This window comes from Oceanococcus sp. HetDA_MAG_MS8, from assembly GCA_019192445.1.
In the GTDB taxonomy this organism is placed as follows: Bacteria; Pseudomonadota; Gammaproteobacteria; order Nevskiales; family Oceanococcaceae; genus MS8.
Window position 1 is genome coordinate 1 of sequence record JAHCMK010000007.1, and the last position, 53,571, is coordinate 53,571.

Annotated in this window: 66 protein-coding genes and 1 tRNA gene (1 of these 67 only partly in view); 45 read left to right on the top strand and 22 right to left on the bottom strand. The window is 58.5% G+C overall.

All coding sequences use genetic code 11. From position 1 onward, the window contains the following. The 30 genes from KI787_12075 to KI787_12220 form a co-directional block, all read left to right on the top strand. Positions 1-98, top strand: a 98-nt coding sequence (locus tag KI787_12075; protein MBV6630690.1) for an elongation factor Tu, incomplete at its 5' end; no start/stop codon positions are given. Between the two features lie 81 nt (positions 99-179). Then, entirely contained in the window at positions 180-488 is a 309-nt protein-coding gene (rpsJ, locus tag KI787_12080) for a 30S ribosomal protein S10 (GenBank protein MBV6630691.1), read from the top strand. Between the two features lie 91 nt (positions 489-579). Continuing rightward, positions 580-1,209 carry a 50S ribosomal protein L3 gene (gene rplC / locus KI787_12085; GenBank protein ID MBV6630692.1) on the top strand — a complete coding sequence of 210 codons (630 nt, stop codon included), beginning with the start codon at positions 580-582 and terminating at the stop codon, positions 1,207-1,209. Between the two features lie 11 nt (positions 1,210-1,220). After that, entirely contained in the window at positions 1,221-1,826 is a 606-nt protein-coding gene (gene rplD / locus KI787_12090) for a 50S ribosomal protein L4 (GenBank protein MBV6630693.1), read from the top strand. Continuing rightward, positions 1,823-2,140 carry a 50S ribosomal protein L23 gene (rplW, locus tag KI787_12095; GenBank protein MBV6630694.1) on the top strand — a complete coding sequence of 106 codons (318 nt, stop codon included), beginning with the start codon at positions 1,823-1,825 and terminating at the stop codon, positions 2,138-2,140. Before rplD ends, rplW begins: the two co-directional genes overlap by 4 nt. 11 nt (positions 2,141-2,151) lie before the next feature. Continuing rightward, positions 2,152-2,979: a 50S ribosomal protein L2 gene (gene rplB, locus KI787_12100; protein MBV6630695.1), complete on the top strand. Its 828-nt coding sequence runs from the start codon at positions 2,152-2,154 to the stop codon at positions 2,977-2,979. 10 nt (positions 2,980-2,989) lie between these two features. Further along, a complete protein-coding gene (rpsS, locus tag KI787_12105) occupies positions 2,990-3,259 on the top strand; it encodes a 30S ribosomal protein S19 (protein MBV6630696.1) in 270 nt (89 codons plus the stop codon). Between the two features lie 10 nt (positions 3,260-3,269). Continuing rightward, positions 3,270-3,602 (top strand): 50S ribosomal protein L22, encoded by a 333-nt coding sequence (gene rplV, locus KI787_12110; protein MBV6630697.1) that lies wholly within the window; start codon positions 3,270-3,272, stop codon positions 3,600-3,602. 2 nt (positions 3,603-3,604) lie between these two features. Then, complete coding sequence (gene rpsC, locus KI787_12115; GenBank protein ID MBV6630698.1) at positions 3,605-4,264, top strand: 30S ribosomal protein S3; 660 nt, start codon at positions 3,605-3,607, stop codon at positions 4,262-4,264. 13 nt (positions 4,265-4,277) lie between these two features. Then, a complete protein-coding gene (gene rplP, locus KI787_12120) occupies positions 4,278-4,691 on the top strand; it encodes a 50S ribosomal protein L16 (GenBank protein ID MBV6630699.1) in 414 nt (137 codons plus the stop codon). Further along, positions 4,691-4,885 (top strand): 50S ribosomal protein L29, encoded by a 195-nt coding sequence (rpmC, locus tag KI787_12125; protein ID MBV6630700.1) that lies wholly within the window; start codon positions 4,691-4,693, stop codon positions 4,883-4,885. Before rplP ends, rpmC begins: the two co-directional genes overlap by 1 nt. Continuing rightward, positions 4,882-5,160, top strand: coding sequence for a 30S ribosomal protein S17 (gene rpsQ / locus KI787_12130; GenBank protein ID MBV6630701.1), 279 nt, complete (start codon positions 4,882-4,884; stop codon positions 5,158-5,160). Before rpmC ends, rpsQ begins: the two co-directional genes overlap by 4 nt. Continuing rightward, entirely contained in the window at positions 5,157-5,522 is a 366-nt protein-coding gene (rplN, locus tag KI787_12135) for a 50S ribosomal protein L14 (protein MBV6630702.1), read from the top strand. The genes rpsQ and rplN overlap by 4 nt, the downstream gene beginning before the upstream one ends. Continuing rightward, complete coding sequence (gene rplX / locus KI787_12140; protein ID MBV6630703.1) at positions 5,523-5,837, top strand: 50S ribosomal protein L24; 315 nt, start codon at positions 5,523-5,525, stop codon at positions 5,835-5,837. Positions 5,838-5,851: 14 nt separating this feature from the next. Further along, positions 5,852-6,388, top strand: coding sequence for a 50S ribosomal protein L5 (gene rplE, locus KI787_12145; GenBank protein ID MBV6630704.1), 537 nt, complete (start codon positions 5,852-5,854; stop codon positions 6,386-6,388). 15 nt (positions 6,389-6,403) lie between these two features. Then, positions 6,404-6,709, top strand: coding sequence for a 30S ribosomal protein S14 (gene rpsN / locus KI787_12150; GenBank protein MBV6630705.1), 306 nt, complete (start codon positions 6,404-6,406; stop codon positions 6,707-6,709). Positions 6,710-6,728: 19 nt separating this feature from the next. Beyond that, on the top strand, positions 6,729-7,124 hold the full coding sequence (gene rpsH, locus KI787_12155; GenBank protein ID MBV6630706.1) for a 30S ribosomal protein S8: 396 nt from the start codon (positions 6,729-6,731) through the stop codon (positions 7,122-7,124). A 12-nt stretch (positions 7,125-7,136) separates the two neighbouring features. Then, positions 7,137-7,667 carry a 50S ribosomal protein L6 gene (rplF, locus tag KI787_12160; GenBank protein MBV6630707.1) on the top strand — a complete coding sequence of 177 codons (531 nt, stop codon included), beginning with the start codon at positions 7,137-7,139 and terminating at the stop codon, positions 7,665-7,667. An 8-nt stretch (positions 7,668-7,675) separates the two neighbouring features. Then, positions 7,676-8,023 carry a 50S ribosomal protein L18 gene (rplR, locus tag KI787_12165; protein MBV6630708.1) on the top strand — a complete coding sequence of 116 codons (348 nt, stop codon included), beginning with the start codon at positions 7,676-7,678 and terminating at the stop codon, positions 8,021-8,023. Positions 8,024-8,041: 18 nt separating this feature from the next. Further along, positions 8,042-8,551, top strand: coding sequence for a 30S ribosomal protein S5 (gene rpsE, locus KI787_12170; GenBank protein ID MBV6630709.1), 510 nt, complete (start codon positions 8,042-8,044; stop codon positions 8,549-8,551). Between the two features lie 17 nt (positions 8,552-8,568). Next, the gene (gene rpmD, locus KI787_12175) at positions 8,569-8,754 is read left to right on the top strand and encodes a 50S ribosomal protein L30 (GenBank protein MBV6630710.1); all 186 of its coding nucleotides are present in this window, start codon (positions 8,569-8,571) and stop codon (positions 8,752-8,754) included. Beyond that, positions 8,754-9,185 carry a 50S ribosomal protein L15 gene (gene rplO / locus KI787_12180; protein MBV6630711.1) on the top strand — a complete coding sequence of 144 codons (432 nt, stop codon included), beginning with the start codon at positions 8,754-8,756 and terminating at the stop codon, positions 9,183-9,185. Before rpmD ends, rplO begins: the two co-directional genes overlap by 1 nt. After that, positions 9,185-10,519 carry a preprotein translocase subunit SecY gene (secY, locus tag KI787_12185; GenBank protein MBV6630712.1) on the top strand — a complete coding sequence of 445 codons (1,335 nt, stop codon included), beginning with the start codon at positions 9,185-9,187 and terminating at the stop codon, positions 10,517-10,519. Before rplO ends, secY begins: the two co-directional genes overlap by 1 nt. 16 nt (positions 10,520-10,535) lie before the next feature. Beyond that, entirely contained in the window at positions 10,536-10,652 is a 117-nt protein-coding gene (gene rpmJ / locus KI787_12190) for a 50S ribosomal protein L36 (protein ID MBV6630713.1), read from the top strand. A 75-nt stretch (positions 10,653-10,727) separates the two neighbouring features. After that, complete coding sequence (gene rpsM, locus KI787_12195; GenBank protein MBV6630714.1) at positions 10,728-11,084, top strand: 30S ribosomal protein S13; 357 nt, start codon at positions 10,728-10,730, stop codon at positions 11,082-11,084. An 18-nt stretch (positions 11,085-11,102) separates the two neighbouring features. Further along, positions 11,103-11,498, top strand: a complete 396-nt coding sequence (gene rpsK / locus KI787_12200; protein ID MBV6630715.1) for a 30S ribosomal protein S11 — start codon at positions 11,103-11,105, stop codon at positions 11,496-11,498. 11 nt (positions 11,499-11,509) lie between these two features. Beyond that, positions 11,510-12,136, top strand: coding sequence for a 30S ribosomal protein S4 (gene rpsD, locus KI787_12205; protein ID MBV6630716.1), 627 nt, complete (start codon positions 11,510-11,512; stop codon positions 12,134-12,136). A 24-nt stretch (positions 12,137-12,160) separates the two neighbouring features. Further along, complete coding sequence (gene rpoA, locus KI787_12210; GenBank protein ID MBV6630717.1) at positions 12,161-13,138, top strand: DNA-directed RNA polymerase subunit alpha; 978 nt, start codon at positions 12,161-12,163, stop codon at positions 13,136-13,138. 27 nt (positions 13,139-13,165) lie between these two features. Beyond that, complete coding sequence (gene rplQ, locus KI787_12215) at positions 13,166-13,555, top strand: 50S ribosomal protein L17 (protein ID MBV6630718.1); 390 nt, start codon at positions 13,166-13,168, stop codon at positions 13,553-13,555. A 124-nt stretch (positions 13,556-13,679) separates the two neighbouring features. Then, on the top strand, positions 13,680-16,274 hold the full coding sequence (locus KI787_12220; protein MBV6630719.1) for a DUF1302 family protein: 2,595 nt from the start codon (positions 13,680-13,682) through the stop codon (positions 16,272-16,274). Between the two features lie 242 nt (positions 16,275-16,516). Here KI787_12220 and KI787_12225 read toward each other — a convergent pair whose 3' ends face one another. Then, positions 16,517-17,863 (bottom strand): dicarboxylate/amino acid:cation symporter, encoded by a 1,347-nt coding sequence (locus KI787_12225; GenBank protein MBV6630720.1) that lies wholly within the window; start codon positions 17,861-17,863, stop codon positions 16,517-16,519. 79 nt (positions 17,864-17,942) lie between these two features. Here KI787_12225 and KI787_12230 point away from each other — a divergent pair, with 79 nt between their 5' ends. After that, on the top strand, positions 17,943-18,782 hold the full coding sequence (locus KI787_12230) for an NAD(P)-dependent oxidoreductase (GenBank protein ID MBV6630721.1): 840 nt from the start codon (positions 17,943-17,945) through the stop codon (positions 18,780-18,782). Between the two features lie 347 nt (positions 18,783-19,129). Then, positions 19,130-19,624 carry a GreA/GreB family elongation factor gene (locus KI787_12235; protein MBV6630722.1) on the top strand — a complete coding sequence of 165 codons (495 nt, stop codon included), beginning with the start codon at positions 19,130-19,132 and terminating at the stop codon, positions 19,622-19,624. Positions 19,625-19,839: 215 nt separating this feature from the next. On the opposite strand, the gene purH is transcribed toward KI787_12235, so the two are convergent. The 8 genes from purH to KI787_12275 form a co-directional block, all read right to left on the bottom strand. Beyond that, positions 19,840-21,435, bottom strand: coding sequence for a bifunctional phosphoribosylaminoimidazolecarboxamide formyltransferase/IMP cyclohydrolase (gene purH, locus KI787_12240; GenBank protein ID MBV6630723.1), 1,596 nt, complete (start codon positions 21,433-21,435; stop codon positions 19,840-19,842). Between the two features lie 53 nt (positions 21,436-21,488). Beyond that, positions 21,489-21,746 (bottom strand): Fis family transcriptional regulator, encoded by a 258-nt coding sequence (locus KI787_12245; protein ID MBV6630724.1) that lies wholly within the window; start codon positions 21,744-21,746, stop codon positions 21,489-21,491. A gap of 63 nt (positions 21,747-21,809) precedes the next feature. Continuing rightward, the gene (gene prmA / locus KI787_12250; protein MBV6630725.1) at positions 21,810-22,679 is read right to left on the bottom strand and encodes a 50S ribosomal protein L11 methyltransferase; all 870 of its coding nucleotides are present in this window, start codon (positions 22,677-22,679) and stop codon (positions 21,810-21,812) included. Beyond that, on the bottom strand, positions 22,672-24,033 hold the full coding sequence (gene accC, locus KI787_12255) for an acetyl-CoA carboxylase biotin carboxylase subunit (GenBank protein ID MBV6630726.1): 1,362 nt from the start codon (positions 24,031-24,033) through the stop codon (positions 22,672-22,674). Before accC ends, prmA begins: the two co-directional genes overlap by 8 nt. Beyond that, positions 24,033-24,479, bottom strand: coding sequence for an acetyl-CoA carboxylase biotin carboxyl carrier protein (locus tag KI787_12260; GenBank protein MBV6630727.1), 447 nt, complete (start codon positions 24,477-24,479; stop codon positions 24,033-24,035). The genes accC and KI787_12260 overlap by 1 nt, the downstream gene beginning before the upstream one ends. Positions 24,480-24,516: 37 nt before the next feature. Then, a complete protein-coding gene (aroQ, locus tag KI787_12265; protein MBV6630728.1) occupies positions 24,517-24,963 on the bottom strand; it encodes a type II 3-dehydroquinate dehydratase in 447 nt (148 codons plus the stop codon). A 225-nt stretch (positions 24,964-25,188) separates the two neighbouring features. Next, positions 25,189-25,713 carry a TlpA family protein disulfide reductase gene (locus KI787_12270; GenBank protein MBV6630729.1) on the bottom strand — a complete coding sequence of 175 codons (525 nt, stop codon included), beginning with the start codon at positions 25,711-25,713 and terminating at the stop codon, positions 25,189-25,191. Further along, on the bottom strand, positions 25,710-26,045 hold the full coding sequence (locus KI787_12275) for a divalent-cation tolerance protein CutA (protein ID MBV6630730.1): 336 nt from the start codon (positions 26,043-26,045) through the stop codon (positions 25,710-25,712). Before KI787_12275 ends, KI787_12270 begins: the two co-directional genes overlap by 4 nt. On the opposite strand from KI787_12275, the gene KI787_12280 reads away from it, so the two are divergent. The 4 genes from KI787_12280 to KI787_12295 all read left to right on the top strand — a co-directional run bounded on the left by KI787_12280 (position 26,044) and on the right by KI787_12295 (position 30,460). Continuing rightward, on the top strand, positions 26,044-27,438 hold the full coding sequence (locus KI787_12280) for an MATE family efflux transporter (GenBank protein MBV6630731.1): 1,395 nt from the start codon (positions 26,044-26,046) through the stop codon (positions 27,436-27,438). The two genes, KI787_12275 and KI787_12280, sit on opposite strands and share 2 nt — an antisense overlap. A gap of 81 nt (positions 27,439-27,519) precedes the next feature. Further along, the gene (locus KI787_12285) at positions 27,520-28,023 is read left to right on the top strand and encodes a GAF domain-containing protein (GenBank protein ID MBV6630732.1); all 504 of its coding nucleotides are present in this window, start codon (positions 27,520-27,522) and stop codon (positions 28,021-28,023) included. A 99-nt stretch (positions 28,024-28,122) separates the two neighbouring features. Further along, positions 28,123-29,811: a dihydroxy-acid dehydratase gene (gene ilvD / locus KI787_12290; GenBank protein ID MBV6630733.1), complete on the top strand. Its 1,689-nt coding sequence runs from the start codon at positions 28,123-28,125 to the stop codon at positions 29,809-29,811. Beyond that, positions 29,801-30,460 carry a glutathione S-transferase family protein gene (locus KI787_12295; protein MBV6630734.1) on the top strand — a complete coding sequence of 220 codons (660 nt, stop codon included), beginning with the start codon at positions 29,801-29,803 and terminating at the stop codon, positions 30,458-30,460. Before ilvD ends, KI787_12295 begins: the two co-directional genes overlap by 11 nt. 93 nt (positions 30,461-30,553) lie before the next feature. Here the strand turns inward: KI787_12295 and KI787_12300 are convergent, their stop codons facing one another. Next, complete coding sequence (locus tag KI787_12300) at positions 30,554-32,323, bottom strand: alkaline phosphatase D family protein (GenBank protein MBV6630735.1); 1,770 nt, start codon at positions 32,321-32,323, stop codon at positions 30,554-30,556. A 128-nt stretch (positions 32,324-32,451) separates the two neighbouring features. Between KI787_12300 and KI787_12305 the strand changes: the two genes are divergently transcribed. The 5 genes from KI787_12305 (at position 32,452) to KI787_12325 (ending at position 36,457) form a co-directional block, all read left to right on the top strand. After that, positions 32,452-33,399, top strand: coding sequence for a helix-turn-helix transcriptional regulator (locus tag KI787_12305; protein MBV6630736.1), 948 nt, complete (start codon positions 32,452-32,454; stop codon positions 33,397-33,399). 119 nt (positions 33,400-33,518) lie between these two features. Next, positions 33,519-34,991, top strand: coding sequence for a DNA polymerase III subunit gamma/tau (gene dnaX, locus KI787_12310; GenBank protein ID MBV6630737.1), 1,473 nt, complete (start codon positions 33,519-33,521; stop codon positions 34,989-34,991). 11 nt (positions 34,992-35,002) lie between these two features. Then, entirely contained in the window at positions 35,003-35,326 is a 324-nt protein-coding gene (locus KI787_12315; protein ID MBV6630738.1) for a YbaB/EbfC family nucleoid-associated protein, read from the top strand. Between the two features lie 13 nt (positions 35,327-35,339). Next, positions 35,340-35,963 carry a recombination mediator RecR gene (gene recR, locus KI787_12320; GenBank protein MBV6630739.1) on the top strand — a complete coding sequence of 208 codons (624 nt, stop codon included), beginning with the start codon at positions 35,340-35,342 and terminating at the stop codon, positions 35,961-35,963. Further along, the gene (locus tag KI787_12325; protein MBV6630740.1) at positions 35,963-36,457 is read left to right on the top strand and encodes an acyl-CoA thioesterase; all 495 of its coding nucleotides are present in this window, start codon (positions 35,963-35,965) and stop codon (positions 36,455-36,457) included. Before recR ends, KI787_12325 begins: the two co-directional genes overlap by 1 nt. Positions 36,458-36,481: 24 nt before the next feature. On the opposite strand, the gene KI787_12330 is transcribed toward KI787_12325, so the two are convergent. Continuing rightward, positions 36,482-38,269, bottom strand: a complete 1,788-nt coding sequence (locus KI787_12330; GenBank protein ID MBV6630741.1) for a DUF1302 domain-containing protein — start codon at positions 38,267-38,269, stop codon at positions 36,482-36,484. Between the two features lie 11 nt (positions 38,270-38,280). Beyond that, positions 38,281-40,461 carry an alpha/beta fold hydrolase gene (locus KI787_12335; protein ID MBV6630742.1) on the bottom strand — a complete coding sequence of 727 codons (2,181 nt, stop codon included), beginning with the start codon at positions 40,459-40,461 and terminating at the stop codon, positions 38,281-38,283. A gap of 292 nt (positions 40,462-40,753) precedes the next feature. Between KI787_12335 and KI787_12340 the strand changes: the two genes are divergently transcribed. The 3 genes from KI787_12340 to KI787_12350 all read left to right on the top strand — a co-directional run bounded on the left by KI787_12340 (position 40,754) and on the right by KI787_12350 (position 43,106). Then, the gene (locus KI787_12340) at positions 40,754-41,548 is read left to right on the top strand and encodes a Crp/Fnr family transcriptional regulator (protein ID MBV6630743.1); all 795 of its coding nucleotides are present in this window, start codon (positions 40,754-40,756) and stop codon (positions 41,546-41,548) included. 88 nt (positions 41,549-41,636) lie between these two features. Then, complete coding sequence (locus KI787_12345) at positions 41,637-42,479, top strand: sterol desaturase family protein (GenBank protein MBV6630744.1); 843 nt, start codon at positions 41,637-41,639, stop codon at positions 42,477-42,479. Positions 42,480-42,500: 21 nt separating this feature from the next. After that, positions 42,501-43,106, top strand: coding sequence for an NAD(P)H-dependent oxidoreductase (locus KI787_12350; protein MBV6630745.1), 606 nt, complete (start codon positions 42,501-42,503; stop codon positions 43,104-43,106). A 365-nt stretch (positions 43,107-43,471) separates the two neighbouring features. Here KI787_12350 and KI787_12355 read toward each other — a convergent pair whose 3' ends face one another. From KI787_12355 to KI787_12400, 10 genes are all read right to left on the bottom strand, one after another. After that, complete coding sequence (locus KI787_12355) at positions 43,472-44,182, bottom strand: dual specificity protein phosphatase family protein (GenBank protein ID MBV6630746.1); 711 nt, start codon at positions 44,180-44,182, stop codon at positions 43,472-43,474. 20 nt (positions 44,183-44,202) lie between these two features. Then, positions 44,203-45,942 carry a BatD family protein gene (locus KI787_12360; protein ID MBV6630747.1) on the bottom strand — a complete coding sequence of 580 codons (1,740 nt, stop codon included), beginning with the start codon at positions 45,940-45,942 and terminating at the stop codon, positions 44,203-44,205. Continuing rightward, positions 45,939-47,801 carry a VWA domain-containing protein gene (locus KI787_12365; protein ID MBV6630748.1) on the bottom strand — a complete coding sequence of 621 codons (1,863 nt, stop codon included), beginning with the start codon at positions 47,799-47,801 and terminating at the stop codon, positions 45,939-45,941. Before KI787_12365 ends, KI787_12360 begins: the two co-directional genes overlap by 4 nt. Further along, positions 47,798-48,793 (bottom strand): VWA domain-containing protein, encoded by a 996-nt coding sequence (locus KI787_12370; protein ID MBV6630749.1) that lies wholly within the window; start codon positions 48,791-48,793, stop codon positions 47,798-47,800. The genes KI787_12365 and KI787_12370 overlap by 4 nt, the downstream gene beginning before the upstream one ends. Next, the gene (locus KI787_12375; protein ID MBV6630750.1) at positions 48,787-49,215 is read right to left on the bottom strand and encodes a DUF4381 domain-containing protein; all 429 of its coding nucleotides are present in this window, start codon (positions 49,213-49,215) and stop codon (positions 48,787-48,789) included. The genes KI787_12370 and KI787_12375 overlap by 7 nt, the downstream gene beginning before the upstream one ends. Continuing rightward, complete coding sequence (locus KI787_12380; GenBank protein MBV6630751.1) at positions 49,212-50,102, bottom strand: DUF58 domain-containing protein; 891 nt, start codon at positions 50,100-50,102, stop codon at positions 49,212-49,214. Before KI787_12380 ends, KI787_12375 begins: the two co-directional genes overlap by 4 nt. Before the next feature lie 5 nt (positions 50,103-50,107). After that, positions 50,108-51,067, bottom strand: coding sequence for a MoxR family ATPase (locus KI787_12385; GenBank protein ID MBV6630752.1), 960 nt, complete (start codon positions 51,065-51,067; stop codon positions 50,108-50,110). Between the two features lie 193 nt (positions 51,068-51,260). Beyond that, a complete protein-coding gene (locus KI787_12390) occupies positions 51,261-52,010 on the bottom strand; it encodes an outer membrane beta-barrel protein (GenBank protein ID MBV6630753.1) in 750 nt (249 codons plus the stop codon). Positions 52,011-52,132: 122 nt separating this feature from the next. Beyond that, a tRNA-Pro gene (locus KI787_12395) sits at positions 52,133-52,209 on the bottom strand. Positions 52,210-52,237: 28 nt separating this feature from the next. After that, positions 52,238-53,206, bottom strand: a complete 969-nt coding sequence (locus tag KI787_12400) for a polyprenyl synthetase family protein (GenBank protein ID MBV6630754.1) — start codon at positions 53,204-53,206, stop codon at positions 52,238-52,240. A 131-nt stretch (positions 53,207-53,337) separates the two neighbouring features. Between KI787_12400 and rplU the strand changes: the two genes are divergently transcribed. Continuing rightward, positions 53,338-53,571, top strand: partial view of a 50S ribosomal protein L21 gene (gene rplU / locus KI787_12405; GenBank protein ID MBV6630755.1) — the 5' portion only. 75 nt of this gene lie beyond the right edge of the window; the window shows 234 of its 309 coding nt (coding positions 1-234); its start codon is at positions 53,338-53,340; the stop codon falls past the right edge of the window.

Sequence of the window (53,571 nt, forward strand, 5' to 3'; positions counted from 1 at the left end):
TGATTGCTCCGATCGCCATGGATGACGGCCTGCGTTTCGCGATTCGCGAAGGCGGCCGTACTGTTGGCGCTGGGGTTGTTGCAAAGATCATCGAATAAAGTCATAATAGCTGGCTAACGCGAGGGGCGCCCCAGGAGGCGCCCCTCTTTTTGGTTTCAAGGATTTATTCGATGGCTGCAATGAATCAGACGATTCGCATTCGCCTAAAGGCCTTCGATCACCGCCTGATCGATCGGTCAGTGCGCGAGATCGTAGAGACGGCGAAGCGGACCGGGGCAATGGTTAAGGGGCCGATTCCCCTGCCTACGCGTCGGGAGCGTTTCACGGTGTTGATCTCACCGCATGTGAACAAGGATGCGCGGGATCAGTATGAGATCCGCACGCACAAGCGTCTGCTCGACATCATTGAGCCGACGGACAAGACGGTAGATGCGTTGTCCAAATTGGACCTCGCTGCTGGCGTCGACGTGCAAATTCGCCTGCAGTAACTGCAGGCAGGCGGCCGGATGTTCCGGCCGTGTATTTGGAACTGTTTGAACTACCGCCGGCTGACGGCGGCAAGCAAAGAGGCTTTTAAAAATGTCAACTGCAATGGTCGCGCGCAAGTGCGGCATGACGCGTGTCTTCCTCGAGACTGGCGAATCTGTTCCGGTCACCGTGTTGGAAGTGCTTCCGAATCGCGTCACCGCGATTAAGTCTGCTGACGCGGATGGGTACTCTGCTGTGCAGGTCACCACGGGCACGAAGAAGGCGTCGCACCTGAGCAAGCCAGAAGAGGGCTTGTTCAAGAAAACCGGCGTGGCCCCTGGCCGCGGTCTGTGGGAAGTTGGTGCGGCCCCAGAGGGGCTTGAAGTTGGTGCCGAGTTGACGGTGACCCAGTTCGAAGAGAATAGCTTGGTCGATGTGGTTGGCACGTCGATCGGTAAGGGCTTCGCGGGTACCATCAAGCGGCATAACTTCCGTGGTCAACGTCAAACTCACGGTAACTCGCTGTCGCATCGCGTTCCCGGTTCTATCGGGCAAAACCAAACCCCTGGTCGGGTGTTTCCTGGTAAGAAAATGTCGGGCCATATGGGTGCGGCGCGCGTAACGACGCAAAATTTGCGCGTGGTCAAGGTCGACGCTGAGCGTAATCTGCTTTTGGTGAAAGGCGCTGTGCCTGGTTCCAAGGGTGGTGACGTTATTGTGCGTCCGGCTGTTAAGGCCTAAGGGGGAAATCCATGGAACTTTCGATGCACATTGGTGAAGGCGCCGTTCAAGTTAACGACGCTGTCTTTGCTGCTGACTTTAGCGAGGGCCTGGTCCACCAGATCGTCACCGCTTACTTGGCGGGTGGTCGCGCCGGCACGAAGACTACTAAGAACCGCTCCGCGGTTGCTGGTGGTGGTCGTAAGCCCTGGCGGCAGAAGGGTACCGGACGCGCTCGTGCTGGCACCATCCGTTCGCCGATCTGGCGCGGTGGTGGTCATACTTTCGCGTTCGTGAACCGCGACCACAGCCAGAAGGTCAACAAAAAGATGTACCGCGCAGGCATGCGCAGCATCCTGTCCGAGCTGAACCGTTCCGGCCGCCTGCGCGTCGTGCCTGAAATTAATCTGCCAGAAGCGAAAACCAAAGCTGTGCAGGCGTGGTTGGGCGGCGTGGCAGAGGGTCGCACCCTCGTTGTTGATGTTGCTTTGAGCCGCGAGCTGGCCTTGGGTGGGCGCAACATTCCTCACTTGGCTCTGACGACGGTCGATGCGATGGATCCGGTATCGCTGGTTGGTGCCGATACTGTCGTGATCACGCAGCACGCTGCTGCGGCGCTTTCGGAGAAATACGCATGACAACACTCACTGCTGAGAAGGCATTGACGGTGCTGCGTGCGCCGTTAGTGACTGAGAAAAGCTCGCGGTTGGCCGAGGGCGACAACGTCGTTGCCTTTGAGGTCGCTGCGGATGCCACCAAACCTCAAGTCCGTCGCGCTGTGGAGACCCTCTTCGGGGTGTCTGTGTCTGCGGTGACCACTGTGAAGGTTAAGGGCAAGGTAAAACGCTTCGGCCGTCGTATGGGGCGTCGGAGTGACTGGAAGAAGGCCTACGTCACCTTGGCGGAAGGCCAGACCATCGACTTTACCGCCGGCATCGGCGGCAAAGCCTAAGGAGAATAACGATGGCCACGCAAAAGGCTCGTCCGACTTCCGCTGGTCGCCGCCACGTAGTTCGCGTCCTGCGTCCGGAGTTGCACAAAGGTGCTCCGCATGCGGCGCTGACTGAGGCGCAGTCCAAAAGCGGTGGGCGTAACAATAACGGCCGTATTACCACGCGTCACCGCGGTGGTGGTCACAAGTCCAAATATCGGATCATCGACTTCCGGCGCAACAAGGACGCAGTACCTGCTGTAGTTGAGCGCTTGGAGTACGATCCCAACCGCACCGCGCATATTGCGCTGTTGAAGTACGCGGATGGTGAGCGGCGCTATATCATCGCGCCTAAAGGCCTGAAGGCCGGCGCTGCTGTGCAAAGCGGTGCGACGGCCCCTATTGCTGCTGGTAACTGCATGCCGCTGGCAAATATGCCAGTTGGTACCACGGTTCATTGCATCGAGCTGAAGCCTGGCAAGGGTGCGCAATTGGCGCGCAGCGCCGGTGCGTCAGTTCAGCTTGTCGCTCGTGAGGGCGGTTTTGCCACGCTACGTTTGCGTAGTGGCGAGATGCGCAAGGTGCACGCCGAATGCCGGGCCACCATCGGTGAGGTCGGAAACGGTGAGCACAGCCTGGAGTCTCTGGGTAAGGCGGGCGCGAAGCGCTGGCGCGGTATTCGTCCCACCGTTCGCGGTGTTGCGATGAACCCGGTTGATCACCCGCATGGTGGTGGTGAAGGCCGTACCTCTGGTGGCCGCCATCCGGTGAGCCCCTGGGCGATGCCGACCAAGGGTTATCGCACGCGTAGTAACAAGCGCACAGACAAGATGATCGTTCGCGATCGTCGTCGGAAGTAAGGGTTAAACGATGCCACGTTCCATTAAAAAAGGGCCCTTCGTCGAAGTCAGCCTGTTGAAGAAGGTCGAAGAGGCACAGTCCGCTCGGGTGAAGCGCCCGATTAAGACTTGGTCGCGTCGGTCCATGGTTACGCCTGACATGGTTGGTCTGACAATCTCCGTGCACAACGGTCGTCAGCACATGCCGGTGTATGTCACTGAAAACATGGTCGGCCACAAGTTGGGCGAGTTTTCTCCCACCCGGACCTTTAAAGGTCATTCCGGCGACCGGAAGAAGTAGGAGTAGCGAGATGGCAACGACTGCAAAACACCGCTACGCACGGATCTCGGCGCAGAAAGTCCGCCTGGTTGCAGACCAGGTACGGGGGCTTCCTGTTGAGAGTGCCATTAATTTGCTGGCGTTCAGTCCTAAGAAGGGGGCGGCGCTGGTGAAGAAGGTTCTCGAATCCGCCGTGGCGAATGCGGAAAACAATGATGGCGCCGACATTGACGAGCTGAAGGTCAGTGAAATCTTTGTGGATGAAGCGCCGTCTATGAAGCGAATCAAGCCGCGGGCCAAGGGTCGCGCCGACCGTATCACCAAGCGGCTGAGCCACATCACCGTGCGCGTGGCAGAGGTTTAATCATGGGTCAAAAAGTACATCCAGTTGGTTTCCGTTTAGGCATCAGCGCTGAGCATAGTTCGCGCTGGTACGCAGAGCGGTCTAAGTATCGTGAGAACGTAGAAGCTGACTTCCGCGTGCGTGAAATGCTACGTAAGCGTTTGAAGAACGCCTCTGTTAGCCGCATCCAGATTGAGCGTCTGGCTGGCGCTGTAGCCATCACCATCCACACCGCAAGGCCGGGGATTGTGATTGGTAAGAAGGGTGAGGACATCGATCGCTTACGTGCTGAACTGGCGCAAATGGTTGCCATGCCGGTCAAGGTCAATGTGGAAGAGATTCGCAAGCCGGAGCTCGATGCCTACTTGGTCGCTGAAAGCGTTGCGCAGCAGTTGGAGCGTCGGATTATGTTCCGTCGAGCCATGCGCCGCGCGGTGAGCAATGCTATGCGCCTTGGCGCGGGCGGTATCAAAATTCAGGTCAGCGGTCGTTTGAACGGTGCCGAAATTGCGCGTACGGAGTGGTACCGCGAAGGTCGGGTTCCACTGCATACCTTGCGCGCTGACGTGGACTACGGCACGGCTGAGGCCTCGACCACCTACGGGATTATCGGTGTGAAGGTTTGGCTCTTTAAGGGCGAGGTCTTCGCAACTGCAGATGACCGCAACACAGCGGCAGCCTAAGGAGTAACGAGTCATGATGCAGCCAAAGCGGATGAAGTTCCGCAAGCAGCAAAAAGGTCGCAACCGCGGGCTGGCCCAGAACGGTAACAGTGTGGCCTTCGGTGAGTTTGGCTTGAAGGCAACCGGCCGCGGTCGTATCACCGCGCGCCAGATTGAGGCCGCCCGTCGCGCGATGACCCGTCACGTGAAGCGTGGTGGGAAAATCTGGATCCGTATCTTTCCAGATAAGCCAATCAGCAAAAAGCCTATCGAAGTTCGGATGGGTAAGGGTAAAGGGAACGTTGAGTACTGGGTGAGTCAGATTCAACCAGGAAAGATGCTCTACGAAATGGAAGGTGTGCCGGAAGAAGTGGCGCGCGAAGCCTTTCGCTTGGCCGCCGCCAAGCTGCCCGTTGCAACCACCTTTGTTAATCGGACGGTGATGTGATGGAACTGGATAGCCTCAAAGCGCTTGATCCAGCAGGTCTGCGCAAAGAAATCATCGACTTGCGTCGTGAGCAGATGAATCTTCGTCTGCAACTGGCGACAGGTCAGTCGAATAAGACGCATCGTCTTCGTGACGTTCGTCGTGGAATCGCACGCTGCAAGACTTTGCTGCGCGCCCAGGAACAACAATCATGAGTGAGCAGGAAAAGCAAAGCCCCCGGCTTGTTGGTCGTGTTTCCAGCGATAAGATGGATAAGACCATCACTGTCGTTGTCGAACGTCGGATGCGTCACCCTCTCTACGGTAAGTTCATTACCCGGAGCCGCAAGGTGCACGCCCACGACGAAAGCAACGAGTGCAAAGTTGGCGATACCGTCATGGTGGAGCAGTGCCGCCCGCTGAGTCGTAGCAAATCGTGGCGCTTGGTTAACGTGGTCGAGCGTGCGCCTGTGCTGGGAGGTGTGAAGTGATTCAGACTGAGAGCTACCTGCAAGCTGCAGACAACAGCGGTGCTAAAACCGTGCAGTGCATCAAGGTGCTGGGTGGTTCACACCGTCGCTATGCTGGCATTGGTGATGTCATCAAGGTCAGCGTGAAGGATGCGATCCCCCGCGGCAAGGTCAAGAAAGGCGATGTCTACAACGCTGTTGTGGTGCGGACTGCGCATGGCGTACGTCGCCCCGATGGCTCTTTGATTAAGTTCGATGGCAATGCCGCTGTCTTGCTGAATGCAAAGCTTGAGCCGATCGGCACTCGTATTTTTGGCCCCGTGACCCGGGAATTGCGTGAAAAGTACATGCGCATCATTTCGCTGGCGCCGGAGGTACTCTAAATGAACCGTTTGCGTACTGGTGACGATGTCATCGTTACAACCGGTCGTGACCGTGGTCGCCGCGGTACTGTCACTGCGATCCGCAAAGATGGTCGCGTCATCGTTGAAGGTTTGAACCTGGTGAAGAAGCACCAGAAGCCAAACCCAAACGCTGGTGTTGCCGGTGGCATCGTCGAGGTTGAGGCGCCGATCAATGCGTCCAACGTCATGCTCTACAACCCCAAGACAGAAAAAGGCGACCGAGTCTCCTTCCGTGAAGTCGAAGGCCGCAAGCAGCGCGTCTATCGTTCCACGGGCGACGTGGTCGGCAGCTGAGGGGCGGATTAGAAATGTCAAATTATCAAACGCTTTATAACGAAAAGCTGCGTCCGCAATTGCAGGAGCAGCTTGGCGTGTCCCCAATGGCTGTGCCGCGTATTACTAAAGTGACCTTGAACATGGGGCTTGGTGATGCAGTTACGGATAAGAAGATTATCCAGCACGCTGTTGGCGATATGACCAAGATCGCTGGTCAGAAGCCTGTTGTGACGATGAGTCGCAAGTCGGTTGCTGGCTTTAAGATCCGTGACGGTTGGCCCATCGGCTGCAAGGTGACCCTGCGCCGCGAGCGTATGTACGAGTTCCTCGAGCGTCTAGTTACGGTTGCGTTGCCGCGTATTCGTGACTTCCGGGGCATTAACCCCAAGTCTTTCGACGGGCAGGGTAACTACAGCTTCGGCGTGACGGAGCAAATTATCTTTCCGGAAATCGATTACGACAAAATCGACAAGTTGCGTGGCATGGATATCACCATCACCACGACGGCTCGCACGGACGAAGAAGGTCGGGCGTTGCTGGATGCTTTCCAGTTCCCCTTCCGGAAGTAAGGACCTAATTGAGTTATGGCTAAAAAAAGTATGGTTGCGCGTGAGAACAAGCGCAGCAAACTTGTTGCCCGCATGGCCGCCAAGCGTGCTGCCCTTAAGGCAACGATCAACAATCCGGACACACCTTTTGACGAGCGTTACGCAGCTGTGCAGGCGTTGGCGAAATTGCCACGCGATAGCAGCCCCGTTCGGCAGCAGACGCGTTGCGCCATCACTGGTCGTCCGCACGCCGTCTACAAGCGTTTTGGCTTGTGCCGCAATAAGGTCCGTGAACTCGCCATGAAAGGTGAGCTCCCCGGATTGACTCTTTCCAGCTGGTAATACAGGGGATATCGGTAACATGAGTATGACTGATCCCGTCGCGGATATGCTCACGCGTATTCGTAACGCACAACGCACCCATGCCAAGTCGGTCGTGATTCCAGCGTCTACGCTGAAGAAGTCGATCTTGGACGTTCTTGTCGATGAAGGCTACGTCGGCGGTGTTCGCGAGCAGGGTGAAGGTGCCCGTCGCGAGCTGGTGGTGGACCTACGTTATTTTGAAGGTAAGCCGGTTATTGAGGAGCTGCGCCGGGTGTCAAAGCCGTCGCTGCGCGTCTTCAAAAGCTGCAAGGACCTGCCAAGCGTGCTTGGTGGATTAGGCGTGGCGATCATTTCGACTTCCAAGGGCGTGGTCGCAGATCGTAAGGCGCGCGAACTCGGGCAGGGCGGTGAAGTGCTCTGCGTCGTGTCCTAAGGAGGCTATGTAATGTCTCGTGTCGCGAAAAAAGAGATTGAGCTGCCCGCTGGCGTTGAAGTCAAGGCGGACGGTCGCACCGTACGGGTTAAAGGGTCCAAGGGCGAGCTCAGCATGCAGTTGCACCCCGAGGTCACCTTAGAGCAGGAAGACAAGATTCTACGTCTGGTCCCGCTGGAGAGTGCGAAGACCTATGCACAGGCCGGTACGGCGAGGGCGCTGATTGCCAACATGGTTCACGGTGTGAGCCAGGGTTTCGAGCGCAAGCTGGAGTTGGTTGGTGTGGGTTACCGCGCGCAGGCCAAGGGTAAGGTTTTGGGTCTGAGTTTGGGCTTCTCCCATCCTGTGGACTATCAGCTCCCTGAAGGTGTGTCTGCCGAAACGCCGAGTCAGACGGAAATCGTCCTCAAGGGCGCAGATAAGCAAGTCCTCGGGCAGACGGCTGCAGAGATCCGCGCATGGCGTCCGCCTGAGCCTTACAAGGGCAAAGGGATTAAATACGCTGGCGAGATCATTCGTCGCAAAGAAGCTAAGAAGAAGTAGGTCCTGTCATGAACAAGAAACAAACGCGCCTGCGGCGCGCGCGTCGGACGCGGGCCCGCATTTTCGAATCTGGTTCCATTCGTCTGACGATTTTCCGGACACCGCGCCACATCTACGCCCAGGTCATCTCGGCCGATGGCGATCAGACCTTGGCCAGCGCTTCAACCGTAGAAAAGGATTTCCGCGGCGGCGCTACTGGAAACGTCGATGCTGCCAAGAAAATTGGTTCATTGATTGCTGAGCGGGCTAAAGCCGCTGGCGTCGAACAAGTGGCCTTTGACCGGGCCGGTTTCAAATACCACGGTCGCGTTCAGGCGCTGGCCGAGGCCGCGCGCGAAGCCGGCCTCAAGTTCTAATTATTGGAAAGGTTCAACATGGCTCGTACGGATACAGACAACGGCGATCTTATTGAAAAGCTCGTTGGCATCAACCGTGTTGCCAAGGTCGTCAAGGGTGGCCGCCAGTTTGGCTTCACCGCGTTGACGGTTGTTGGAGACGGTAATGGTCGCGTGGGCTTCGGGTACGGCAAGGCGCGTGAGGTGCCTGCCGCAATCCAGAAAGCCATGGAGCGTGCTCGCAAAAACATGGTGACGGTGCACCTCAAAGGCGACACCATTCACCACCGCGTGGTTGGAACCCATGGCGCCACTCAGGTGCTCATGCGTCCCGCGTCTTCAGGTACTGGCGTTATTGCTGGTGGTGCGATGCGCGCAGTTCTTGAAGCTGCAGGCGTTTCGAACGTTCTGGCCAAGTCTTATGGCTCACGTAACCCGCTCAATATTGTGCGGGCGACGATCAACGCACTGGGCTCGGTACACGATCCTGAATACATTGCCGCCAAGCGTGGCAAAGCCGTGTCCGACATCGTCGGCGGCGCGGCCTAAGAGTTTGGAGTAAACCAATGGCTGATAAACAAGTGCGCCTCACCCTGGTGCGCAGCCTGAATAAACGGTTGCAATCGCATAAAGCCTGCGCTCATGGTTTGGGCCTGCGCAAGATGCACCAAAGTGTTGTTCGTGAAGCCACCCCCGAGAACATGGGGATGGTCAACAAAATCTCCTACATGCTTAAAGTGGAGTCGGTCTGATGAAACTGAATGACCTTTCTCCGGCCGACGGTGCCCGCGTTGTTGCTAAGCGCGTTGGTCGTGGCCCGGGTTCAGGCCTGGGTAAGACCAGCGGCCGTGGTGTTAAGGGCCAGAAAGCGCGTAGTGGCGGTTATCACAAGGTCGGCTTTGAAGGCGGCCAGATGCCAATCTACCGCCGCTTGCCCAAACGTGGTTTCACCAGCGCCATGCGCGACCTTCGTGCTGAAGTGGGGACTGCTAAGCTTGCGCGCTTCTCCGGCGAGACTGTCGATATCGCTGCACTGAAGGCAGCAGGTTTGGTTCCTGGCCACGCCGAGATTGTCAAAATCATCAAAAATGGTGAGCTTGATGTTGCGGTGACTGTATCTGGCATTGCTGCGACTGCTGGTGCGAAGGCACAGATCGAAGCGGCGGGCGGTAAGGTCGAATAATGGCCAAGGGCAATGCCACTGCCGCGATGCCTGACTTCGGGCGCTTGCAGGACTTGCGCAACCGCATTTTGTTTGTGCTTGGCGCATTACTGGTCTTTAGAATCGGAACCTTTATTCCAGTTCCTGGTATCGATCCGGTTCAGTTAGAGGCTTTGTTCGAGCAACAAAGCGGTACCATCCTCGATTTAGGGGTGATGTTTACCGGTGGTGCCCTAGAGCGCTTGTCGATCTTTGCCTTGGGGATCATGCCCTACATCTCCGCGTCCATCATCATGCAATTGATGACGGCGGTGACGCCTTCGCTCAAAGAGCTGCGTAAAGAAGGCGAGTCTGGGCGTCGCAAAATTACCAAGTACACGCGTTACGGCACATTGGCTTTGGCGACCTTCCAAGCGGTTGGCGCTTCGGTTGCTTTGCAGTCGAATAACATTGCCATCGCGCCTGGGCCTGGGTTTGTGTTCACCGCGACGGTCTCCCTGGTGACGGGGACGATGTTTCTCATGTGGCTCGGGGAGCAAATCTCGGAGCGTGGCATCGGGAATGGCATCTCACTCCTCATTTTCACCAGTATCGTGGCTGGGCTCCCATCAGCTCTGGGCGGCACCGCTCAGATGGTGTCGGATGGGTCTATCCAGGGTTGGCAGCTACTCGCCATTGCGGCCTTCACGCTCGGAGTGACGGCACTTGTGGTGTACGTGGAGCGTGCTCAACGGCGGATTCCTATCCACTACGCACGCCGTCAGCAGGGGCGCCGGGTGTATGCGGCCCCGTCGCAGCACATGCCGCTGAAATTGAACATGGCCGGTGTTATCCCGCCCATCTTCGCCAGCAGCCTCATCCTGTTCCCGGCCTCAATGGTGCGGTTTTTCGGGGAAGAGGGCGGTGGTCTTGTGCAAACGGTAGCGAATACCTTGTCGCCAGGTCAGCCACTGTACGTGTTGCTGTACGCCATGCTCATTGTGTTCTTTTGCTTCTTCTACACCGCTATCGTCTTTGACAGCAAAGACACAGCGGACAACTTGAAGCGTTCGAATGCTTATGTGCCTGGAGTTCGCCCCGGGCGTTCTACGGCACAATATATCGACAAGGTACTGACGCGGTTGACTGTGGTAGGCGCAGCCTATATCACCGCCGTGTGTTTGCTACCGGAGTTTTTAATTTTGGGCTGGAATGTGCCGTTCTATTTCGGTGGCACATCCTTGCTGATCATCGTGGTGGTGGTCATGGACTTTATGGCGCAGCTACAGGCGCACATGATGTCCCATCAATATGATGGCCTTCTGAAAAAGGCCAACCTCAAAGGCAACGGTCGTACCAGCGCGGTACGGTCCTGAGTGTTAGGAGTACGACGTGAAAGTTCGCGCCTCGGTTAAGAAAATGTGCCGTAACTGCAAAGTGGTCCGCCGTAATGGTGTGGTCCGTGTGATCTGCAGCTCGGATGCCCGGCACAAGCAGCGTCAGGGCTGACTTGATTTCTGCTTAGCGTAAAAGCTAAAATTCGCGGTTTTCCCGCACCTCGTTACTGTTTTCGGAGAATAATTCATGGCTCGTATCGCGGGCATCAACGTGCCGGCCAATAAGCATTCCGTTATCGCACTGCAAGCGATCTATGGTGTGGGCCCTACGCGGGCGAAGGCCATTTGCGCAGGTGCAGGTGTGGAACCGGCACGGAAGATCAAAGAACTCTCGGATGGCGAAGTCGAATCTTTGCGTACCGAGGTGGCTAAATACATCGTCGAGGGTGATCTTCGGCGGGAAGTCTCAATGAACATCAAACGCCTGATGGACCTGGGTTGCTATCGCGGCTTACGCCATCGGCGGGGTTTGCCTCTGCGCGGCCAGCGTACGCGGACCAATGCGCGTACCCGTAAAGGGCCACGGCGTCCCATCAAGCGTTAATTCGGAATTTAAGAACTCATGGCTCAAGCAAAACCGGCGCGCGGCGCACGCAAGCGCGTCCGCAAAAACATCGCCGAAGGTATTGCGCACATTCACGCGACCTTTAACAACACTATCGTGATGATCACGGACCGCCAGGGCAACGCGCTCAGCTGGGCGACTAGCGGTGGCAGTGGTTTCAAGGGCTCTCGTAAGAGCACTCCATTTGCGGCTCAGATGGCTGCTGAAAAGGCCGGCGTTGCCGCCCAGGAACATGGGGTGAAGAACCTGGAAGTGCGCGTAAAAGGCCCCGGTCCCGGCCGAGAGTCTGCTGTGCGCTCGCTGAATGCTGTGGGTTTCCGGATTACCAACATCACAGATGTGACCCCCATCCCGCACAATGGCTGCCGCCCACCTAAGCGGCGTCGGGTCTAAGGAATTACACGATGGCGAAATATACTGGTCCTAAGTGCAAACAGTCCCGTCGCGTTGGCACGGATCTGTTCCTCAAAAGCCGTGGTCGTGGTCTGGATGGCAAGTGCCGGCTAGACACTCCACCCGGTCAACATGGTGCTGCAGCGAAGCGGTCCAAGTCTTCTGACTACAAGCTACAGCTTCAAGAAAAGCAAAAGCTGCGTTATATCTACGGTGTGTTGGAGCGTCAGTTCCGTAACTACTACCGTCGTGCTGCTCAGCAAAAAGGCTCAACGGGCGAGATCCTGCTGCAACAATTAGAGCGGCGCTTAGACAACGTGGTGTACCGCATGGGCTTTGCCGCTACTCGCGCTGAAGCACGTCAGCTGGTCTCGCACAAGGCGATTTCGGTCAATGGCCAAACCGTCAACATTGCGTCCTATCAAGTGTCGCCCGAGGATGTGGTGGCAGTGCGCGAGAAGTCTCGTGCCCAAATTCGCATCCAAGACGCCATGAATGTTGCCCAACAGGTGGGTATCAAGGAATGGCTGCAAGTGGACGACAAGAAATTTGAAGGCATTTTCAAACGTGTTCCAGATCGGGACGAGTTTTTAGAAGATGTAAACGAAAACCTCGTCGTCGAGCTTTACTCCAAGTAATCGGCGAAGGAGAGAGAAACAAACATGGTTGGTGTTGCTGAACTGCTGGTTCCCAAAGTTAGTGCCATTGAGGAAGTGGGTCCCCACCGCGGGCGTATCGTCCTCGAGCCTCTCGAGCGTGGCTTTGGCCACACCCTGGGCAATGCGCTACGGCGCACCTTGCTGTCTTCCATTCCCGGCGCTGCGATTACTCAAGTAGAGATTGCTGGGGTCGTGCACGAGTACTCAGCCATTGATGGGGTGAAGGAGGACGTTCTCGATATCCTCCTCAACCTCAAGAACGTTGCTGTGGCCATGACTGCTCGTCAATCGGCGAAGTTACATCTGAAAAAGTCTGGTGAGGGCCCCGTTACTGCGGCTGACATCACTCTGGATCACGATGTAGAAGTCATGAACCCAGATTCGTACATTGCGACCCTAACTGGTGGATCCCTTGACATCGTCCTGACGGTATCGCGGGGGCGCGGCTACCAACCTGCGGCGAGTCGGGCGCATTTGTCCGAGGAAGAGGCAGACCTCGTGGGTGGTTTGCCCTTGGATGCCAGCTTCAGTCCTGTACGCCGTGTCAGCTACGCCGTTGAGGCGGCGCGTGTAGAGCAGCGGACCAACCTCGATAAGTTGGTTCTGGATGTCAGCACCAATGGCGGGATCAGCCCGGCAGATGCGGTGCGCGCAGCGGCGCGTATCCTTCATGAGCAACTTCAGGTCTTTGTTGGCTTGCAGCAGGAAGGTAACGCCGAGGAAGAGGAAACCGACAACATTAATCCTATGTTGCTGCGTCCCATCGAAGATTTGGAACTCACCGTACGCAGTGCAAACTGCCTCAAGGCAGAGAATATCCACTTCATCGGTGACCTCGTACGCCGCACTGAGGCCGACCTTCTTAAAACGCCGAACCTTGGTAAGAAGTCCCTCACGGAAATCAAAGATGTGCTCGCGTCCCACGATTTGGGCTTGGGCATGACCTTAGAAAATTGGCAAACGCCACAAACCGAGGCTTAAGGCCTCGGCGGATAAAGGAAACAAACCATGCGCCATCGCAATTCTGGACGTCAGTTGGGCCGCGAGAGTTCGCATCGCAAGGCCATGATGCAGAACCTCACCAACAGCCTGTTTGAGCATGAGCTGATCAAAACCACGCTGCCTCGCGCTAAAGAACTGCGCCGGGTGGCTGAGCCGTTGATCACACGTGCAGCAACGGATACCGTGGCCAACCGTCGCCTGGCGTTTTCCCGCCTGCGCAACAAGGACATGGTGGGCAAGCTGTTCACTGACCTTGGGCCCCGTTACAAAGAACGCCCCGGTGGCTATCTTCGTATTCTCAAGTGCGGTTTCCGTGCCGGGGACAACGCTCCCATGGCATACGTAGAGCTTGTTGGTCGCGACGAAGTTGCAGAGCAAACACCCAGCGCCGAGTAAATCTGGCGGCTGACGAAAAAAACCCCGCTTTACGCGGGGTTTTTTGTTTGTGTCAGACTGATGACCGCGTACAATATAAAGACGGGCACATGAGGTGTTCGAGGGGAGATTGAAGGGATTGTCCATGACACAACGCACGTTCATGCGCGGCAGCGGTTTGCTGTGCGCGGCTCTGTTTGCCACGCCAGCTTCAGCGCTACAGTTTGATCTGGATTTTTTTGGTCAGGAGTTGCAGGGGGTACTGAACACCTCCATGACGCTTGGCGCGGCCATGCGTATGCAGGATCGCAGCCAGGATCTCTTGGGCAAAGCCAATATCAACCCGCTGGCATGTGGTACCCAGAATGGCGTGAATGCCAACTCCTGTCAGGGCATTAATCAGAACGACCTAGGTCCCGGCATGGCCCTGGTGAACCAGACCGGCCAGTTTTCGACGAACTTCGATAATGGCAACTGGAACTACGATCGCTACGATCTCATTCAAGCCCCCTTTAAGCTGACCCAAGACGTCAATCTTGAGGGCGATAACTGGGGCATATTTGGGCGTTGGTTGTATTTTTACGATTTCGTCAACAACGACTTTGACGAGTTTCGACCGAACTATCTCGATTGTTCCGGGCCTGATCGAGCCGACTGCACGCCCCCGTCCGAAGCGGATGTCTTAGGTACGGGGCTCGATGCCGTTGGAGTGCTTCCAGGCAGTTATGGCTCTGGTTTGCCCACCAGCGTTCCGCGAACCAACGAAGAAGCCTTGCGCCAAGCGGGGACCGACCTGCAGATTCTGGATCTGTACTTCTACACCTACTTCGACTTACCAGGTGGTCGCGAGCTGTCCCTGAAACTCGGGCGTCAGTCGGTCTCTTGGGGGGAATCTACACTATTGGTGCTGGGGTCTTTGAACTCAGCCAACCCTGTAAACGCCAACAACTTCTTCCGGATCGGCTTCACCCCAGAAGAGGTGTTCATCCCGATCAATACCCTCTATGCGACCACAGGATTGACCGACAACCTGTCTATAGAGGCGTTTTACCAATTGGAATGGCAGCCCCTAGAGGCGCCCACTCCCGGAACCTTCTTTAGCTTTGCTGATCTTGGCACCAACGATGTTGTGGACCACTTCAATGTCTCCTTCGGCGGAGCCGCGGATGACCCCTACGGAATAGGGACTCCACTGAATAACCCCTTGGCGGCATTGACCGATTCCACCTTGACCTCCTACAGACGCAGTCGCGATCTGGAGGCCAGCGACAGTGGCCAGTTCGGTGTGAGCTTTAAGTACTACGCCGAAGACCTGAACAATGGGACGGACATCGGCTTCTATTTCATGAACTACCACTCGCGGCTGCCCTTTTTCAGCACCTATGCCACCGATTTAAGCTGCGCGCGGACCCATCCTAATGCCCCGGCCGGGCAGGGTGCGAATAGTGGCGTGGATGCCTTTAACCTCGCCAGCTTATTGTTGGCGTGTCCTAACCTGCCCCTCGCCGAAGATTTAGCGAATTTGGGCGGACTGGGAGAGGCCTTGCTGGACCCGCTGGGTGGCGGCATTGATGAGATTACGGGAGCGCTTGGTAGCATTATTCCTTTACCCGTGATCAGCAATGGGTTGCAGCTCATCGGCACCGGTGAGGTGACGGATGCCGTTCCTCTGGACACTTTGGATTTTGTTCTGGAGTATCCGGAGGACATTCGCATGTATGGCATGTCATTTAACACCGCCTTTGGCGATCTATCTCTGCAAGGTGAGTTCGCTTACCGGCCCAACCAGCCCGTGCAGGTGGACCCCGAAGATTTGGTGTTTTCGGGCTTTGGCCCTACGCTGACATCCTGTCACCGATCCTTACAAGGCGGTGCCACTCAAGTGGATGAAAATGCGGTCCCCTGTGGTGGCTTGATACCCGGTACCCAGGACCCTCTGAGTCAGTCCGGCCCGAACACCTTTAACCTGATCCCTCAGGTACCCGTGGTGTTGGGGCCCAACGGCAATGGTGGTGATGCGCCTTCTGTGCAACGCTCCTTCCCCAGTTTTATCACCAGTTATCGCGGGAACACCGTGGGCGAGAACGTCCCGAATAGCTACATTCGAGGCTTTGAGCGCATTCAAACGCTGCAGTTCACCTTGGGGGCAACCTATATCCTGGGCAACACCCAGAATCCCATTGGTGCTGACCAAGTCATTTTGTTGTTTGAGGCAGGCGCCAATCGCTTGCTGAACGCGCCGGCCAATCACGTGTTCCAGATCGAAGCTCCGGGCACTTACAGACATGCCTCCGCTGGTGTGGTCGACCCAGATTCTCTGGCGGCGGGGGATACCAACGCCTCACCAGAGCAGATCCGGCAAGAGGCCCCAGGTTGTTATCCGGGGATTTGCGTTGCGGGTGCGGATGGTTTGCGTTTTAACCCTCAGCAGGAAACCAACCAGTACACCACCCAGTCAGCCTGGGGCTATCGCCTGATTGGTATTGTGCGCTACGAGTCCGTCTTGCCGGGCATCTCCGTTCAGCCCTTCTTTATCCTTGGGCATGATGTGAACGGGATATCACCTGGACCGGGTGAGAACTTTGTTGAAGGGCGGAAATCCGCCTACTTGAACATCGAAACCCGTTACAAGAGCGCTTGGTCGTTTAATGCCGGCTATGGCTGGTATACCGGTGGCGGCGCCCAGAACCTGCTCCGAGATCGTGACTTCGCGCAGCTCTTCTTACGTTATCAGTTCTAAGCCAGCGCGAAGTTAGCCTCCAGTCAGCGAACACCCCCTGGTGGGGCCGGTCTTGTCCGGGCGTCGCCAGGAGGCACGACGATGCGAGAGCCTGAGATCAGTTCTGGATAGATGACCTGATGCAATGCGCTGCTAGAGCCCCCTCGCGGATGCCTGGCAGCTGCGTCGTTTCGCCGTGCTATAGCGGGTGCGTCCCCACCTGGGGGTCGTGCACTCGGGGCGCCGACGTCTTATGCGCCCGTCTAGGAAGACGAGTGGTCTGCTGCAGAGTCGTCCGGTGCGTAGCGGCTGAGTATGCGGGCGCCAACCGCGTCACCCCAGACGTTGACCACAGTGCGGCACATATCCAGCAAGCGATCTATGCCTAAGATGATGCCTACCGCAGCCATAGGCAGGGCAGCGACTGAGGGGCCTAAGCTTGCGTTCACGGCCTCCACAACAATCACCATGGTGACCAGGCCGGCGGAGGGGATGCCGGCGGCGCCCACAGCGGCCAGTGTGGCGGTAATGGCGACGATGATAAGTTGCTCAGGGCCTAAAGAGATGCCGTAGGCTTGGAATAAGAACACCACGGCGACTGCCTCATAGAGCGCTGTACCGTCCATATTGATGGTGGCCCCGAGCGGCAATACAAAGCGGCTGGAGCGCTTGGAGGCCCCGGCTGTCTGGGCGCATTCGATGGTCACGGGTAAGGTGGCAGAGCTTGAGTCGGTGCCAAAGGCGGTGAGCAGCGCGGGGCGCATGCCGCGAGCGAATTGCCAGGGAGAGGCTCCGCTGAAGCCGCGCAGTAGCAGCGGGAGGGTGACCAGGCCGTGGACGGCCAGACCAAGCAGTACAGCGAGCACATACCAGCTGAGTGGGCCAAACAAAGAGCCCAGTCCGATGCGTGCCACCGTCCAGGCCACCAGAGCCAGCACACCCAATGGGGCCAGAGCGAGAATCCAATCCACCAAGCGCATACTGGCAGCGAGCAAGGACTCAAACACTGCTACGAGTGGCTTGGCCCTGTCGCCGGTGGTAACCAGAGCGAGGCCGAGGAATATGGAAAACGCTATGACAGGGAGCAGCTGAAAGTTTGCGGCTGCGCCAAGGGGATTGGCGGGGACGAGCTGCGACAGCAGGTTTTGCGCCACCCGTCCCAGCCCACCCTGGCCGGTTTCCTCAATTCGCGTACGCTGGGTTTCGTTGGTTTGTGCATAACTACTTTCGCCGCTCTCAATCACAGCCAAACCTAAGCCGGTTCCCGTACCCTGCGGGTCGCCTGGTTGTAGCGTCGTGACGATGACCAAGCCGGTGACCACAGCGATGAACATGGTGCCGAAGTAGTAGAGTAAAGCGCGCCCTCCGAGGCGGCCCAGGTGCCGGGGATCACCAATGCTGCACACCCCAACGATAACGCTGGAGACGATCAGCGGGAGGAGCACCATCTTCAGGGCTCCCATAAAGATGGTGTTTCCGAGCAGAGAAAGTGGTGTGATCCAGGCGGCGGATACATTGCCGTCGTACCACCGGTAGAGGCCTTCGCCTAGCAAAGTGCCCAGTACCAATCCGCATAGAATGAATAGAGTCAGGCGGTGTCCAGACGCCATAGTGCATCGCTCCCAAGGTAGTCTTACAGATTAGCATTGCGGGCCGCATTGCACCGGCCAATGAACTGGAGGAGATTCGATGAGTCTGCAAAACAAAGTGTTGTTTATAACTGGCGCCTCAAGGGGAATTGGCTTGGCCATTGCCAAGCGCGCAGCGCGCGACGGCGCCAGAGTGGTGATTGCCGCGAAAACGGCCGAGCCCCACCCCAAGTTAGAGGGCACCATCTATACCGCGGCGGAGGAGGTGCGGGAAGCGGGTGGTGAGGCGCTTCCATTGATCTGCGACATTCGCTCCGAGGAGCAGGTGTTGGCAGCCGTCGCCAAAGCGGTGGAGACCTTCGGCGGCATAGACATTTGTGTCAACAATGCTAGCGCCATCAATTTGGGGGGCTCTGAAACCTTGGATATGAAGCGCTATGACCTCATGCACCAGATCAATGCGCGGGGAAGTTTTTTGGTGGCGCGTAGCTGCGTGCCCCACCTCAGACAGGCAGAGAACCCGCATGTTTTGAATTTGTCTCCACCCCTGGATTGGGACCTACAGTGGTTCGATAAACACCCCGCCTACAGTGTGGCTAAGTACAACATGAGCATTTATGCCTGGGCGATGGCGGCGGAGTTTCGCCGCGACGGTATTGCTTTCAATTGCCTGTGGCCGCGGACAACCATCGCCACGGCGGCTGTACGCAACCTCTTGGGGGGGGAGCAAATGGCGGCCGCGAGCCGTAAGCCGGAGATCATGGGGGATGCGGCCTGGCATATTCTCACCCAGTCGGCCCGCAGCACGACCGGGCAATTCTTCATTGATGACCTCGTCCTCAAAGAGGCAGGAGTGACCGACTTTGAGCAGTATGCGGTGACTCCCGGTGCTCAGTTGGTGCCCGATTTCTTCGTGCCTCAGTCAACACCGCCGCTGTAGCCAGCCTGCCATGCTCGGACGACACACCCGCGCAAAGCGAGTGGCGGGCTCCACGGCCTAGGTGCAATTCTGGGCGAACAACGTGATGTCTTTTATTAATTGCAAATAGCAATCATTATCATTAATATGAAGCCTGGTTTGTTGAGGAGAAGCTCTGATGTCCGGAGCGCGAGTTCGGGTCGGCTTCGAACAGGGTCGTCCGTGTTTACAAATTTTGGATGCCGATGCGCACAGTGTTCGCATGGCCTGGCGCGCTCCTGCCGCAGGCGAGGCCTTCGATCACATGGGGTTGCGCGATTTTTGTCGCGAATGCCTGTTGCAACAGGCGGTTACGCGGTGGTGGTCCGATGAATCCCGGTACCCTGCTGACGCCACCGGGCTGGGATCGTCTACGCCAGGAGCATCAACAATGCTGGGAGCGGCGCCATCTGGTGGTAGACGCCCTATCGGCGGCCGCCGCTGAGGGGGACCGTTCGGAAAACGCGGAGTACATCTACCGCAAAAAAGAATTGCGCGAACTCGACCGGCGCCTTCGTTACCTCGGGCGACTCATCGATACCGCGCAGGTGATTCGACAAGCTCCAGCGGACTGCTCCAAGGTGCGGTTTGCGGCCCATGTGCATATCCAAAGTGACCGCGGTGAGGATCGGCGCTTTCAACTGGTGAGCGACTATGAGGCCAACCCAGCCAAGGGCTTAGTGAATTGGCGAGCCCCATTGGCGCGGGCACTGATCGGCAAACAGGTTGACGATGAAGTGGAAGTGAGCTTGGATACGGAGCAGGGCATGCGGGTATGGACCATCCTGGCGGTGGACTATTCTGACCCAGAGCATGGCTCCTGAGCGGAGCTTCTGCGGTTTTCCGCGGCGCCCTACGACTCCTGAGGCGCTTGCGATATCCCCCATACCATGGCCATGGGGTGGTTGCGCATGCTGCGCGTTCCTCCCTGAGCAGGAGAAATGCCGACTCCGCGTGGGTTCAAGCCAAACCAGTGCGGTGCATTCGCAAGGAGGTTCTGCCCCTGGATAGGGGCAGCCTCATATGAGGGAATGACTACTTAGTGTCGGAAGTGCCGACGCCCGGTCAAGGCCATGGCGACTCCGGCGGCATCGGCGGCAGCGATGACGGCTTCGTCACGCATAGAGCCTCCGGGCTGGATAATCGTTTTGGCGCCAGCCTCTACGCCCGCAAGCATCGCGTCGGGGAAGGGGAAAAAGGCATCGGAGGCCATGATGCTGCCATCCAGAGATAAACCAGCACCCTCGGCTTTGCGCACGGCAATGCGCACGCTGTCCAGGCGACTCATCTGCCCCGCACCAATCGCCAGTGTGCGCCCGTCTTTGACGAACACGATGGCATTGCTCTTGACCATTTTGACCACAGACCACGCAAAGCGAAGGTCGGTGAGCTGTTCGGCTTCGATGGGCTGGGCGGTCACGCTGCGCACGTCTTTGTCTTGCAGACAAAGAGTGTCAGACTCCTGGACTAACATTCCTCCGCTGACACTGCGTAGGTCTAAGCGTGAGCTACGTGCCAAGGGTCCCCCAGTCGCGAGGGCACGCACATTCGGCTTCGAGGCGAGCACTTCTAGCGCTTGTGCGCTAAAAGCCGGAGCAATGAGCACTTCCAAGAATTGACGCTCGAGAATCGATTGCGCCAGCGCAGCATCCACCTCGTCATTCACGGCGATAATGCCGCCGAAGGCAGAGGTGGCGTCGCAGGCATAGGCGCGTTCATAGGCGCTACCGAGGTCAGCACCCAGCGCAACGCCGCAGGGGTTGGCGTGCTTGACGATGACACAGGCTGGGCCCTGGAATTCGTTCACGCAGGTCCAGGCGGCATCGGCATCGGCAATGTTGTTGTACGACAAGGCTTTGCCTTGCAGTAATTCAGCACCCGCTAAAGTCCCTGCAACGGGGCGTGCGTCGGCGTAAAAGCCGGCCGCCTGGTGAGGGTTCTCGCCGTAGCGCAGGGCCGTATGTAAGCGCCATTGACCGCCGATGTAAGGCCCTAGGGTACGTGCCTGCGGTGTGTTGTCATCGCAGCGGCCCATCCAGTCCACAATGGCGGCGTCGTAGGCTGCAGTATGCGCAAAGGCCTTGAGCGCCAAGCGCTGACGTAGGGCGAAGTCGGGTCCGCCTGCGTCAATCTCCCGCAGCAGCTCGGCGGCATCACTGGGGTCAACCAGGACGGTGACATCACGGTGATTCTTCGCGGCGGCGCGCAGCATGGCGGGGCCACCGATGTCGATATTTTCCACCGCAGTCGCATAGTCCGCATCGCCAGCGACGGTGGCGGCGAAGGGATACAAGTTCACGACCACGAGATCGATGGGCGTGATGTCTTCTTCGGCCAGTGTCTGCTCGTCCACCCCGCGGCGCGCCAAGATGCCGCCGTGAATGCGTGGGTGCAGAGTTTTGACCCGCCCACCCAAAATCTCTGGAGATCCAGTGTGTTCCGCAACTTCGCGGACTTCCAGTCCGGCGGCGCGCAATTGTTTCGCGGTACCACCGGAGCTGATGAGGGTGACCCCACGCGCGCTTAAGGAGCGGGCGAATTCTTCAATGCCCGTTTTGTCAGAAACCGAAATAAGGGCGGTTTGAATAGGACGCCGACCATGCAGGTCGCCACTGTCCGGGTGCGCGGTAATCATGGAGCAAGCTCAATCAAGAGGTGAGTAAAAGGTCAACAAGGTCGCCTTCGTCGTTATGCAGAGAGATTGTATTTCTGCAGCTTCTTACGCAGCGTGGCGCGGTTGATCCCCAAAATGGCGGAGGCTTTGGTGTTATTCCCTTCGCAATGGGCTAAGACAGCGCGCAGGAGGGGGCGCTCGAACTCTTCCATCAGCGTTTCGTACAAAGGGGCCGGTTGGGCGCCGTTGAGCGTGCGCAAGTAATCCTGCACGCAGGCTTCAACGTACTCACCAAGAGGTTGGTTCAGCGGCGGAGAGGCCGACTCAGACATAAGCGGGGATCGAGGCCGGGGCAACGAAGAACCGACGAATGATACCGGCCCCGCGCGAATTGTCTAGTCGCAATCCTTTAGTGTGCCCAGGAGTGCACACCATTGCCCTTGGACATATCGCGCAAACTGCAATTCCGGAAATGCGTCTTCCACCAGGGCTGCTTGGTCGTTGAGCAGCCCCGCCAAGAGCAGCTGGCCTTGGGGGTTGAGACAGCCCTGAAGGGTGGGGGCCAGCTCTACCAGGATGCCGGCCAGAATGTTGGCAATAACCAAGTCGTAGCGGCGCTGGGCGGCCTGTGCGCAGCTGACCACCGTAATGTTTTGGTGATTGGCTTGGGCATTGTTGCGGGTCGAGGTGTCGGCCTGCGGGTCAATATCGCAGGCGATGACCTCCGTGGCACCAGCCATAGCGCTGGCGATGGCAAGAATTCCAGAGCCACAGCCGTAATCCAGAACGGTGCGACCCTCTAAATTGTGCTGGCCTATCCATTCCAGGCATAGCGCCGTGCTGGGGTGGGTTCCCGTTCCAAAAGCGAGCCCTGGGTCCAGGCGCAGCGTGCGCCGCTGATCATTGGGAACCTCCGCGCCATGAGGCGCTACACGTAGCCATTGCCCAAAATCGATGGGCTGAAAATGGTCCAGCCACGCGCGCTCCCACACTTGCTCGGCCAGATCACCCCATTGCAGGCTGAGAATATAGGCCTCGCCGCCGAGGCGAAGCGAAGTCTCAACCTGCTCACGATCGACGTCGCCAGGGAACAAACCGGTCACACGCGTGTGCTGCCACAGTGGAGTTTGTCCCGGTGCCGGTTCCAGTACGGGATTGTCCTCAGCGTCGCTGAAGGTGACCGCCAAGGCCCCGCAGGCCTCGAGAATTTCGCTTAACGCTTCCGGTTGCGCGGTGCGCAGGTGCAGCTCGTGCCAATCACTCACTCTCGCGCCACTCCTCCATCCGCGCTTCTAGATGGTGGATCGACACCCCCCCTTCAACGAAGGCCGGATCGGCCAAAATACGTAGGTGGAGTTCACGGTTGTTTTTGACCCCCTCCAGGATGAGTTCCTCCAGGGCGCCGCGGGTGCGCGCCATGGCAATCTCGCGGCTGTCACCACTGACGATTAATTTGCCAATCATGGAGTCGTAGTGCGGCGGGACCCTGTAGCCGGCGTAAATATGCGAGTCAATTCGTACGCCGGGGCCGCCAGGTGCATGAAACTTGGTGATTTCACCAGGTGAGGGGGCAAAGCTCAAAGAGTCCTCGGCGTTCAGCCGACATTCAATTGCATGCCCCTGCCAACGGATGTCGTCCTGTTGGTAGGCCAGAGTTTGGCCATCGGCAATTTCAATCTGGGCGCGTACCAAGTCCACTCCCGTCACGGTTTCGGTCACGGGGTGCTCAACCTGGATACGGGTATTCATCTCAATGAAGTAAAACTGGCCCTCCTCGTACAAGAACTCGAAGGTCCCTGCGCCCACATAGTCAATGTCCTTGCAGGCCTTGACGCAAAGGGCTCCGATGCGCTGGCGCTGCTCCTCGGTAATGCCGGGAGCCGGCGACTCTTCCAGCACTTTTTGGTGACGCCTTTGCAGCGAACAATCGCGCTCCCCCAAATGAATGGCGTGGCCATGGGTGTCACATAAGACCTGGAATTCGATGTGCCGTGGTTTCGTAAGATATTTTTCCAGGAACACGGCTGGGTTACCAAAAGCATTAGCGGCCTCTTGCTGAGCGAGGCTCACAGCTTCGCGCAGCTGCTCAGGCCGATGCACCACATGCATTCCGCGGCCGCCGCCCCCAGCTGCAGCCTTCACGAGTACTGGATAGCCGATGCCAGCTGCCACCTCGTCCCATTCCTCGGGGTCTTCTCCCAGAGCGCCATCGGAACCAGGGACGCAGGGCACTCCAGCGGCAATCATGGCGGCTTTGGCCGCAGTCTTGTCGCCCATCAACGCGATGGTCTCAGCGCGGGGGCCGATGAAAATGAAGCCACTTTTAGTCACCGACTCGGCGAAATCTGCGTTCTCCGATAAGAATCCGAAGCCGGGGTGGATAGCGTCTGCACCGGTGACCTCGGCCGCCGCAATAATGGCCGGCATGTTGAGGTAGCTACGTGGCGCCTGCGCCGGGCCAATACACACTGCCTCGTCAGCGAGTAGTACATGTTTTTGGTCGCGGTCCGCCGTGGAGAAGACGGCGACGGTGCGAATGCCCATCTCGCGGCAGGCGCGCTGAATACGCAGCGCAATCTCGCCCCGGTTGGCAATCAGGACTTTGTTAATACGCTCCATTATTCGATAACGATTAGCGGTTGGTCGTACTCCACAGGCTGCTCGTTATCCACCAGCACCTCGCGCACCGTTCCAGAGCAGGGCGATTCGATTTGGTTCAGCATCTTCATGGCTTCGATGATGCACAGGGTCTGCCCGGCGGCCACGGTTTGTCCAACTTCCACAAAGGGTTTGGCGCCCGGCGCGGGCGAGCGGTAAAAGGTACCGACCATGGGTGCTTTGACCTCCGTGCCATTGTGGCTGGGAGCCGGTGCAGCCGTTGCTGGCTCTGCGGGCGCTGGTGCGGCGGCTGGGGTAGGAGCGGCCGGCGCTGCACTCCACTGAGCCGGGGCATTGGCTGAGAAGCGCGCAATGCGAATCGTCTCGTCATTGGTCGAGATTTCCAACTCTGCGACGTCAGAGTCTTCTACAACCTCAATCAGTTTTTTGATTTTGCGGATATCCATGCTTGCGGGTCTCGGTTTGGACGGCCTGTGAACAGCTTCAAGCGTTCTGGCTTAAATGGGTATGCGCGGCGGCCAGTGCGAACTGGTAGCCCTGTGGGCCCAAGCCGCAGATGACGCCTTGGGCAATATCAGACATATAAGACCTGTGGCGGAAACTCTCCCTGGCATGCACATTCGACAAATGCACTTCAATGAAGGGGATCGCCACGGCCAGTAATGCGTCGCGTAGGGCCACGCTGGTATGGGTAAAGGCGGCCGGATTGAAGAGGATGAACTCCACCGCATCATCAGCCGCTGCGTGTATGGCCTCGATTAGCTCGGCCTCGGAGTTGGACTGCAAGCATTCCAGCTCATGACCCAAGTCTTGGGCGGCGGCCACCAGTTGATCCTCGATATCGCCGAGGGTGAGGTGGCCGTAGATATCGGGCTCACGCTGACCTAATCGATTGAGATTGGGGCCATTGAGCAGCAGTATGCGTGACATCGGTGCGGGCAGAGTGAAGGACGCCTTTGCACTCTATCGGAGTCTGGACCCTAATGTCATCCTACCGTAGGATTTTGCGTACGTTCGCTGCAAGATTGCGTGCGTTAGCGGCGGTTTTATGGTGACTGTACTGGTGTTGATTGCAGGTCTTGTTCTTGCCAATGCGTAGCACGATACTCTCTGAAGGGCGTGTTCGATGGCGGGCTGCGCCGGCCCGCACCTTGCTTAGCCATCCAATGGGGCAAGCCAGTCTGCAAGAATGGCTGGAGTGAGGGCGCCGGCATGGCTGCGCACAATTTTCCCTTCGGGGTTAATCAACACCGTCCAGGGTAGGGCGCCTTGGGTGTCTCCCAAGTTGGTCATCCAATCGCTGACTCCACGCTCGCCAAATAGAACCGGGTAATTCATGCCAACTTTAGTGGCATAGGCTTGTGCTGGCTCTAGGCGATCCATGGCGGGGCCCAAGATCTGTAGATCCTGGTCGGCGTAGCGATCTTGGGTTTGAATGAGCAAAGGAATCTCTTCTAAGCAGGGTGGGCACCAAGTCGCCCAAAAATTCACCATCACCCATTGGCCATCAAACTCCGCGGCGCGGCGCAGCTGTCCTTGAGCATCCACCAGTTCCCAATCCGGTCGCTGGGCCCCAGAGGCCGTTTGTTGCATGGGCTCATGCTCACGAGCTGCGAGCAAACCAAGCACCAAGGCCACCACGGCAACCAATACAAAACTAGCAATACGAAGCTGATTCATGGGGCTTTAGTCTGTTCCTGCAGCCATTCCAAATAGCTGGGCAAGCCTGCACTGAGAGGAGTGGCGAGAATTTGCGGGGTTTCGTAGGGGTGATGAGCGAGTACGTACTGCTCAAGTTGGGGATAGCAACGGCGCATGGTTTTGCACAGCAATAGCACCTCGGCCTCGGCGCAAACGCGACCCTGCCAGCGATAAGTGGACTGAATAGGGAGCTGTTGCACGCAGGCAGCCAAACTTTGCTCCACAATGCCGCGGGCTAGGGCCTCCGCCTGTTGCGGGGGCGCAGTGATCCATACCACCCACGCCTCAGAGGTTGCCTGTGTTGTTTCCATGCCTCGTCACTCTAGCAGTGCGCTCCCTGCAGCGCAGTTCACCACAGCCGTGACGCCGTCATCCCATGTGCCGATGCTCAGCGTTCTGAGGCGGTTGTGGCGTTTGGCGTTGCCCTTGGTGCTAGCTCAAGCGTGTTTTCTCGGTATGAATGCCGTCGACACGCTGTTTGCCGGCCGCTTCGCTGCAAGCACCTTGGCCGGAGTGGGTCTGGGGAGCTCGGCCATTATTGCCGGCTACTGCTTATTGATGGGGATTTGTTTAGGAGTTGCACCGGCGGTCGGTCGGGCTTTGGGGGCGCAGGTCGATGCGGCGCATCTAGGAGCATGGACACTGGGTGCCCTGCAATTGGGCTTGGTATTGTGGACCCTACTGTTTGGGCTCTTTCAAGTTCTCGCCGGCCCACTGGCATCTTGGATTGCTCCCGAGCCCCAAGCCGCGGCCGAGATGCAGGCTTACTTGCGCTGGAGTACCTGGGGTTTCCCTGCGCTCGGTGCTTTTTTCGTATTGCGCAATGTCTTGGAGGCTCACGGTCACTCCGGGCCAACCTTGATGTGGGGGGCGTTCGCCCTAGGCCTGAACGTCATCCTCGATGCCGTCTTGGTCTCCGGTTGGGGGCCGGTGCCCGCGCTTGGCGCCGCTGGGGTAGGAATGGCGACCAGCGCTGTCCACTGGGTCTTAGGTTTGGGGATGTGGTGGTCTTTGCGACGGCATCCTGCCACCCGTCAACTGCGTCTACGCTCCGCGCCTGCGGTGCGCCAGGGGCGTAAAGAGATGTGGCAGTTAGGGCTGCCCATCGGCTTAGCCCTGTTGGCTGAAAGTGGACTCTTTGCTCTAGGGGGCTTGTTGATCGCGGTGTATGGCACAAAGGTCGCGGCCGCTCACCAAATTGCGAACACCCTGTCAGCCCTGGCCTTCATGCTTCAGGTTGGTGTCGGACAGGCCATGTGCGTATTGATCAGCCAGGCTTGGGGCGCCGGTGACGCAGCGCGCTTGCAGCTAGCGGCGCGGGCCGGGGTTGGCTCAGGTTTGCTCTTGGCGGTGGTGGTGGCAAGTGTTTATGCCCTGGCTGGAGATCTGCTGGTTGCGGGCTTCAGCTTGGATGCTGAGGTCCGTCGCTGGGGCTCAGCCTTCATGCTCTGGGCTGCCCTGTTTCACATTTTTGATGCCTTACAGGCTCTGCATGCGGCGGGGCTACGCGGCTTACACCAGACCGCTGCCGTCATGCGGCGTACCTTGCTCGCCTACATGGGGCTTGCCGTGCCAGGCATGCTGCTTGGAGTGATGGTGTGGCGCCTGCCACCCACGGTGATTTGGTGGGCGTTTAGTGCCGGCTTGGCCCTGGCGGCCGTATTGCTGGGTCTGCGTTTCTGGGCAGAACTGCGCAAACAGTGAATGTCCTGAGTGCGGTAGGCCCCGCCGGGAAAAATAGCGAGTTAGACTTGGCGCCCCGATAAGACCAAGAAGTCTGCGCCCATGACCGCTTTTGTGCTCAACCCCGACCAAAACTTGTTGGTGGAGCAAGCGCGCGCCCTTTGCCAAGGAGAAAGCGATCCGGTGGCAAATGCGGCCAACTTGGCATCGCTCTGCGGCCATGTGTGGCCGGATGTGAGTTGGGTCGGATTCTACTGGCGCTATGGTGCCGAGCTGCGTTTAGGCCCCTTTTGGGGCAAGCCAGCCTGCACTCGCATTGCCCTTGGCCAGGGCGTCTGCGGGACGGTGGCCGAGTCGGGAGCCTCGCTGCTGGTTCCAAACGTGCACGCTTTCCCCGGTCATATTGCTTGTGATGCTGCGACCAATTCTGAGTTGGTCGTGCCCCTGCTGCGCGATGGCCAAGTATGGGGCGTGTTGGACGTCGACAGCACCACCCCGGAGCGGTTTACTGCCGCTGAGAAGCAGTTGGCGGAGGAACTCGCTGCGGTATACGTGGCCAGTTTGCCTCAGGCTGTGTTCTTTGGGCCCGATGTGAGCGCGGACTAGCGCTAGACTATGTCGACCGTGATCTGCTCCCGCTCAGGGGCAGATGACCATTACTGAAAAGCGCAGGGATGCGCCACCGATGACAGGAGAGACCCCCTCATGAGTGCAAATCGTCGCAGCCGGATGATCACCGCTGGCGTGGCCCGTTCCCCCAACCGAGCCATGCTGCGTGCGGTCGGCTTTGGTGATGCGGATTTCGAGAAGCCCATCGTCGGCATTGCCAACGGTCACTCGACGATGAACCCTTGTAATGCGGGTATTGGCCCCCTGGCGGAGCGCGCTGCTACGGCCATTAAGGCGAACGGAGCCATGCCGCAGATGTTTGGCTTTCCTACCGTGACCGACGGCATTTCCATGGGGACGGAGGGGATGAAGTACTCCCTGGTGTCCCGAGAAGTGATTGCGGACGCCATCGAAACCTCGGTGAATAGCCAATGGATGGATGGCGTGCTGGCCATCGGCGGCTGTGACAAGAATATGCCCGGTGCCATGATTGCGATGGCGCGGATCAACGTGCCAGCGCTCTTTGTGTATGGCGGCACCATTCAGCCAGGGTGTTGGAAAGGCCAGCCCTTATCCATCGTCTCGCCTTTTGAGGCCGTGGGGAGTTTCACCGCCGGCAACATGAGCGAAGAAGATTTCCGCGGTATCGAGCGCCATGCTTGTCCCAGTTTTGGTGCCTGTGGCGGGATGTACACGGCCAACACCATGTCCTCGTCGTTTGAGGCTTTGGGTATGAGTGTGCTGGGTTCATCGCAAATGGCTAACCCAGATCCGAGCAAAATCCCCAGCCTGGACGCCGCTGCCGAGCAGTTGGTGGGGGCCGTCAACGCCAACCTGCGGCCCAGGGACATCATTACCCGAGAGTCCATCGCCAATGCGGTGGCTTTGATTATGGCCACCGGTGGCAGCACTAATGCGGTGTTGCATTATCTGGCTATCGCGCATGCGGCCGAGGTGGAATGGACGCTAGACGACTTCGAGCGCATCCGCAAAAAAGTGCCGGTTATCTGTGACCTGAAACCCTCAGGTCGCTACATGGCGGTGGATTTGCACGCCGCCGGTGGTGTGCCGCAAGTGCTGAAGATGCTGCTGGATCGTGGGCTCGTCAACGGCGAATGCATGACCATCAGCGGCCGCCGTCTTGGCGAGGAGCTGGAGAATGTTCCTAGCGACCCCAACCCTGAGCAAGATGTGATTCGGCCCTTTGAGCACCCCCTATACGACGAGGGCCACCTGGCCATCCTCAAAGGTAATCTGGCGCCGGCTGGGAGTGTGGCCAAGATTAGCGGCTTGAAGAATCCGCAAATTACCGGGCCGGCCAAGGTCTACGACTCCGAAGACGCGGCCATGGATGCGATTCTGGCCGATGAAATTCAGGCCGGTGATGTGGTGGTAATTCGTTATGAGGGGCCGCGTGGCGGTCCGGGTATGCGCGAAATGCTGGCGCCGACCTCAGCCATTATCGGTAAGGGCTTAGGCGAGTCCGTGGGCTTGATCACCGACGGTCGATTCTCTGGTGGTACCTGGGGCATGGTGGTCGGGCATGTGGCTCCTGAGGCCGCTCTGGGTGGCCCCATTGCTTTGGTGCAAACGGGCGACACCATCACCATTGACGCTCACCGGCAGCTCATCGAGGTGCACATTAGCGACGATGAACTGGCCCAGCGCCGGATGAACTGGGCTGCACCTGCACCACGTTATACCCGTGGCTTATTGGGCAAGTATGCGCGTCAGGTGACCTGCTCCAGCTTGGGGGCGGTGACTGACGTCGGTGATGATGATTAAGCTTTACGGCGTGCCTGGTACCCGCAGTGCGCGGGTTAGCTGGACTCTCACGGAATTAGGGCTGGATTATGAATTCCAGCCCATACTCCTGAGAGCAGGAGAGGGGCAGTCCGCCGCCTTCCAAAAACTCAACCCGCTGGGCAAGGTTCCAGTGCTGGTAGACGAGGGGCAGGTACTCACAGAGTCCACCGCCATCATGAGCTATCTGGCGGACCGTTATGGCCGGGGTGCGCTGATTCCCGAACCTGGGAGCCTACTGCGCGCGCAGCATGATGCTTTGGCTGTGTTTGCAGTAGCGGAGTTGGAACAGCCCCTCTGGTTGGCCGCCCGACATAGCTTTCTGTACCCAGAGGCGTACCGGGTTGCGGAGATACTACCCTCCACGCACAGCGAGTGGAAGCGCGCCAGCCGAGCTTTGGAGCATCACTTGGAGCGCAGTGATGGTCCCTATGTTTTGGGCTCCATGTTTTGCGTGGCGGACATTGCTTTGGCCCATGTGTTGCGCTGGGCCGGCAATGCCAAATACGCCCTGAGCGATGCACTGCAAGGCTACGCTGAGCGCTGTTACGCGCGGCCCGCTGCGCAGGCCTTTCAGGCCCGCGAAGAGCAGGCGATGCAACTCCGCCGCCAACAGGCGGAGACGGATTAACCCGCGGCTGCAGAGCTGCTGGACCAGTAAGGCCTACCACTAAGGCCTACCAGCAAGGTCAAGGTGGGGCGGCGTGAACCGCCCCCTTGTGCTTTAGACGCTTAGGCGCGCGTCCGAGCTGGGCTCGGCATCTGCGGGGGCGAGATCTGGGGCATCAGCCTTGGCTGGTGTTGCTTCAGTCTCGCCGATAAGCGGCACCGTATTGCTGCCTGCCTCGACTCTATAGCCAGCTGCGAATCTTTCGCTAGCGGAGTCTGCGACGGTGACATCGCTGACATACCACCATTCACCGGTCATCGCCTCGGGCTTGAGGTCCAGCAGCAGATACCCGCGCTGGGTTCCCTCGATGTAGCGCATATGCGGGTTGGTCAGGCGCAGTACGTTGACGAGTTCTGGCGCAGTTGCTGTGGGCGGCAGGATTTCTTCCAAGCCTGGGGAAGTGACGCTGGTGGTAACAAACTCCACACCACGAGAACCCGCCCCAGTGAGGGGGTTATACAGCACAGGATTATCCGGCTCCTGGGTGATGTCCATAGCCCAGGAGGTATGAATATCACCAGTGAGCACCACAACGTTGTCGATGTCGTTGCTCTGAATAAAATCCAGAATTTGGTTGCGTTCTCCTGGGTAACCGTCCCATTGATCGGGGTTGAAGTAAACATCTTCAGCGCCCAGCTCGTTGCTCAAGGGGATGCCGGTGAACTTGAGTTGACCAAACATGACCTGCTGGCCAATGAGCTTCCAGGTGGCCTCGGTACCCGAAATGTTGTCCAGCAAAAATTGCATTTGTTCCGGTCCTAGCAACTTGCGTTCAGGATCGGCAAAGGTTGCGTCTGGACAGAGTGGCAGGGGGATGCTCCCGGAGACAGGGGTAAAGCTGCTGCAATCGATTTCGTCATCGCGGTCGAACAGCCGAGTATCCAGCATGGTGAGTTCCGCCAAGCTCCCCAGGCTGAACTTACGCCAAATTTTGTTCACGTTGCCCGGTTCGGGGTATCGAATGGGCATCCATTCGTCATAGACCCGTTGCGCAGTGGCTTTGCGTTCCTGCCAATCGCCTTCATCCGGTTGGTGGTTCTGCGCGCTGTCGCGACGCGAGTTATTGGTGGATTCGTGGTCATCCCAGACCGCAATCATGGGGTGCTGCCTATGTAGCTCCTGCAAGTCGGGGTCGCGTTTGTACTGCGCGTGGCGCTGCCGATAATCGCTCAGGCTGACGGTTTCGGCGTTGGGCTCGTACGCGCGAACACTGCCGTACTCGTCATTCGCGTATTCATAAATGTAATCGCCGAGGTGCAGAATCAGATCCAGATCGGCGCGTTGGGCCAGAAAGCGATAGGCGTGGAAATAGCCATGGGCCAGGCTGGAGCAGGACACTACGCCCAGCCGCATATGATCGACTTCGCCCTGTGGGAGCGTACGCGTCCGGCCCAATGCCGAAGCTTGTCCTTGGGCAAAAAAGCGGTAGTAATAGCTGGTGGCCGGTGCCAAGCCCACAGCATCCACCTTGACGCAATAGTCGCGACTGGCCTCAGCCTGGCTGGCGTAGGTTTGTACCAATTGCGCAGCGGCAGCGTCGGCATAAACCTCAACCTGCACGGGAATAGCAGTAGGGCTCGCATTGTCTGCCGGTGTTACGCGTGTCCACAAGATGACCCGGTCGGCCAGAGGATCGCCGGAGGCGACGCCATGCGCAAAACTGACTGTGTTGCCAGCGCCAGTGCCACCACCAGAGCCCGTGTCCGGTCGGCCACCGCCTTCTTGGCAACCGGCGATAAGGCCCCCGGCAACCGCGGCAACGGTGGATTGACGTAAGAAATCACGCCGCGATAGCCCGCGACGACGGCGAAAACGTTGCCCCATGGATTCTTCCTAGCTGTAGCTTAACCCTCAGATTGTGCCATGCTGAGGTGACAGGGCCATGACCAACATTGCGCGGACGGCCCTGATGGTGGCAGCGGATAATGGACATGACAGGAGGATGACTGGACATGGCGGCCCCTTTGGACGAATTCATACGCACGATTTACCGCTCTGGAGTCGATGTTCCACCCGCGGCTTTTCGGCAATGGGCTCTACAGGAGCTACGGCACTTAGTTCCCTTTGATGCTGCGATTTGGGGCTCTGGCCCCGCCAGTAAACCGCATTTTCATACGGTCACCACTGTGGATGTGCAACCGGACTTTGCCCAGGCCTTGGAGGCCACCATGCAGGACAACCCCCTGCTGCCCGCCATTATCGAGCGCCCTGGCGTGCCCATTTCTATGGACGAGGTCTGTCCGGATCGCAAGTTTTTCCGCAGTGCGCTTTACCAGACCACCTTCAAGCCCTTTGGCATCGAACGCATTTTGTCCTCGAATAATGTGGAGCCACGCAGCGGTCTGCATACCTTATTGACCATTTACCGCTTTGACCGCAAACAAAAATTTCGTGCGGAAGAAAAGGCGCTGCAAAGTCGTGCGATCTACCATCTGGTGCATGCGGCTTCGCAGGCCTTTTTCCTGGCGTTAACGCGGCCTCTTGCTGATGCGGGTCGTGAGTACGGCGCTGTGTGTGATCGGGCCGGGGTTTTTCACGAAGTGGAAAGCGGCTTTTTAGACCTGTTGGAAAATCAGAGCGGCAAACTAGCGGGCAACCGTTTGCCCTTTGCTGTTCCCGCCCCTGGCTTTGATGGCTGTGTGGATCATGTGCATATCAAGGCCGAAGCCTTTGATGATTTGGTGCTACTGCGTGCGCGCCCTTTGAGCCCTCTGGATGGCCTTACCGATCGTGAGCGCGATGTGGTGGAGCAGGTCTGTGAGGGCTTGTCGGCGAAGGCCATCGGCCGAGATCTGGGCTTGGCGCCATCCACCGTGTCTACACATTTGTATCGGGCGTATCGCAAACTCGGGGTGGAAAGCCGCACCGCATTGGCCCATATGGTGAAAAAGCTCCGTTAGCCGCTTTATCAGGGGAGCGAGGGGATGGGGCAAGTAGTCTGCCTGGATGGGTCCTCATCGCCCTGGTCTGGCCGCACATCTTGCGGCTTTACTCAGAGTGAGCCTGCTACCATTGCGTCATGTCATATGTCTCATTAGCGCGAAAGTGGCGGCCGTCCCGATTTGCTGATTTGGTCGGACAATCAGTGGTGCGCACCGCTTTGGAAAATGCTTTATCCCGCGGTCAGGTCCACCAAGTTCTACTGTTTACCGGAACCCGCGGTGTGGGCAAAACCACCATCGCTCGGATCCTGGCGCGTTGCCTGAATTGTGAAGCCCATCCCGGCCCTGCAGCGGAGCCGTGCGGAGAATGCAGCTCCTGTAAGGCGATTGACGAGGGACGCTTTCCAGACTTGTTCGAAATTGACGCTGCCTCCAGAACGAAGGTGGACGACACCCGCGAACTGCTGGACAACATTCCCTACGCGCCTGTGCGGGGGCGGGTCAAGGTGTACCTCATTGACGAGGTTCACATGCTCTCCAAAAGTTCTTTCAACGCGCTGCTGAAAACTTTGGAAGAGCCGCCACCGCATGTGCAGTTCTTATTAGCGACTACAGATCCACATAAGCTGCCGGTGACGGTGATCTCTCGCTGTTTGCAGTTCCATCTGTCACGCATTCCCTTGGAGTTGATGACCAGCCGACTGGAGCAGATCTGTGCGGCTGAAGGTGTTGTTGCAGACGCCGATGGTTTGCTGCGCGTTGCTCGCGCTGGGGACGGGAGTTTGCGCGATGCCTTGTCATTGTTGGATCAAGCCATTGCCTTTGGTGGCGGGCAGGTGCAAGGCGAGGTGGTTGCGAAAATGCTCGGCAGCATCGAGCGCAGCGATATTCTGCAAATTCTCGATGCGCTACAGGCCCGTGACGCTCAGGCTGCTTTAGGGGTTGTAGAGCAATGCACCGAGCAGGGTTTGGATTTAGCCAATGTGTTGGCTGAGCTCGCCCGCGCCTGGCAGAGCCTGGCTTTGGCTCAGGTCCTTCCTGAATCCGCGCGTGACCCTGAGACGGTGAGCCCAGAACTTGCAGCGCGGGCACCCCATTTCGCCCCTGCGGATGTCCAGGTGATGTACCAAATTGCCTGTCATGCCCGGCGGGACCTGGACTGGGCACCAGACCCCCGCAGTGGGTTGGAAATGGCCATCTTGCGGATGTTGGCTTTTTTGCCAGAGGCTGCCTCCGGCAGTGCCGCTCCAGGAAACTCCGGAGCTGGGGAGGCGTCTTCAGCCTCGCCTTCAGTCGCGGCGCCGCAGGCCGATGCCTCCTTACAGGCCGCGGTGCCGCTGGCGAGCACACCGGCGTCGCCGCCGGACGATCCACCCAGTCCAGTCTCTACGCCAGAGTCATCGCTGCCAGAGACACAGCCCACTCCGGCCCCACAGGCCAGTGCTGCGCCCGGTGTGGACCCACAGCAAATCGGCAGTCTGGAGCAGCAGTTCCGAGACTTGCCGCATGTCAAAGCCTTTGATGCGCATTTTGGCCCCGGTTTAAGTGTGCGCAATGTGCATGCACGGGCCGAGGGCGACAGTCTTGCGCCCACACCCCCCACTCATTAATAGGAGCCCCGATGAAAGGTGCCATTGGTCAGCTGATGCAACAAGCGCAGCAGATGCAAAAGAAAATGCAATCCGTGCAGGCCGAATTGGCCGATATGGAAATTACTGGCGAAGCCGGTGGTGGCATGGTCAAAGTGACCCTCAACGGCAAACACGAAGGTCGCCGGGTACAAATTGATCCTAGCCTTTTTGAAGAAGATAAAGATCTCATCGAGGATCTGGTGGCCGCGGCCATTACTGATGCGGCACGAAAACTAAGCGTTGCCAGCCAAGAGAAAATGCAGGAAGCCACAGGCGGTCTGAATCTGCCGCCAGGCATGAATCCCTTCGGCTGAAGCCGGCGCAAATATGATCTATCCAGCGGCGCTAGAGCAGCTCATACAGGCTCTACGGGCTTTGCCCGGCGTTGGCCAAAAGTCGGCCCAGCGTATGGCCTTTAGTCTGCTATCGCGCAAGCGTGAAGCAGCGGATGAACTGGCGCAGGCGTTGCAGTTAGCACTGCGTGACATTCGTCGCTGTAGTCAATGTCGGCTCTACGCAGATGCGGAGCTGTGCCGAGTGTGTGCCTCCGAACAGCGTGACCGCGAACTTCTGTGTGTGGTGGAAACCGATGCCGACGTAGCAGCCATCGAGGCGGGCACGGGGTACAACGGTTTGTATTTTGTACTTGGTGGGCATCTGTCCCCACTGGATGGGATAGGGCCAGCGGAGCTTGGCCTGGACCTTTATGCGCGGCGCTTACGCGAAGAACCCTTGCGCGAAGTGATCTTAGCTACGAACCCCACTGTTGAGGGAGAGGCTACAGCGCAGTACCTCGCAGAACTGGCAGCAATGTCGAAGATCTCGGTCACCCGCATTGCGCACGGTGTGCCCGTTGGTGGTGAATTGGAGTACGTGGACGGTTCGACGCTGGCGCATGCATTTAGCGGCCGGCGCGGCTGGCAACAGCCTGGCGCGGCTGGCGAGTCCTGATGGATTGGGATCTACCGCAGCCCTTTGTGTGGTCAGTACAGGTGCCACCGAGCGCCATTGACATCATGGGCCACGTGAACAATGTGCAGTATCTACAGTGGCTGGAGCGCTGCGCTTGGGAGCATACCCAGCATTTGGGGCTGAGTTGGGAGCGTTACCAAGAGCTCGGCTGTGGCGTTGTGGCTATTCGTCATGAAATTGATTACTTGCGCCCGGCGTTTGCGAGCGAAGTCCTGGAGGTCGGCACTTGGTGTACTGCGAACGACGGCCGTCTGCGTCTGCGTCGCCAATACCAAATTATTCGTCCCGCGGATGGCAGCACCCTAGTCCGCGCTCAAACCGACTGGGTGTGCGTGGATTTAGCCAGCGGACGGCCCCGGCGCATGCCAGACGAGTTCAAGACGGCTTACCGGCCGGTGTCAACGCCAGAGGTCGCCAGTGGAGATCGTCTAGAGGACGAACAAGGCCCGCAGGACACACCTGCGGGCCCGTGAACTGCTGGTATAGCTGAGCGCGGCCTAGAAGGTATAGCTCAGGGACAATGCCACATTGTCCCGGTCGCCAAGCTGATTAAAGACCCCGGCACCGAAGAAATTGGTGTAGGCCAAGCGCATGGTCCAATTGTTCTGATAAACGGCGTCGACCCGCACTACGACTTGCTTGCGGTCTTCGACAAAGTTGGCTACGGGTAGCGGTGCGGTCCCCCGCACGTCATGCGAGTACACCAGCGTGGGGTTAATGTTGTAGCGGTTAAAAACGTTGTTGTAAGACATTCGCGCCAAGGCGCGGTAGCCCCAGGAGAAGGCCTCAGCATAGCCACCGTCTTGCGTTGGCGTGCCCAGTGCACCCGCCACGAGGGGATCGGCTGGCAACACCGTGTTGGGACCCTCGTAACGCAGTTCATCCTCATCCGGGAAGGAATGCACCTGGGTGGCGGCGGCTTCTAGCAAGAGAACGGTTTGATCGGTGCCTAACCAACTGGTAGGGCCGATGATCTTAGAACCCGACAGCACATACTGACTCACGTCATGGCGGCGCCAGCCCTGCAGGTACTCCCCAGGCGCGAAGGGCCCCACTTGAGAGGGTAGGGGTGTCCGTAAACCACCCACCAAGAGTTCGATTTCATCGAGCTGCAAGGGCTGATCTTGTTTGAGGCTATATTCACCTTGCAAGGCGATGCCGCCAATGGGCAGCTGGGTATTGAACGATAGCCCGTAGAGTTTGATGTCCTCTGGGTACTCAATGAAATAACTTGCGGTGCCGGGGACGCCTTCAAAGCCAGCAATAGTGGCCTGGCCGCTGATTAGCGGGAGGCGGCTATGAAAATTCGCCGCGTACACGCTCACCTCCGTGCCGCCCAAGGCCTCGAGGAAGTAGGACAGCGCCACACCACCTTGATCGCCATCACGCGCCCGATTATCCGGATTGCGCGGGATACTGGTACCACCTGGAGCGAAGACACATTGGCCGGGCGCCGAATATTCTTCACACTGACCCAGGCCAAGTTCCGCCGAGGTTCCGCCTCGACCGACGAAATCATTGGTACTAAAGAAGGTGCCAACAGGGTCAATCAGGGTTTCGTTCCATTCAAACTGGTAGAAGGCACGCATGCTCAGGTTTCGCGTGATATCAATACTGCCCCAAAGCATGTTGGAGGGGATGTATATCTCCTCAATTTCCCAGCCAGGGACGTGCAATTGACTGGTGTCGGCACTAATCAGGCTGTTGAGACCATGTTGGATGAAGGTGGTCTCGCCCCAGTTGATCACCTGCTTACCAAGACGCATGGTTAAGAATCGGTCGCCTATCTCGAAACTGGCAGAAAGAAACGCCTCGAGCAGGTCGGCGTCCAGACCAACATGCGATTGCACCGTGTCACGCTTGCGCTCCAGGTCTGCTGGCGTCTGAGTCCGAGTCGGCGGGCCTACATAGTCGCGCTCATCAAAAAATTCTTTGTTGTGCAAGGTGGGGTCGTAGAGACCACTGCCGCGGATAGAGATACCAAAATTTCTCCACCCACCCTCGAGTCGGCTGGTGAGCTTAATGGCGCTGCTGATCAGATCGCCCTGCTCGAAGGAGAGGTTGCCGTCGTCACTGTTGTTGGAATACAGCGTGCCCGGCTCGCCTTTGCTGTTGGTATTGCTGATGGCGTATAGCTCTGGGTCGGGGTCCTCCAGTCGCATGGCTGCACCCACACTGAGGTTATTCAGCAACAGAAAGTTGGAACCGAAGGCTTCGAACTCCAGTGCCTGGGCATTGGATGCGATGACTAGGCCGGCGATGGTGGTTAGTTTTACAAATTTCATGTCGATCACCGTTATTGCGGCGCAGGGCAGTTGGTGCCAATGGGTAAGCAGGCACCATTGCTGGCCAGGAATTGCACTGTCTGGTTTTGCATTTCCAGGTATACCGGGTCACTCGCTGGGTCGCCCGCCGGGAGAACGATGCTGGAATGAGTCCCACTATTGAAGAACACATGCTGTGGGCCACCAATGACCGTGGCAGAACTCACCGGAATATCCACGTCGGTGGTTGCCAAACTCATGGCGGCAACGAGGGGCTGCGTGCCAGAAAGGAAACCATCGACGATGGCTTCGGGGTTGCCGACGACATGGTTTGGAACTACGGCATCGCCGGCAACTTCAATCAGGTGAATAGGGTGCTCTTCAGCAGCCCGTGCAGCCCAGTTGATGGGGTCGCCAGGGTCACTGACTAACTGGGCGATGCGTAGGAAGTTTTCATAGTTATCGGTTCCCTCGAGAACCCCATTGTCCTCAAGGCCGGCGGCGATGACGGGCCCAAAGGTTTGAGAGCCATCTAGGAGCTTGGCAATACCACCGCCGGGCATGGCGAGTGTGGCAGCGCCGATGTCAGCAGTGAGTGCCAGCGTTGTGGTGCCAACGATTCCGCCCAGCGAATGGCCTACAAGGCGCACCTGCTCCGTGTTGAGGGTCTCGCTACCGTCTAGTCCTAGGCGGACATTGCCCAGCGACGCCAATAGGTGGAGCTGGTCAATAGCGGCCTGGCGCAAATTGTCTCTGGAGGTGGCTAGGCTGGTGAGGTTGATGAAGTGGCTGCCGGAGTCATCGACACTGCCATCCTGGTCCATGTCCGCATCGAAAGTACGTTCGGTGGTTCCGGGAACGCGCAATAGGCTGCCTGGAGCTACGCCATGTAAAGGCTGGTCGATGGCGATGGTGACAAAACCGGCCGCCGACAATGCTGGCGCAATGCCAAACATATTGCTGCGGTCGCCAGTGATGCCATGGATGAAGATGACCGTGGGCCAGCCGCCCGCGGGCATGCTGCCCTCAGGCCGGGTCAGTAGCACCGGCACTGTTTGCACCGAACGTTGCTGTGGGTCGGGGAAGCAAATAGTGGTGCTGGTTGGGCGCTGTAGCGCTGGGCAGGGTGCACCGAGACCGGGGTGAGTCGCACCGGCATTTTGATTGCCGTCGTTCACCCAGAAGGTGGTCAAGATGTTCTCCACGCGCTGCCCCTCTTCGGGGACCTGCGTGCTGTCGCTCAGGTAGTAAGGCAACTGTAGAAAGCCCGCGTAGACATCTGCGTCTCGGGGCAGCGGTGCCGGCATGGTCGGGTCCCCAGAGAGTGCTTGGGATAGGTTCAGACCCGAGTCTTGGACGCCGATAGTTTGTGCTTGAGCTTGGTCAGCCAAGCCACGTAGGCTGGGCGAGATGGACTGAGTGGTAAAGGACCAGGCCAAGACAATGTCGTTGCGCGCAATGGCTCCGCGACTGCTGGGCAATGCCTGGCTCAGGCCGACTAATCCCTCCACCACAGGCCCGATGAGTTGCTGTTGCAAGCCTTGGAGCACAGCGATATCCGCCTCGCGTCCGGCACGGGTGAGAGACAGCAGAATGCTACTGCTTTGCTCGCTCACAGGAGTCTCGCTGCGGAGTAGTGCGAAAACCTCGTTTTCCAAGGCGGGCTCACCCGCCGGTGAGCGCAGATTACTGGTAATGCCCACCAGATAGCGCGTTGATTCGTTCAAGGGGCGTAGCCAGTGGACGATGAGTCGTGTCCTTCCGCGAATGACTGCGGAGGCCTGCACCACAAAGTCCACCCCAGGTTCGAGTTCGCTTTGGCTGCCGGTGTCGAAGATGCGAATGCCATTGCTGGCGGCATCAACGTCCACTGGGCCCACCATGTCAAAGAACAAGTTAGCCGAGGTGGACCAGCCGTCCACAAGTCCAGGACCGACTAAGGAGGCATCCCCAAGCAATGGGTGCAGGTTCAATGTACCGTCAAAATTGTTATCGATCTCAGCCGCTGTGGGATCGTCGTCACTGGCATCTGTATCGGTGCCGAACAGCCCATCAAAGGGGAGGGGCACAATGGCTGAGCCCGTGCTACTGGTGGGCAGCACTATGGGATCAAACAGGGGCTTAGGGCCGAACGCGGTTCGACCTTCATCCTCGGTACTACAGCCGAATAGAAAAATAGCCGCGATTGCCGCAGCTGCATATTGTCTCCTCATCGCCGTTATCCCTTATGTGTTGAGCAACTGGCCAGTAAACCAATAGATGGTTAATCGGCTTCTGTCAAAATCTTGTAAAGAAGTGCTGACGTTAGCTCTGCGTAACGCGCCCGTAGCAGGCGTCACTCCGGGGTGAAAAGGCTGATGCAAAGGGCCTGCGCGCGCTACGAGACTCAGGCTGATCAAGGCCTTGTGCGCAGGTCATCCTTTAGTCGTAGAGGAGCTGCCAAGCCCTGGCACTGCGGATTTCGCGAGTTTCGCTGTGGCCGCAAGAATGAAGTAGCCACACCGCATGAGCGTAGAGCGGCTAGGCTGCACGGAATCCACAGGGCGGCACACGGTGGTGTCGGGCCACGACTACCAGCATGCGTTGTGCTGGCAGTGCTCCCATTTCGTAAGCGAAGGAAAAATTATGCGCGGCCAAGCGGCAGTCACACTCTTTCAATCCTTGCCGCCAGAAGTGCTGGCGAAGCTCGCGTTGGTCGGCACGCTAAAGACCTTTGCCGACAGGCAGTTAATTTGCAGTCGTGGAGCGCTGGATAGAGAGCTCAATATTGTGGAGCAGGGCGCCGTGCGGGTGAGTAATGTCGATCTAGAGGGGAAACGGACAGAAACCGCGATCTTGGAGCCTGGCGATAGCTTCGGAGAGTTCACTTTATTGGCGGGTACGCCACGTTTCTTCGATTTTTATGCCCATGGCCAAACCCATATTCGTTGCATCAACAAACGGCAGTTCGATGCTTTAATGCAAGAAGACGGTGCTTTTCGCGATGGGGTGTTGAGCATGCTGACCCATCGTCTACTGAGCGCAGTGAGCATTATTGAGGACATGCGGCGGTTGCCCTTGCCGGCGCAGTTAGCCAAGTTCTTGGTGCACTGTGCTGAAAGGCAGGATGATCAGCATTGGCAATACCGAGGCACGCAAGCAGACCTGGCCGACGCTCTGGGCGTCTCTCGGGTCGCCATCGGCCAGGCGCTCAAGGTTTTGCAGAAGCAAAGCCTCGTCCGCACGGGCTATGGCTGCGTGCATCTTGTGAACAAAGCTCGGTTGCAAAGCTGGCTGACGAAGCAGTCCAGCTGGGCTTAGGGTTTGCCGACAAAATGCAAAGTTCTTTGCATTGTTGTTCGTGTTCCCTTGCTAAGGTCCGCCGCAGGTGTTGCGGAGTACAGATTGAATGAAACCCGAAATTGTTCTGCTCATTGGCATTTTTGCCCTCTTTGCCTTGGCGGAAGCCTGGCGCACAGGCCTGCTCCACAAACCGGGCCAACGCCGCAAGGATGTCACGGTTGAGCTCATTGGTTCGGTTGTCTTATTGGCTGTGACGCAGCCCCTGGTACTGTTTAGCGCGGGGCTACTCATGGGCTGGCTGACCCCTGGGCTCGACAACGCTCTGGCCCAGACTTCCATTTGGCTGCAGTGTGGCCTGCTGCTGATTTTCGATGACATGGCTCAGTACTGGTGGCATCGCTGGTCGCACACACTTCCCTGGCTGTATAAGTTGCACCGCCCGCATCACGATGCCCCCTACATGAGTGTGCGCATTGTCTATCGCAACAATATTTTCTACTACTTGCTCATGCCCAGCTTGTGGTTTTCTGGCGCTTTGATTTATCTGGGCTTGGGGCCTGTTTACGCCGTGTATTTGGTGATTAAGCTCACCATTATTTACGGCGCGCACTGCGATGTGCGCTGGGATGCCCCCTTGTATCGCATCCCTTGGCTGGCGCCCATCATGTGGGTGGTGGAGCGCACCATCTCCACGCCCGCAACCCACTCCGCGCATCATGGTCGACACTTAAGTGATGGCGTGACGCACTACAAAGGCAACTTTGGAAATCTGTTGTTTTTTTGGGACGTGCTTTTTGGTACCGCCAAAATTACGCGCCGTTATCCGCCGGAGTTTGGCGTAGAAAACCTGCCGGAGGCCGGAGTGGGTGAGCAGTTGCTCTGGCCGCTAGTGCCTTCGCAGCGCCGGTCGAGCCTCAGCCATGATGAACAACAGACCGCCTCTATATGAACAATCAGGACACTAGACATCATGACTATCGGCATTATCGTTGGCTCCATGCAGGCCCATTCCAATAGCGCCAAAGTCGGGCGTTACCTTGCTGATCAACTGCAAAATCGCGGGCAGGCCAGCCTGACGCTGGATTTGGGTCGCGAGCCCTTGCCGCTGTGGGGCAGTATGGCCCCAGCGCAGACACGCAGCCACAGTGAGCGGCTGGAGGCGCTGACCACCGAGCTGGCCGCTTGTGAAGGCTTTGTCGTGATTAGCCCGGAATATCACGGTATGGCCCCAGCCGCACTCAAAAATGCGTTTTTGCATTTTGGCAGCACAGTGTTTGCGCACAAGCCTGGGTATTTGGTCGGTGTATCGGCGGGCAACGGCGGGGCCTATCCCATTGCCGAACTGCGCATGAGTAGCACCAAAAATCATCGCCTGTGCTACACGCCGGAGCATTGCATCGTCCGCCATGCCGATCAGGTCCTGAATGGCGAGCTCGACCCCGAGCATCAAGAGGATGCGCGCATTCGCAATCGCCTTAACTACGGCCTAGACATTCTGCTGGAGTACGCCAAGGCGCTGACCTTAGTGCGCCAAAGTGGTGTGGTCGACCATGCTCAGTTTGCCAATGGCATGTAGGCCAAGAGGCTGACTACCACCCAAGCAGGCTTGTCATTGTTGGGCCAAAGCTGACTCTGGACAGTGCAGGCCTTACCCTCGGCCGAGACTAAAGGCGTATTGGAGCGCAGGTCCGGCCATGTCTGAGCGAGTGATGGGCTAGGTGTCCATCAGCGAGCGGCATAGACCTCGGCCAGGAACTCGATGCCAAGGAACCAGCCCATAGTTGCCTAGTGCCTGAGGGAGGCGCTGAAGAAAGCCGCGAGCGAAGCAAGGTGGTCCGCCGCCAGAGCGCAGAAGCCGCAGCATATGGGCGATATGTGAGGCTTCTTTTGTTGACTGGCGAGCACCGCCGGCGGGGGCAGATTGCGAGCACGGCGATTTATTCAGCGCCTCCTGAGACCTTGTATGACGCGAGGAATATCGCCTGCAAACATGACCTGCAGGGCTTGCACGGCATCATAGCGATGGTCTTGCAGCATGCTCTGAATCAGCTCCAGCTCCGCCGGCACACAACACACCTCGTACATGTATCGCGCCAATGAGCTGGGTGCATCGCTGAATGTAGAGTTCTGGCTGTGCTCAAAGCTTTGCAACTGTGTGGCAAATCCCAGATTAGGCAGTACCTGAGGGCGTTTGGTCTGCACCACTCTGAAGGCCTCCCAGAAACTCAGCCTCTGGCTATGCATGAACCAGGCGATAACCAGACTAGCGGAACGACTGACTCCGGCCTCACAGTGAATGAGCACATGGCCCTGCGGATCGGCCGCCTGCGCCTGATGAATAAACTCGAATAGGCTCGGCAGATCCGCGAGCAAATCTTGCTGCAGATGGTCTTCCAAGCCTAGCTCCAGACGCTGGAAATGGGGCTCCAAAAAAGCCGTCTTGGGCATGTCTGAGGGGCGTAACGCGCTAACAACATGGGTGAGGCCTAAAGCCTTCAAGGGCTGAACATGTTCTGGGCGAGGGCAAGCTCCGAGGGATAGGGTCGTGCTTATCTCGCTGTAGCGCTCGGGTACGGGGTCGAGATTGAAGTCGAGGTCTACTCCGATGAGCGCCAGTACCTGATTGAGCGCCTTGTCAAAGAATGTAGCCATGGGCGCAGATCGCCGCGGAACTAGGCCTGCGGCGGGTACAGCTCAGGCAGGGCCTGTTGAGCATTCTGTTGAGCCGGGTGTGGCCGCTGCGGACGCTGTGACCAAGCCTGTGCAAAGCTCTGTGGCGACCATCCGGCACGCGCATAAAGATGCCGACTGAGTTGGCGCAGCTGATGCCCTAGTGGGTGCGGGTCTAGGGCTTGGGCGAGGCCTAGTAAGCCTTGGCTACCTTCGTCTTTGCAGACCAGCCAGCCCTGTTCCCGACCCCAGATGTGCATGGCGCGGGCCAGGGCAGGGGCGTCCTGCGATCTGAGTGCCTGGGCGACCAGCTTGGCTGCGTGCCCGGAGCCGGCCTCTACTTCCGGCCCGCGCGGTTTACGCCAAAGCCATAGGGCCCCGCCTAGGAGTGTGAATAACCACCCTGCCACAGCCGCTAAGGCAGCCGATTGCCATATCCGCAAAGACAGCTCCTGCGCTGACTCGCTGGCTTCTACAGCGCCTGCGGGTGGCGGTGCACTGGGGGCTACGGGCTGGGATGCTTGCGCCATCGGTGAGTTTTGCTCGCTCGCAGGTGCTGGCAGTGTGGCAGCGCTGGCGACCTCAAGTTGCCGAGGCGCTAATTGGGCTTCTTCCCAGCGCCCGCTTTGAGTGTTGAACCAGGGCAGGCGCACGCCAGGCAGCTCCAGCGTTCCTCCGTGTTGAGGGATATGCACAAAGCGTTGAATGAGCTCGGCGCTGACTCCGCCATCGTTGCGCCTGGCGGTTTGGCTCTGCGCTTCCTCGCTGTAGCTTTGGGCCTGGCTGCGAGGAGGGCGCGGCCATTGAAGATCCGGTAGCTGGGTGTGCAGCTGGCCATCTACTCGCAGCCGGATCACGCGGGTGATCGCTTCCTCGGCTTGAGCTTGGCCGCCACTGGCCTCAATAGAGTCTTCGATGATGACCCCACTTGCTGGCAACCACTGCGCATCTGCACGTTGCTTGGCTGGCTGCACATCAATACGGATGTCAGGGGCGACGGCCGTGACGCGTCGGGTCGGCACACTCAGGCTGGGAAAGCGGCTGCGGCGGCTGCGATCTACCACCTGTCCACTGAAAATGGGGCCAGGGATGCGGAGTTCACCCGGTTTTTCAGCAAAGGCTACATATTGGCGGTCCAGTACCCGATAGCGTGTATTACCAATGAGCGCGTCGCCATCATTGGATTCGCTAATTTTCTCGATCACTAGCCCCGGAACTTCGGGGTCGGGTAAGCGCCCAGACTCCAGGTCACCTGCGACATAAACCTGCAGCCGTAATCGGATTTCGGCACCAACCCAGGTTTGTGGGTCATCGGTGATGAATTGCGCAAACACCTCAGCATTGGCCTTGGCTTGCGGATCCGGTGCTTGGATTGTGATTCGAATAGGCTCGAAGGCCTCTCCATCCAGCGCCGGAAGTTGCAGTAACTCCTCGCCGGGGCGGTTACTGATCAGCTGGATTTGCCAACTGCGCGTGCTGCTGACTTGGCCGTTGATGATCTGCGTTGACTGCGATTGGCTACGTTGCAGCTCGCGCATGCCCTTGGGCAGGGCCGGCAACTGTGGCTCGCTACTGCCTGCCGGAGATTGGCGCACAGTCAGCGTGAAAACCTCACCGGCCAACACGGGGTTGGGCCGAATCTCGGCGCTTACCGCAGCCGCGCTCGTGCCCCAGCTCAGCGCCAGGGGTAGGGCGAGCACTGCGCGGCTGAATCGTTTGAGAAGTGGGTGTTGAATACTCATGATTCGGGGTCTTTTTCAGCGGTGGGCGCACGCAGGTCCAAACGCCGGAAGCGCTCGCGGAGTAATCGAGCCGGGTCGCTATCGACACGGTTCAGCCATTGCCGGATCTGCCTCTCTGCCTCATCGGCTTGTTCCGGGTTGGCTTGGGGGTCGGTGAGGCTGGCCAATGGCTCTGCTGCGTCATCTGCCTCGCTCTGTTCAGCCTGGCTTTGCCCCTGATCCTGACGCTCTGCCTGCTCCTCTGGCTGAGTGTTTGGGGGCGGCTCTGTGCTCGCTTGGTTTTGGTCTTCGCTGGAGGCATTTTGGGCAGACTCTGAATTCTGCTCGTTTTGCTCCCCAGCCTTGTCCTCGCCTTCACCGCTTTGCTGCTGGTTCTCAGCAGACTCCGGCGGCTGACCTTCAGGAGGCTGACCGTCGTCGCCCGACTGCTGCTCTGAACCTTGACCGGAGTTGTCTTGCTCATTCTCTTGCTCATCCTGTTCACGCTGTTTCAGGACCTCTTGCAGCACCTGGTAGTTGTGTGCTGCCGCTTCGAATTCCGGGTGGTCTTCCAGTATCTGGGCGAAGCCCTCCAAGGCAGACTCCAATTGGTTGGCTCTGGCTAAAGCCAAAGCCGCGTTGTAGCGGTCGCTGAGGCTGGTGCCTTGGCTGAGTGCCTGCGCTGCAGCCTCGGGGCGGCCCTGCTCGAGTAGGGCTCGTCCTGCCCAGCTCGAAGGCAGTTCCTCCGCAGGTACCGACTCGGGGTCGTTAATCCAGCGCTGCACAGCTTGGCGCTTTGGGTTGGCCCACCAATCGCTATCGGCAGCGAGCGCCGTCTGCGGACGCCACGCTAGGCTCATACCCAGGGTCAAAAACATGATCAGAAGGCCGTTCTGACTCAGGCGCCAGGCTAGCCACAACGACAGTGGCAGCAAAAACCAGATGCCATCATCACGGGCGATTGTGGACTCTCGGGCCGGATCGGCTTGGTTTTGCCCTTGAGAGCCTGCGCCTAAATCTGCCCAGCGCTGGCTATCCCAATCACTGATACTGGCCCAGCGTCCTTGTCCGGCCTGCGCCAGTTCCTGGTGAGCCTGCTCGTCAACGGCAGCCATCAACAGTTGGCCCCGGCCGTCGGTGGCAAAGCGGCCATTGGCGAGGGGTATAGGCGCACCGCCGGTGGTGCCTACTGACAGCACATGCGTCTGTATTCCCTGCATCGCGAGTTCACGGGCAAGCTCGCGGGTGCCGGGTCTTAAGCCTTGATCCACCACCATCAATATATGCCGCTGGCCGCTTCCTTCCGAGAACATGCTCGCTGCCAAGCGTAATCCCGCCAGGGTGTTGTGCCCACCGCCAGGCATGAGGTCAGGGCTGAGGGCCTGCAGCAAATGGCGAAGGGTGGGCATATCTTCGGTCAAGGGGCTTACTCTGTAGGCCCGTGAGGCAAAGCTCACCATTCCCACCCGTTGATCATCCTGGGCGAGCAGCCATTCCTCCAGGCTCAGCCGAGCTCGGGTGAGACGATCCGGACTGAGGTCCGTGGCGCGCAAGCTAGGAGAGAGGCCCAGGGCAATCACCGCCTCACGTGATGGCGGTACGGTAGGAACCTCGGTTTGGCCAAAGCTGGGGCCGGCCAGCGCTAAAACGGCGCAAACCCAGGCCAGCCCTAAACTCAATGCCTGCAGCCATCCCCGGCGCTGAGACTGCGTGGGTTGTGTGAGCACCGCGGCGCGTAGTTCAGGAGCAATCACGGCGTCCCAGGGGCTGCTTTGGCGCCGCCGCCGGCGTGTGCGCAGCAGCCACAACAAGGCCGGTGTTGCCGCCAATAGCCACAGCGCTGCCGGGCGGAGCAGAGTGACATCTGCTGGCCACATCATCCTCGGTGAACCTCGCGCAGTAGTTGCAACACTGCAAATAGCAGTGCGGCTACCAATGGCCACCAGAAAAACTCGCGTGGGGGTAGGCGATACTCTTCGGCAATGGCCTGAGGTTCGATGCGATTAAGCTGCGCGTAAACCTCCGCCAAGGAATCGCCCCCTTGCGCCACCAAGCTTATTCCTCCGCCAATGGTGGCCAGCCTTTGCAACTGTTCCCGATCCAGTCCACTTCCCAGCAGGCGACCAAACAGCCCCCGGCCGCGTGGTTGATCGCCAGATAGGCCGATAGTGTGAATGCGAATACCGGCGTCGGCGGCGAGTTGTGCGGCCTGTTCTGGCGTGAGTTGGCCGGCGTTGTTTTCGCCATCGGTGAGCAAAACAATGACTCTTTCGTCGGCTTGACTCGCATCCAGTAAATGCTCGGTGGCAACAGCGAGTGCGTCGCCAATAGCGGTTTTTTCACCGGCCAGTCCGACTTCAGCCTCACGCAGCATGTCTGCGGCGGTGGGCGTGTCCAGGGAGAGAGGCGTATACAAATGGGCGGTTTCGCCAAACAGAACCAAACCAATGCGGTCACCGCGCCGGCTGCGCAAAAACTCACCTGCGGCGGCCTGTACGGCCTGCAAGCGTGTGCGCACGGCGCCGTCCCAGATCACATCTTGCTCGTTCATCGAGCCAGACAGGTCCACAGCAAGCATTAAGTCTCGGCCTTCCGCCGGTAGGCGGATGGGATCGGCGGGAAGGACCGGCCGCATGAGGGCCACAACGACGAGGCTCCAACACAGCCAGAGTAACCAGGGTGTGGGCTGTGAGTCCGTCGTGCGCGCCGCACCAAGATCCGACGGAAGCCCTGGCAGGCGCAAGGCGGACACCGGCTGATCGCTAGGTGCGGCAGAGTTTAGTAAACGACGCAGCAGCCAAGGCGCCGGCCAGAGCAGCGCGAGCCAGGGCCAAACCCAACTGAGTTCTTGCCAAAGCGTAGTGCTCAACATTGGCGAATCCATCGCTTGGCGGCCTGCCAGTCGGTCTGGTCTAGCTGTACATCTGGTCGGTGCCCAGCACTGCTCAGCCGTTGGGCGGTGGCTTGATCTAAGGTCTGTAAGTGCTCGGCAAAGGCAGCGTCGCCGAGGCTGGCGACTTGAGGCCCAAGGCGGTAACGCGCCACGCGGCGCAGCAGACTAGACAATCCGGCGACATCGTCAGCATTGCGGCATTGCTGCCAATGCCGCAAGGCCTCACGCCGCCACGCTTGGCGTTGCCAACTGCGCCGCAGCCACCATAGGCCAAGTGTAAAAATGACAAATAAAGCCACCAATACGGCCCAGGCGGCGATGGAGGGCGGCCAGGCGCTGGGTAGCTCTGGCGTCATCGGCCCGTAGAGCGCTTCCATCCACGCGTTTGGCTCCTGCGTCATGGGCTGGCCACCAAATGGGGAGCGAGTTGCGCCAGGGCGGTGTGTTCGGTGCTCAGTGGCAGAACCAGGGCTCTGGCCGAACGGGCTAAGTTTTCCCAGGCAGTTTGCTGCTGCGCGTAGTGGGCCCGCCACGCCACACCATCTTGAGCAAAGTCTAGCCACACAACCTCGTCGCCATACTGCAGAGGAAACTGGCCCTGGGGGGGCGGCGAGGTCTCCAGCGGGTCTGTGATGGGCAGCAAAATGAGCTGGTGAGCGCGCATGGCCTCAGACCAGCTACGAATGCCGTCCTGATCCAGGCCGCGAAAATCGCTGGCGATGATGACAATGGCACCGGGTCCCAGGCTGCGCCGAGCATGTTGAGCGAGCTGCGACCAGCTGGTGCTGGCATCGGGTGCGCGCGTAGACCGCGCCGCGGTTGCATGACGCAGCCATGGCAGTAGTCCTGGAGCCCCGAGCCGAGGTTTGCAGTCGTGTAGAGCCTCATCCCAAACAATGCCGCCTAGGCGTTCTCGGCTATGTGCCGCAGTCCAACCCAGCAGGCTGAGCGCCTGCGTGGCAAGTACCGACTTGAACTGGCGCTGCGAGCCAAACTGCATACTGCTACGTCGGTCTAAGATGAGATGAACAGGCTGCTCATGCTCTTCTTTGAACAGCTTCACATGCATTTCGCCCGTTCGGGCCGTCACCCGCCAGTCGATGAAGCGGGGCTCGTCTCCGGGCTGATAACTGCGGTGTTCGTCAAAGGTCATCCCGCGCCCGCGCAGCCTGGGCACGTTGCCAGGGGTGGCCGGTAGCGGACGCAGGCCCAAGCGGCGCAAGGCAAAACGCCGCGCCGGGTACTGCAGCGCTAATAGTTCTTGAATGTCGCAGGCCGTGGGCGACATGGGTGTTAGGCGACGGGAACGACTTGCAATAAGCGGGCTATGACGGCATCACTGTCCAGGCCTTCAGCCTCAGCTTCATAGTGCAGGATGAGCCTGTGGCGCAGAACGTCGGGAGCAATAGCCTGGACGTCATCGGGGGCAACATGATCGCGGCCGTGGAGCCAGGCATGGGCGCGGGCACAGCGCTCCAGGGCAATACTTGCGCGCGGGCTGCCGCCATGCGCGATGTAGTTGCCTAAGTCGGCTCCGTAGCGCTCAGGACTACGTGTGCTCAGTATCAACTCGACAATATAGTCTTCGACGGCATCGGCAAGATGGAGCTCCAGGATCTCCTGGCGGGCTTGTTCGATTTGCGCCGAAGACAGCTGCGGCGGGGCGGCCGCTACGCTGTGTTTGGCCTCATTGCGAGCCAGACGCAAAATGGCGCGTTCGCTGGCGGCATCAGGGTAATCCACACGCACTTTCATCAAGAATCGGTCCATCTGCGCCTCAGGCAGTGGATAGGTGCCTTCCTGCTCCAGAGGGTTTTGGGTGGCCATCACGAAAAAGGGCGTGGGTAACTGATGGGTCGTTTGACCAACAGTGATCTGTCGTTCGGCCATGGCTTCCAGCAGTGCGGACTGCACTTTGGCGGGTGCCCGGTTGATTTCATCTGCCAGTAGCAGGTTATGAAAGAGTGGCCCGCGAACGAACTGGAAATTGCCTTCGTCGGGTCGGTAAACATCGGTGCCGATGAGATCTCCGGGCAGCAGATCTGGGGTGAACTGCAAACGATGGAAATCCGCCTCCAGGCCAGAGGCCAGGGCTTTAATCGCCGTGGTTTTGGCCAGTCCAGGGGCGCCTTCCACGAGAAGATGCCCATCGGCCAGCAGGGCAATCAGCAGGCGCTGCACCAGATTGGCTTGCCCGAGGATGTGGGATTGGAGGTGGTTGTCTAGCGTCTGAAAGGCGTTGCGAACCGACATAAGATCCTAAGCGTGTACAAATGCATGAGCAGGCAAGCCCGCCAATATAGCGACTATGGATGGGCGGAGGCGGCCAAAGTTCCCCAGCGCCATAAACAAGCACGGCCCCGTAGGGCCGTGTGACTAAGCTCTATTGTGCGTCATGAAGCAGAGTGCGCTGGGCACTCTGCAACCATGAGGCTTATCGAGCAAGTTACTCCTTGGCGAAATCGTAGCGAATACCGGCGTAGATTTCGTCTAACTCCAAGGTGTTGTAGTTGTCGTAATTCAACACGGCAGCCCATTGGCCGAAGCGGTAAGCCACGTTCAGTCCCAAAATTTGCTCGGCGTCATCACCAGTGCCGGGGAACTCATCATCGAAGGCACGGTATTGGTAACGAGCGGCAAGCTCCAAGTTGGTGTAAACCTCGCCACGGAGGCCAACATGGGCGCCAAAGCCTGAGGTGTCGCCGGTGCCATTTGCATTAAAGGCTTTGGTTTGCGCGCCTGGACACACAATGATGACCTCGCAGATCGCTCCGATGGGGTCGAAGCCACCGCCGCCATCATCGCCATCGTCATTGTTGTCCGAGTCAGGGTTTTGGCTGCCGCTAGCTCCGCGGCCGCCTAAATCAAGCATTTCGTAACTGAGTCCGCCAAAGACTTGGTACTTTCCGGACTCTACCAAGGGGTAAGCGTAGCCAGCGCCAAAGCTCAGAAAGTCGATCTCCGCAGTGGCGCCCGCATCATTCTCAAGCTCGCGTGACGAGTAGGCGGTCTGCAGATACACATTGTCCCAGACGTTGTAGAACAGTTCGGCGCCAAAACCGTCGCCATCAGCTTGGTCGCTTTCAGAATAGGTGTATTGCAGCGTGAGATTGTTGAAATCTAAACCATGGTCGGATGCGGTCACAGCTAAGCTGCCCGCCGCCAATACCGTGGCGGTCAAAAGACGAATGCTCAAGGGTTGCCTCCCGAGTACTAAAGACAAAAATCGATATGAACGGCGGCGCTTCAGCTGCGCTCGCTTGGGGAGCAATAATGCCTGAGTACGAAGCCCGGTGGGATACGCTGCAGGTGTAGGAATGGTCGGGGTGACAGGATTTGAACCTACGACTTCCACCTCCCGAAGATGGCGCTCTACCAGGCTGAGCTACACCCCGACGTAATTCCTAAGGCAATGTCGCCGGTTTAAGCTTTGCGGCGCGCCGCGAAATGGGCAAGCTCGATCAAAGCTTCGCGCGCAGCGCCTTGAGGAAAGCCCTCGGCAATTTGGGCGGCGCGGGAAGCCGCCTCTTCAGCGCGGCGCGCAGTATAGGCGATGCCTCCGGTCTCGGCAATGGCCGCTTGGGCCTCGGCCCAAGCCTCGCGCCCCTGCTTTTCAATGCTGGCTATGAGCGTATCGCGGCGTTTCTCTGGCAGTTCGCGCAGAGCATGAATGAGCGGCAATGTATATTTGCCTTCGGCTAAATCGTCGCCGGGGTCTTTACCCATTTCGCCAGCGCTGGCGGTGTAATCCAGACTGTCGTCGGCAAGCTGAAAGGCAAGCCCGAGCTGGTCGCCGTACTCTGCATAGCGCCTGGCCTGTTCGGCACTTGCGCCAGCTAGGAGGCTGGCACATTCCACCGCAGCTTCGAACAAAACTGCGGTTTTTCGGCGGCAGACCTCTAAATAAGTTTGCTCTGTAATGTCGGCCTGATGCGACAGCATCAGCTGCATCACTTCGCCCTCGGCGATGCGATTGGTCGTGCGGGCAAGAATTTGGAGCACACCCATGTGGTTCAGCGTGACCATGAGCTCGAAGGCTCGGGAGTACAAAAAATCGCCGGTGAGTACGCTGGCAGCGTTACCCCACAAGGCATTTGCGGTTTGTTGCCCGCGCCGCATGCCAGAGTTATCCACCACATCATCATGCAATAAGGTGGCGGTGTGAATGAATTCCACGACCGCAGCCATTGTGGTCTGCGCTGGGGCATCGGGGGCGATGGCGCGCCCAGTCAGCAAGGTGATGGCGGGACGTAGGCGCTTGCCGCCGCTACCGACAATATGGCGTCCCATCTGTTCGATGATCACCACGTCGCTGTTCAGGTTGTCCACAATAAATGCGTCCAATGCGGCCATATCGGCCTGTACTGGCGCTAGGAAATCCAATGCCACCATCGTGTCCGGCAAAATTGAGCGAGGATAAGCGTAGCAGGTGAGCAAGAGTTCTGGCGTGGTCCCTTGACGAACTCCTGAATTGCAGAGGATAATGCGCGGCTTCGTTAAAGAACTACCACGGGATTGTGACGATGTATGCCGTCATTGAAACCGGGGGCAAGCAGTACCGCGTGTCTCCCGGCGATATTCTCAAAATTGAGCGCCTGCCGGCCGAAGCTGGCTCCAGTGTGACCTTTGACCGCGTGCTGATGATCGGAGGCGATACGCCCAAGATTGGATCACCTGTGGTTGAGGGTGGCAAAGTGACCGCTGAAGTGCAGGAGCACGGCAAGGGCGATAAGGTCACCATTATCAAATTTAAGCGG

Coding starts and splice junctions, on each gene's coding strand:
- rplC (MBV6630692.1), top strand. CDS start 580: ATGTCAACTGCAATGGTCGCGCGCAAGTGCGGCATGACGCGTGTCTTC.
- KI787_12225 (MBV6630720.1), bottom strand. CDS start 17,863: ATGGCGTCTGGACACCGCCTGACTCTATTCATTCTATGCGGATTGGTA.
- rpmC (MBV6630700.1), top strand. CDS start 4,691: ATGGAACTGGATAGCCTCAAAGCGCTTGATCCAGCAGGTCTGCGCAAA.
- rplE (MBV6630704.1), top strand. CDS start 5,852: ATGTCAAATTATCAAACGCTTTATAACGAAAAGCTGCGTCCGCAATTG.
- KI787_12245 (MBV6630724.1), bottom strand. CDS start 21,746: ATGTCTGAGTCGGCCTCTCCGCCGCTGAACCAACCTCTTGGTGAGTAC.
- rplF (MBV6630707.1), top strand. CDS start 7,137: ATGTCTCGTGTCGCGAAAAAAGAGATTGAGCTGCCCGCTGGCGTTGAA.
- KI787_12300 (MBV6630735.1), bottom strand. CDS start 32,323: ATGGGGCAACGTTTTCGCCGTCGTCGCGGGCTATCGCGGCGTGATTTC.
- KI787_12340 (MBV6630743.1), top strand. CDS start 40,754: ATGAGCGTAGAGCGGCTAGGCTGCACGGAATCCACAGGGCGGCACACG.
- KI787_12260 (MBV6630727.1), bottom strand. CDS start 24,479: ATGGATATCCGCAAAATCAAAAAACTGATTGAGGTTGTAGAAGACTCT.
- dnaX (MBV6630737.1), top strand. CDS start 33,519: ATGTCATATGTCTCATTAGCGCGAAAGTGGCGGCCGTCCCGATTTGCT.
- rpsJ (MBV6630691.1), top strand. CDS start 180: ATGAATCAGACGATTCGCATTCGCCTAAAGGCCTTCGATCACCGCCTG.
- rpoA (MBV6630717.1), top strand. CDS start 12,161: ATGGTTGGTGTTGCTGAACTGCTGGTTCCCAAAGTTAGTGCCATTGAG.
- rpsN (MBV6630705.1), top strand. CDS start 6,404: ATGGCTAAAAAAAGTATGGTTGCGCGTGAGAACAAGCGCAGCAAACTT.
- rplD (MBV6630693.1), top strand. CDS start 1,221: ATGGAACTTTCGATGCACATTGGTGAAGGCGCCGTTCAAGTTAACGAC.
- aroQ (MBV6630728.1), bottom strand. CDS start 24,963: ATGTCACGCATACTGCTGCTCAATGGCCCCAATCTCAATCGATTAGGT.
- recR (MBV6630739.1), top strand. CDS start 35,340: ATGATCTATCCAGCGGCGCTAGAGCAGCTCATACAGGCTCTACGGGCT.
- rpsC (MBV6630698.1), top strand. CDS start 3,605: ATGGGTCAAAAAGTACATCCAGTTGGTTTCCGTTTAGGCATCAGCGCT.
- rpsH (MBV6630706.1), top strand. CDS start 6,729: ATGAGTATGACTGATCCCGTCGCGGATATGCTCACGCGTATTCGTAAC.
- KI787_12315 (MBV6630738.1), top strand. CDS start 35,003: ATGAAAGGTGCCATTGGTCAGCTGATGCAACAAGCGCAGCAGATGCAA.
- rplR (MBV6630708.1), top strand. CDS start 7,676: ATGAACAAGAAACAAACGCGCCTGCGGCGCGCGCGTCGGACGCGGGCC.
- KI787_12285 (MBV6630732.1), top strand. CDS start 27,520: ATGACCGCTTTTGTGCTCAACCCCGACCAAAACTTGTTGGTGGAGCAA.
- KI787_12220 (MBV6630719.1), top strand. CDS start 13,680: ATGACACAACGCACGTTCATGCGCGGCAGCGGTTTGCTGTGCGCGGCT.
- rpsK (MBV6630715.1), top strand. CDS start 11,103: ATGGCTCAAGCAAAACCGGCGCGCGGCGCACGCAAGCGCGTCCGCAAA.
- KI787_12360 (MBV6630747.1), bottom strand. CDS start 45,942: ATGAGTATTCAACACCCACTTCTCAAACGATTCAGCCGCGCAGTGCTC.
- KI787_12355 (MBV6630746.1), bottom strand. CDS start 44,182: ATGGCTACATTCTTTGACAAGGCGCTCAATCAGGTACTGGCGCTCATC.
- KI787_12270 (MBV6630729.1), bottom strand. CDS start 25,713: ATGAATCAGCTTCGTATTGCTAGTTTTGTATTGGTTGCCGTGGTGGCC.
- rplX (MBV6630703.1), top strand. CDS start 5,523: ATGAACCGTTTGCGTACTGGTGACGATGTCATCGTTACAACCGGTCGT.
- KI787_12370 (MBV6630749.1), bottom strand. CDS start 48,793: ATGTTGAGCACTACGCTTTGGCAAGAACTCAGTTGGGTTTGGCCCTGG.
- rplO (MBV6630711.1), top strand. CDS start 8,754: ATGAAACTGAATGACCTTTCTCCGGCCGACGGTGCCCGCGTTGTTGCT.
- KI787_12400 (MBV6630754.1), bottom strand. CDS start 53,206: ATGGTGGCATTGGATTTCCTAGCGCCAGTACAGGCCGATATGGCCGCA.
- ilvD (MBV6630733.1), top strand. CDS start 28,123: ATGAGTGCAAATCGTCGCAGCCGGATGATCACCGCTGGCGTGGCCCGT.
- KI787_12230 (MBV6630721.1), top strand. CDS start 17,943: ATGAGTCTGCAAAACAAAGTGTTGTTTATAACTGGCGCCTCAAGGGGA.
- rplP (MBV6630699.1), top strand. CDS start 4,278: ATGATGCAGCCAAAGCGGATGAAGTTCCGCAAGCAGCAAAAAGGTCGC.
- rpsS (MBV6630696.1), top strand. CDS start 2,990: ATGCCACGTTCCATTAAAAAAGGGCCCTTCGTCGAAGTCAGCCTGTTG.
- rpsM (MBV6630714.1), top strand. CDS start 10,728: ATGGCTCGTATCGCGGGCATCAACGTGCCGGCCAATAAGCATTCCGTT.
- rplW (MBV6630694.1), top strand. CDS start 1,823: ATGACAACACTCACTGCTGAGAAGGCATTGACGGTGCTGCGTGCGCCG.
- KI787_12275 (MBV6630730.1), bottom strand. CDS start 26,045: ATGGAAACAACACAGGCAACCTCTGAGGCGTGGGTGGTATGGATCACT.
- secY (MBV6630712.1), top strand. CDS start 9,185: ATGGCCAAGGGCAATGCCACTGCCGCGATGCCTGACTTCGGGCGCTTG.
- rpmD (MBV6630710.1), top strand. CDS start 8,569: ATGGCTGATAAACAAGTGCGCCTCACCCTGGTGCGCAGCCTGAATAAA.
- KI787_12350 (MBV6630745.1), top strand. CDS start 42,501: ATGACTATCGGCATTATCGTTGGCTCCATGCAGGCCCATTCCAATAGC.
- KI787_12325 (MBV6630740.1), top strand. CDS start 35,963: ATGGATTGGGATCTACCGCAGCCCTTTGTGTGGTCAGTACAGGTGCCA.
- rplQ (MBV6630718.1), top strand. CDS start 13,166: ATGCGCCATCGCAATTCTGGACGTCAGTTGGGCCGCGAGAGTTCGCAT.
- KI787_12335 (MBV6630742.1), bottom strand. CDS start 40,461: ATGAGGAGACAATATGCAGCTGCGGCAATCGCGGCTATTTTTCTATTC.
- KI787_12330 (MBV6630741.1), bottom strand. CDS start 38,269: ATGAAATTTGTAAAACTAACCACCATCGCCGGCCTAGTCATCGCATCC.
- KI787_12305 (MBV6630736.1), top strand. CDS start 32,452: ATGGCGGCCCCTTTGGACGAATTCATACGCACGATTTACCGCTCTGGA.
- purH (MBV6630723.1), bottom strand. CDS start 21,435: ATGATTACCGCGCACCCGGACAGTGGCGACCTGCATGGTCGGCGTCCT.
- KI787_12365 (MBV6630748.1), bottom strand. CDS start 47,801: ATGATGTGGCCAGCAGATGTCACTCTGCTCCGCCCGGCAGCGCTGTGG.
- rpsE (MBV6630709.1), top strand. CDS start 8,042: ATGGCTCGTACGGATACAGACAACGGCGATCTTATTGAAAAGCTCGTT.
- rplV (MBV6630697.1), top strand. CDS start 3,270: ATGGCAACGACTGCAAAACACCGCTACGCACGGATCTCGGCGCAGAAA.
- accC (MBV6630726.1), bottom strand. CDS start 24,033: ATGGAGCGTATTAACAAAGTCCTGATTGCCAACCGGGGCGAGATTGCG.
- KI787_12380 (MBV6630751.1), bottom strand. CDS start 50,102: ATGTCGCCCACGGCCTGCGACATTCAAGAACTATTAGCGCTGCAGTAC.
- rpsD (MBV6630716.1), top strand. CDS start 11,510: ATGGCGAAATATACTGGTCCTAAGTGCAAACAGTCCCGTCGCGTTGGC.
- KI787_12345 (MBV6630744.1), top strand. CDS start 41,637: ATGAAACCCGAAATTGTTCTGCTCATTGGCATTTTTGCCCTCTTTGCC.
- rpsQ (MBV6630701.1), top strand. CDS start 4,882: ATGAGTGAGCAGGAAAAGCAAAGCCCCCGGCTTGTTGGTCGTGTTTCC.
- KI787_12385 (MBV6630752.1), bottom strand. CDS start 51,067: ATGTCGGTTCGCAACGCCTTTCAGACGCTAGACAACCACCTCCAATCC.
- KI787_12295 (MBV6630734.1), top strand. CDS start 29,801: ATGATGATTAAGCTTTACGGCGTGCCTGGTACCCGCAGTGCGCGGGTT.
- rplB (MBV6630695.1), top strand. CDS start 2,152: ATGGCCACGCAAAAGGCTCGTCCGACTTCCGCTGGTCGCCGCCACGTA.
- KI787_12280 (MBV6630731.1), top strand. CDS start 26,044: ATGCCTCGTCACTCTAGCAGTGCGCTCCCTGCAGCGCAGTTCACCACA.
- KI787_12375 (MBV6630750.1), bottom strand. CDS start 49,215: ATGACGCAGGAGCCAAACGCGTGGATGGAAGCGCTCTACGGGCCGATG.
- KI787_12235 (MBV6630722.1), top strand. CDS start 19,130: ATGAATCCCGGTACCCTGCTGACGCCACCGGGCTGGGATCGTCTACGC.